The organism is Caldicellulosiruptor sp. F32, assembly GCF_000404025.1.
GTDB lineage: Bacteria > Bacillota > Thermoanaerobacteria > Caldicellulosiruptorales > Caldicellulosiruptoraceae > Caldicellulosiruptor > Caldicellulosiruptor saccharolyticus.
This window is the reverse complement of record NZ_APGP01000101.1, coordinates 1-57671: the sequence shown is the minus strand read 5'-3', so window position 1 is coordinate 57671 and position 57671 is coordinate 1. Positions and strand designations below refer to the sequence as shown.

At 34.9% G+C, this 57671-nt stretch carries 51 protein-coding genes, 1 tRNA gene, 1 pseudogene and 1 riboswitch (1 of these 54 running past the window's edge); of the genes and pseudogenes, 45 read left to right on the top strand and 8 right to left on the bottom strand.

Annotation, left to right across the window (positions count from 1 at the left end):
- The 12 genes from H964_RS09290 to H964_RS09235 form a co-directional block, all read left to right on the top strand.
- Window positions 1-252: the 3' portion of an MBL fold metallo-hydrolase gene (locus H964_RS09290; protein WP_039766973.1), read on the top strand. It extends 348 nt beyond the left edge of the window; the window shows 252 of its 600 coding nt (coding positions 349-600); its start codon lies off the left edge, out of view; the stop codon is at window positions 250-252.
- Window positions 253-306: 54 nt separating this feature from the next.
- Window positions 307-1767 carry a coproporphyrinogen III oxidase gene (locus tag H964_RS09285; protein WP_083931510.1) on the top strand — a complete coding sequence of 487 codons (1461 nt, stop codon included), beginning with the start codon at window positions 307-309 and terminating at the stop codon, window positions 1765-1767.
- A gap of 17 nt (window positions 1768-1784) precedes the next feature.
- Complete coding sequence (locus H964_RS09280) at window positions 1785-2687, top strand: radical SAM protein (protein ID WP_039766969.1); 903 nt, start codon at window positions 1785-1787, stop codon at window positions 2685-2687.
- 28 nt (window positions 2688-2715) lie between these two features.
- Complete coding sequence (gene wecB / locus H964_RS09275; protein WP_039766967.1) at window positions 2716-3906, top strand: non-hydrolyzing UDP-N-acetylglucosamine 2-epimerase; 1191 nt, start codon at window positions 2716-2718, stop codon at window positions 3904-3906.
- A 51-nt stretch (window positions 3907-3957) separates the two neighbouring features.
- Window positions 3958-7773, top strand: a complete 3816-nt coding sequence (locus H964_RS09270; RefSeq protein WP_039766965.1) for a fibronectin type III domain-containing protein — start codon at window positions 3958-3960, stop codon at window positions 7771-7773.
- A gap of 17 nt (window positions 7774-7790) precedes the next feature.
- Window positions 7791-11414 (top strand): fibronectin type III domain-containing protein, encoded by a 3624-nt coding sequence (locus tag H964_RS09265; protein WP_039766963.1) that lies wholly within the window; start codon window positions 7791-7793, stop codon window positions 11412-11414.
- 16 nt (window positions 11415-11430) lie between these two features.
- The gene (locus tag H964_RS09260; RefSeq protein WP_039766960.1) at window positions 11431-12258 is read left to right on the top strand and encodes an S-layer homology domain-containing protein; all 828 of its coding nucleotides are present in this window, start codon (window positions 11431-11433) and stop codon (window positions 12256-12258) included.
- Between the two features lie 101 nt (window positions 12259-12359).
- Window positions 12360-13160 (top strand): ABC transporter substrate-binding protein, encoded by an 801-nt coding sequence (locus tag H964_RS09255; protein ID WP_039766957.1) that lies wholly within the window; start codon window positions 12360-12362, stop codon window positions 13158-13160.
- Window positions 13161-13176: 16 nt separating this feature from the next.
- Window positions 13177-13839, top strand: coding sequence for an amino acid ABC transporter permease (locus H964_RS09250; protein ID WP_039766955.1), 663 nt, complete (start codon window positions 13177-13179; stop codon window positions 13837-13839).
- Window positions 13826-14608 carry an amino acid ABC transporter ATP-binding protein gene (locus H964_RS09245; RefSeq protein ID WP_083931508.1) on the top strand — a complete coding sequence of 261 codons (783 nt, stop codon included), beginning with the start codon at window positions 13826-13828 and terminating at the stop codon, window positions 14606-14608. The genes H964_RS09250 and H964_RS09245 overlap by 14 nt, the downstream gene beginning before the upstream one ends.
- Before the next feature lie 115 nt (window positions 14609-14723).
- Complete coding sequence (locus H964_RS09240; protein WP_156823679.1) at window positions 14724-15635, top strand: DMT family transporter; 912 nt, start codon at window positions 14724-14726, stop codon at window positions 15633-15635.
- A gap of 4 nt (window positions 15636-15639) precedes the next feature.
- Complete coding sequence (locus tag H964_RS09235) at window positions 15640-18105, top strand: MBL fold metallo-hydrolase (protein WP_039766950.1); 2466 nt, start codon at window positions 15640-15642, stop codon at window positions 18103-18105.
- 535 nt (window positions 18106-18640) lie between these two features.
- Here the strand turns inward: H964_RS09235 and H964_RS09230 are convergent.
- Both H964_RS09230 and H964_RS09225 read right to left on the bottom strand, forming a co-directional pair.
- The gene (locus H964_RS09230) at window positions 18641-19399 is read right to left on the bottom strand and encodes a DUF3800 domain-containing protein (protein ID WP_011916575.1); all 759 of its coding nucleotides are present in this window, start codon (window positions 19397-19399) and stop codon (window positions 18641-18643) included.
- A gap of 525 nt (window positions 19400-19924) precedes the next feature.
- A tRNA-Arg gene (locus H964_RS09225) sits at window positions 19925-20000 on the bottom strand.
- 205 nt (window positions 20001-20205) lie between these two features.
- Here H964_RS09225 and H964_RS09220 point away from each other — a divergent pair.
- The 5 genes from H964_RS09220 to H964_RS09200 all read left to right on the top strand — a co-directional run bounded on the left by H964_RS09220 (window position 20206) and on the right by H964_RS09200 (window position 25941).
- Window positions 20206-21339 (top strand): dienelactone hydrolase family protein, encoded by a 1134-nt coding sequence (locus tag H964_RS09220; protein WP_039766947.1) that lies wholly within the window; start codon window positions 20206-20208, stop codon window positions 21337-21339.
- 22 nt (window positions 21340-21361) lie between these two features.
- Window positions 21362-21733 carry a sensory rhodopsin transducer gene (locus H964_RS09215; RefSeq protein ID WP_039766944.1) on the top strand — a complete coding sequence of 124 codons (372 nt, stop codon included), beginning with the start codon at window positions 21362-21364 and terminating at the stop codon, window positions 21731-21733.
- Between the two features lie 26 nt (window positions 21734-21759).
- Window positions 21760-23790 carry a beta-galactosidase gene (locus H964_RS09210; RefSeq protein ID WP_039766941.1) on the top strand — a complete coding sequence of 677 codons (2031 nt, stop codon included), beginning with the start codon at window positions 21760-21762 and terminating at the stop codon, window positions 23788-23790.
- A gap of 158 nt (window positions 23791-23948) precedes the next feature.
- The gene (locus tag H964_RS09205; protein WP_039766939.1) at window positions 23949-25196 is read left to right on the top strand and encodes a putative DNA modification/repair radical SAM protein; all 1248 of its coding nucleotides are present in this window, start codon (window positions 23949-23951) and stop codon (window positions 25194-25196) included.
- A gap of 1 nt (window position 25197) precedes the next feature.
- A complete protein-coding gene (locus H964_RS09200) occupies window positions 25198-25941 on the top strand; it encodes a TIGR03915 family putative DNA repair protein (protein ID WP_039766937.1) in 744 nt (247 codons plus the stop codon).
- A gap of 110 nt (window positions 25942-26051) precedes the next feature.
- Here H964_RS09200 and H964_RS09195 read toward each other — a convergent pair whose 3' ends face one another.
- Window positions 26052-27122 carry a hypothetical protein gene (locus H964_RS09195; protein ID WP_039766936.1) on the bottom strand — a complete coding sequence of 357 codons (1071 nt, stop codon included), beginning with the start codon at window positions 27120-27122 and terminating at the stop codon, window positions 26052-26054.
- A gap of 174 nt (window positions 27123-27296) precedes the next feature.
- On the opposite strand from H964_RS09195, the gene H964_RS09190 reads away from it, so the two are divergent.
- The 4 genes from H964_RS09190 (at window position 27297) to holA (ending at window position 32882) form a co-directional block, all read left to right on the top strand.
- Window positions 27297-28679, top strand: a complete 1383-nt coding sequence (locus H964_RS09190; RefSeq protein WP_039766934.1) for an NAD(P)/FAD-dependent oxidoreductase — start codon at window positions 27297-27299, stop codon at window positions 28677-28679.
- A gap of 97 nt (window positions 28680-28776) precedes the next feature.
- Window positions 28777-29616 (top strand): PHP domain-containing protein, encoded by an 840-nt coding sequence (locus tag H964_RS09185; RefSeq protein ID WP_039766932.1) that lies wholly within the window; start codon window positions 28777-28779, stop codon window positions 29614-29616.
- A complete protein-coding gene (locus H964_RS09180) occupies window positions 29613-31868 on the top strand; it encodes a DNA internalization-related competence protein ComEC/Rec2 (protein ID WP_039766930.1) in 2256 nt (751 codons plus the stop codon). Before H964_RS09185 ends, H964_RS09180 begins: the two co-directional genes overlap by 4 nt.
- Before the next feature lie 9 nt (window positions 31869-31877).
- Window positions 31878-32882: a DNA polymerase III subunit delta gene (gene holA, locus H964_RS09175; protein WP_039766928.1), complete on the top strand. Its 1005-nt coding sequence runs from the start codon at window positions 31878-31880 to the stop codon at window positions 32880-32882.
- A gap of 61 nt (window positions 32883-32943) precedes the next feature.
- Here the strand turns inward: holA and rpsT are convergent, their stop codons facing one another.
- Window positions 32944-33243, bottom strand: coding sequence for a 30S ribosomal protein S20 (gene rpsT / locus H964_RS09170; protein WP_039766926.1), 300 nt, complete (start codon window positions 33241-33243; stop codon window positions 32944-32946).
- 149 nt (window positions 33244-33392) lie between these two features.
- Entirely contained in the window at window positions 33393-34337 is a 945-nt protein-coding gene (locus tag H964_RS09165) for an L-lactate dehydrogenase (RefSeq protein ID WP_039766924.1), read from the bottom strand.
- Window positions 34338-34749: 412 nt separating this feature from the next.
- On the opposite strand from H964_RS09165, the gene H964_RS09160 reads away from it, so the two are divergent.
- From H964_RS09160 to H964_RS09135, 6 genes are all read left to right on the top strand, one after another.
- The gene (locus H964_RS09160) at window positions 34750-35670 is read left to right on the top strand and encodes an ABC transporter permease (RefSeq protein WP_039766921.1); all 921 of its coding nucleotides are present in this window, start codon (window positions 34750-34752) and stop codon (window positions 35668-35670) included.
- Between the two features lie 22 nt (window positions 35671-35692).
- The gene (locus H964_RS09155; RefSeq protein ID WP_039766919.1) at window positions 35693-36658 is read left to right on the top strand and encodes an ABC transporter permease; all 966 of its coding nucleotides are present in this window, start codon (window positions 35693-35695) and stop codon (window positions 36656-36658) included.
- Window positions 36659-36707: 49 nt separating this feature from the next.
- Window positions 36708-37724 (top strand): ABC transporter ATP-binding protein, encoded by a 1017-nt coding sequence (locus tag H964_RS09150; protein WP_039766917.1) that lies wholly within the window; start codon window positions 36708-36710, stop codon window positions 37722-37724.
- Window positions 37725-37780: 56 nt separating this feature from the next.
- On the top strand, window positions 37781-38746 hold the full coding sequence (locus tag H964_RS09145) for an ABC transporter ATP-binding protein (protein WP_039766915.1): 966 nt from the start codon (window positions 37781-37783) through the stop codon (window positions 38744-38746).
- 56 nt (window positions 38747-38802) lie between these two features.
- Window positions 38803-40407 carry a peptide ABC transporter substrate-binding protein gene (locus H964_RS09140; RefSeq protein ID WP_039766913.1) on the top strand — a complete coding sequence of 535 codons (1605 nt, stop codon included), beginning with the start codon at window positions 38803-38805 and terminating at the stop codon, window positions 40405-40407.
- A gap of 143 nt (window positions 40408-40550) precedes the next feature.
- A complete protein-coding gene (locus tag H964_RS09135) occupies window positions 40551-41114 on the top strand; it encodes a hypothetical protein (RefSeq protein ID WP_039766980.1) in 564 nt (187 codons plus the stop codon).
- Here the strand turns inward: H964_RS09135 and H964_RS09130 are convergent.
- Both H964_RS09130 and H964_RS09125 read right to left on the bottom strand, forming a co-directional pair.
- Window positions 41100-42227 carry a M20 family metallopeptidase gene (locus H964_RS09130; RefSeq protein ID WP_039766911.1) on the bottom strand — a complete coding sequence of 376 codons (1128 nt, stop codon included), beginning with the start codon at window positions 42225-42227 and terminating at the stop codon, window positions 41100-41102. The two genes, H964_RS09135 and H964_RS09130, sit on opposite strands and share 15 nt — an antisense overlap.
- Window positions 42228-42230: 3 nt before the next feature.
- Window positions 42231-43622: an aminotransferase-like domain-containing protein gene (locus tag H964_RS09125; RefSeq protein WP_039766909.1), complete on the bottom strand. Its 1392-nt coding sequence runs from the start codon at window positions 43620-43622 to the stop codon at window positions 42231-42233.
- A gap of 91 nt (window positions 43623-43713) precedes the next feature.
- On the opposite strand from H964_RS09125, the gene pdxS reads away from it, so the two are divergent.
- From pdxS to H964_RS09040, 18 genes are all read left to right on the top strand, one after another.
- Complete coding sequence (pdxS, locus tag H964_RS09120) at window positions 43714-44604, top strand: pyridoxal 5'-phosphate synthase lyase subunit PdxS (RefSeq protein WP_039766907.1); 891 nt, start codon at window positions 43714-43716, stop codon at window positions 44602-44604.
- Window positions 44605-44607: 3 nt separating this feature from the next.
- On the top strand, window positions 44608-45174 hold the full coding sequence (gene pdxT / locus H964_RS09115; RefSeq protein WP_039766905.1) for a pyridoxal 5'-phosphate synthase glutaminase subunit PdxT: 567 nt from the start codon (window positions 44608-44610) through the stop codon (window positions 45172-45174).
- 253 nt (window positions 45175-45427) lie between these two features.
- Entirely contained in the window at window positions 45428-45799 is a 372-nt protein-coding gene (gene acpS / locus H964_RS09110; RefSeq protein WP_039766903.1) for a holo-ACP synthase, read from the top strand.
- A 7-nt stretch (window positions 45800-45806) separates the two neighbouring features.
- Entirely contained in the window at window positions 45807-47342 is a 1536-nt protein-coding gene (locus tag H964_RS09105; RefSeq protein ID WP_039766900.1) for a bifunctional ADP-dependent NAD(P)H-hydrate dehydratase/NAD(P)H-hydrate epimerase, read from the top strand.
- A gap of 12 nt (window positions 47343-47354) precedes the next feature.
- On the top strand, window positions 47355-47870 hold the full coding sequence (locus tag H964_RS09100; RefSeq protein ID WP_039766897.1) for a hypothetical protein: 516 nt from the start codon (window positions 47355-47357) through the stop codon (window positions 47868-47870).
- A 7-nt stretch (window positions 47871-47877) separates the two neighbouring features.
- The gene (alr, locus tag H964_RS09095; RefSeq protein ID WP_039766895.1) at window positions 47878-49041 is read left to right on the top strand and encodes an alanine racemase; all 1164 of its coding nucleotides are present in this window, start codon (window positions 47878-47880) and stop codon (window positions 49039-49041) included.
- 108 nt (window positions 49042-49149) lie between these two features.
- Window positions 49150-49470 carry a hypothetical protein gene (locus tag H964_RS09090; RefSeq protein ID WP_039766893.1) on the top strand — a complete coding sequence of 107 codons (321 nt, stop codon included), beginning with the start codon at window positions 49150-49152 and terminating at the stop codon, window positions 49468-49470.
- A 1-nt stretch (window position 49471) separates the two neighbouring features.
- On the top strand, window positions 49472-49870 hold the full coding sequence (locus tag H964_RS09085; RefSeq protein ID WP_237738262.1) for a type II toxin-antitoxin system PemK/MazF family toxin: 399 nt from the start codon (window positions 49472-49474) through the stop codon (window positions 49868-49870).
- Window positions 49831-50478 (top strand): hypothetical protein, encoded by a 648-nt coding sequence (locus H964_RS09080; RefSeq protein WP_039766890.1) that lies wholly within the window; start codon window positions 49831-49833, stop codon window positions 50476-50478. The genes H964_RS09085 and H964_RS09080 overlap by 40 nt, the downstream gene beginning before the upstream one ends.
- Window positions 50479-50495: 17 nt before the next feature.
- Complete coding sequence (locus H964_RS09075) at window positions 50496-51143, top strand: cytochrome c biogenesis CcdA family protein (protein ID WP_039766888.1); 648 nt, start codon at window positions 50496-50498, stop codon at window positions 51141-51143.
- A 30-nt stretch (window positions 51144-51173) separates the two neighbouring features.
- On the top strand, window positions 51174-51479 hold the full coding sequence (locus tag H964_RS13260; protein WP_272943689.1) for a TlpA family protein disulfide reductase: 306 nt from the start codon (window positions 51174-51176) through the stop codon (window positions 51477-51479).
- A 28-nt stretch (window positions 51480-51507) separates the two neighbouring features.
- The gene (locus tag H964_RS13255; RefSeq protein WP_272943688.1) at window positions 51508-51687 is read left to right on the top strand and encodes a TlpA family protein disulfide reductase; all 180 of its coding nucleotides are present in this window, start codon (window positions 51508-51510) and stop codon (window positions 51685-51687) included.
- Window positions 51688-51693: 6 nt separating this feature from the next.
- On the top strand, window positions 51694-52014 hold the full coding sequence (locus H964_RS09065) for a glycine cleavage system protein H (RefSeq protein WP_039766886.1): 321 nt from the start codon (window positions 51694-51696) through the stop codon (window positions 52012-52014).
- A 48-nt stretch (window positions 52015-52062) separates the two neighbouring features.
- Window positions 52063-53007 carry an ABC transporter substrate-binding protein gene (locus tag H964_RS09060; protein WP_039766884.1) on the top strand — a complete coding sequence of 315 codons (945 nt, stop codon included), beginning with the start codon at window positions 52063-52065 and terminating at the stop codon, window positions 53005-53007.
- Between the two features lie 29 nt (window positions 53008-53036).
- Window positions 53037-54047 (top strand): FecCD family ABC transporter permease, encoded by a 1011-nt coding sequence (locus H964_RS09055; protein WP_039766881.1) that lies wholly within the window; start codon window positions 53037-53039, stop codon window positions 54045-54047.
- Window positions 54048-54051: 4 nt separating this feature from the next.
- Complete coding sequence (locus H964_RS09050; protein ID WP_039766878.1) at window positions 54052-55278, top strand: ABC transporter ATP-binding protein; 1227 nt, start codon at window positions 54052-54054, stop codon at window positions 55276-55278.
- Window positions 55278-55919, top strand: coding sequence for a lactate utilization protein (locus H964_RS09045; protein ID WP_039766875.1), 642 nt, complete (start codon window positions 55278-55280; stop codon window positions 55917-55919). Before H964_RS09050 ends, H964_RS09045 begins: the two co-directional genes overlap by 1 nt.
- A gap of 93 nt (window positions 55920-56012) precedes the next feature.
- A riboswitch (cyclic di-AMP (ydaO/yuaA leader) is annotated at window positions 56013-56175 on the top strand.
- Between the two features lie 7 nt (window positions 56176-56182).
- Complete coding sequence (locus tag H964_RS09040) at window positions 56183-57139, top strand: C40 family peptidase (protein ID WP_039766873.1); 957 nt, start codon at window positions 56183-56185, stop codon at window positions 57137-57139.
- A gap of 93 nt (window positions 57140-57232) precedes the next feature.
- On the opposite strand, the pseudogene H964_RS09035 reads toward H964_RS09040, so the two are convergent.
- A pseudogene (locus H964_RS09035) lies at window positions 57233-57671 on the bottom strand (hypothetical protein); the annotation flags it as partial.

Sequence of the window (57671 nt, the reverse complement as noted above, 5' to 3'; positions counted from 1 at the left end):
TTGAATTTTAAGGTAATTCACACACCAGGGCACACACCGGGATCAAGCTGCTTTTTGTACGGTGGCGATATTCTTTTTTCAGGCGACACGCTTTTTAAAGACTCTTATGGCAGGTGCGACCTTCCACTTGGAGATGAACGACAGATTTTTGAGTCTATAAAAAATAAACTTTTGACTTTGTCAAAGAGCACAAAAGTTTATCCAGGTCATGGGATTCCTACTACAATAGGTGATGAGTTGAAAAATTTTTAAGGTAAATAATAAAGGAACTTATAGCAAATAAGCAAGCTATAAGTTTTTTATTTTATGTTTTTTAGATTTTTTGTAAAAAGGGGTAAGCTTGAGTTGAGGATTACATACTGTTCAAATAGCCAAAAATTTTTATACGATTTTCAGCATATAATCAGAGCATTTTACCCAGGCGCTGAACTTATGTTTGGCAATGGTGGAGATATTCATTTTGAGGCACATTTTGATGGCTTTAATGTTAGGATACAAACAGAGATGGAAAATAAAGAAATTGTAGTAAAAAACTTTATACTCACAGACGATGACCATGAGTCAAAGAGGATATTTGGCCGAAATCTTTATGACATTTTAAAGACTTTGACTGGTAAGGAACTTCCATGGGGTATTTTGACAGGGATAAGACCCACTAAAATAGCATATCCGCTTGTGGAGTCAAATCTTCCAGATAAAGAAGCCTCAGAATATTTGCAAAGGGAATACTATATTTCAAAGAAAAAAAGCTATTTTCTTCTTGAAGTTGCTAAAAATGAAACCAATATTTTGAATAGAGTAGATTCTTCTGCTGCTTGTTTGTACATTGGGATACCTATCTGTCCAACAAAGTGTTTATATTGTTCATTTTCTTGCCATGAACTGACCAAAAGAATAGAATCGCTTTTAAGCCTTTACACTCAAGCACTTTTGACAGAGCTTGAAAAAACTTATAAGCTAATTGAGGAAAATAAAAACAAGATTGTTGCTATTTATTTTGGCGGTGGAAGTCCGGCTGTCATAGGCGTTCAGAATATAAAAAGAATTTTTGAGAGCTTGTTTGCCAATTTGGATGTAAAAGATATTCGTGAGACCACATTTGAGGCAGGAAGACCAGATACTATTAATCGCGAGCTTTTGGAACTTTTGGCTCTTTATAAAAAGGACTTTAACATAAGGCTTTGCATTAACCCACAGACATCAAATGACCAAACATTAAAGATAATCGGCCGAAATCATACATTTGATGACATTAAAAAGGCATTTGAACTTGCAAAAGAATACGGCTTTGAAAATATAAACAGTGATGTGATTTTAGGTCTTCCAAACGAAATAGAGGAAGACTTCAAAAAGACAATTTACGATGTATTAAACTTAGGGCCTGCTTCTATTACAGTTCATACACTCTCAATAAAAAGGGCAAGTTTACTGAGGTTTAAGTGGCAGAACTATCGGTTCATGGACGAACATACAGTAAACAGCCTTCTTGATTGGGCAAGAGCAATTTTGAAAGAAAGGGGATATATTCCATACTATATGTATAGACAAAAGAATATGATAGGGAACTTTGAAAACGTAGGGTATTCAAAGAAAGGTTTTGAAGGTCTTTACAATGTAATGATAATGCAAGAAAAGCACAATATCTATGCCTGTGGTGCAAAAGCTGTTTCAAAGTTCATATTTGAAAATGACAGGATTGAAAGAATGTTCAATCCTGCTGATATACAGATTTACATTTCACGAATTTTAAATATTGAAAAGCTTTAAAGGAGGGACAACCATTTTTGCGCTACTTACAACTTCTTGAAAGCTGTACAATTTGTCCTCGTGAATGTAGGGCAAATAGACTTAAAGGTGAGACTGGATTTTGCAAAATTGCAGGTGGGATTAAGGTTTCCAAAGCATTTTTGCATTTTTGGGAAGAGCCATGCATCTCTGGTAAAAACGGTTCTGGCACTGTATTTTTCTCAGGATGTAATATGGGTTGTGTGTTTTGCCAAAACTATGAAATTAGCCAAAAGAGGTTTGGTGTGTATATAGATGTGGAAAAACTTGCAATGATATTTTTGAGTCTGCAGGCAAAAGGTGCTCACAATATAAATCTTGTAACCCCCACAATCTATGTTCCATATATAATTGAGGCGCTTGAAATTGCAAAAAGAAAAGGGCTTTCTATTCCAGTTGTTTACAATACATCAGCCTATGAAAAACCAGAGACAATAGAACTTTTGAGAGGATATGTAGATATATTTTTGCCAGACCTCAAATATTTTGATGATGAAACAGCCAAAAAATACTCAAACGCACCTTTGTATTTTGAATATGCTACAAAGTCAATCCTAAAAATGTATGAGATTGTTGGAGATGTGAAGATTGAAAATGGTATAATGAAAAAAGGTGTGATAATTCGTCACTTGGTTTTGCCAATGCACACAAACGACTCAATAAAGGTGCTAAGCTGGATAAAGGATAATCTAAAAGGGAAGGTTCTTTTGAGCCTTATGAGCCAGTACTATCCAATGTACAGGGCAGGTGAGTACAAGGAGATTTCAAGAAGGCTTACAAAAAGGGAGTATCAAAAGGTTGTAAACTTTGTGTTAGAAAATGGCCTTGACTATGGATATATTCAGGACTTAGATTCTGCAACAGACAAATACACTCCTGATTTTGATTTGGAAGGAATATAAATACGAAAGAAAGGATGGCTGCTAAACTATGGTAAAAACCTTAATAGTGTTCGGCACAAGACCAGAGGCAATCAAGATGGCACCTTTGATAAAAGAGCTTCAAAGTGATTCACACTTTGAGGTTCGGGTTTGTGTCACAGCCCAGCATAGGCAGATGCTTGATCAGGTTTTGGATATATTTAAAATAAACCCGGATTATGATTTGAACATTATGAAACAAAATCAAAGCCTTTATTCTCTAACAGCTGATGTAATAATAAAGTTTGAAGAGGTTTTAAAAAAAGAAAAGCCAGACATTGTTTTGGTGCATGGTGACACAACTACAACCTTTGCATCAGCTTTATCCTCATTTTATTTTAAAACAAAGGTTGGACATGTTGAAGCAGGGCTTAGAACTTATAATAAATTTTCACCTTTTCCAGAGGAAATGAACAGAAAGCTCACAGCAGTGCTTTGCGATATTCACTTTGCCCCAACAAGAAGAGCTAAGCTAAATTTGCTAAACGAAGGTGTTGAGGAAAAGGATATTTTTGTAACAGGAAATACAGTTATTGATACTTTGAAATATACCGTAAAGCAAAACTATAAGTTTAGAGAGCCAATTCTAAATGAGATTGATTATACAAAAAGAATAATCACTCTTACTGCTCACAGGCGTGAGAATTTTGGGAAACCGCTTGAGAACATATTTGAAGCAGTCTTGCACTTAACAGACTCTTTTGATGACATTCTTTTTGTATATCCTGTGCATCTGAACCCTAATGTGAAAGATGTTGCAGAAAGAGTTTTGAAAGGTCATCCAAGAATCATCTTGACAGGTCCCATTGATGTTGATGATATGCACAATCTCATGGCAAGAAGCTACTTGGTCTTGACAGACTCTGGTGGTCTTCAGGAAGAGGCGCCTTCATTGGGAAAACCTGTTGTTGTTTTGAGAGATACAACAGAAAGGCCGGAAGCAGTTTTAGCAAACACAGTAAAGGTTGCTGGTACAGATAAAGAGAGGATAATTGAAATAGTGGAAAAGCTTCTGACTGACAAAGAAGAGTACTCTAAAATGGCTCATGCAGTAAATCCTTATGGTGATGGATTTGCGTCAAGGAGAATAAAGGATGCACTTTTATACTATTTCGGTTACAAGAAAGAAACGCCAGAAGAGTTTAAAGGAAGTGACATGTACGTGCAGAAACTTTACAGAAGGGTTTTAAAAGCCGATTAATAAGTTATGAAAGAAAGTTATTGAAGATTTATTTGCAAGGTGGGATTATTAATGTACAACATAATGAAAAAACTGATTGCTATTTTGTGTATTGTGGGAATTTTGACACCTAATTTTAATTTACAAGGTTATTCCCAGACCTTGAGTTCTTCATTAAGCTTGACAGTTGTACGTGATAGCAATGGCGTTTATAAAATAACAAAAAATTCAATTTCAATCAAATGGAGTGCGGTTGAAGAAGCAACTTATTATACAGTTGAAGCTGCTTATTCAACCAGCCGAATAGATTTTTCAACTGTAACTACCAATACATATTGTGATATAACTGGACTTGCCCCAGCAACCCTCTATAAGATAACGGTGTCTGCAAAAGATCAAAATGACAAGGTTATAACTTCCCAATCAATTTATGTTATTACAGAGTTTAAACTCTCTGCCCAACCAGAGCCAGACCCTGTAAAAGAGGAGGATATTCCGCTTGGGTCAGGCGGAGAACACCCAAAGCTTATTATATATTTTAACAAAATAGACATTTCGCCCGATTTTCAAGATGATGTAGGATTTAGAGGCTATAATATCTTTGTTGGAAAAAGCCAAACAGCCTCAGATGCTAATCAGTATTTTGTTGATAGTACTACGAATGAAGTATATAAATATCAAGGGGATGTAAATACTACTATTCCGATAAGGCTTGTAAAAGATGGGCAGGAGCAATTTGCTTCAGAAGATAGAGGAATAGTGAGCTTAACTGTATATGATAAATACGATGGAATTGACACACCAGAGCTTTATCCTGGTACAATGTACTACATTACTATGAATCCCAAATTAGACAACACAGCTGTTATATACAAGCCACTTAGCAATATATCTAGTCCTACTTTGATGCAAGTAAGTGCTGCAAAGATAGGCGAGATTGAAAAGGACGGAAAGATTTTGGCTTTGGTAAGAGTGCAGTGGCGTGGTGTTGATCCCGGCAATTATAAGCAAGATGAGATAAAGTATCAGGCTTATTATGCGACAAGTGCAAATGAACTTCCAAGAGATAACCTTCCTCCTCAGAATATCTTTGCAACAACTTCGTATTATCAAAATGAGGCTTATATACCAGGTCTTTCTATGACAACAAAGTACTATTACATACGAGTTGAGGCAGTCTTTGCAGATGGAACAAGAATTCCGTCTGCTTTGATAAAGGTTTCAGTTACTGAGCTCACTGACATTCCACCAACACCCAGGAATTGTCAAGCTGAGAAACTATCACAAACCGAAATTAAGGTTTCATTCGACAAACCTGTTTCAGATGATGTGTATTACAGGTATCAGATTTGGTATTCAACTCAGTACGATGATGTATTAGATGCTAATAATAATCCCACTGTGTACAAGCTTGTATATCCATCCGAGAGCTATAATCCTAATATAGATGGATTTGTTTCAAGTGATTTTATAAAAGATGGAACAAAATATAGCTACATTATCAAAAATCTAAATCCCAACACAGTTTACTATTTCAAGATAAGAATAATAAATATTGCTGACCCAGACAATCCAAAGAAATCTGATTTTTCCCTTGTGTTTGTGGGTACAACAGAAACAATACCAACCTTATTAGTTCCTCCAATTGACGACAAATTTGTAACAAAGATAGACTCAGATACCGACAAAATTGTAATCTATACGTATCAAGATAATCTATTAAAAGAAGTACATGACAAGGTATATGAATATGTAAAAAACAGTGTAGTATTTACAAATTATCAAAATGTTCAAGAGTCTGTGTATTATCAAGTATATGTTTGTGAGTCTATTTGGGATGAAAACAAAGTGGTTGTACACTTTGAGCTTTCAAGTGATGACCTCAAGAGCCAAAATCGAATTGAGATAAACAATTTAAAACCAAATACCATTTACTACATCAGATTTAAAGTAAGAGTTTTGCTTCTTGATAAAAATTATTTTTCAGATTTTAGCAAGGCTTATGTAGTTACAACAAAACCTCAACCGGTGCCTCCAACCATTTCAAGACCAGAGATTCCCAAAAACTTTATGATAGCACCAGAAGATGAAGCTTTGACCCAGGTTTCTGTAAAGCTGAGGTGGGATACAAAACAAAATCAGTCTTATGTAATTCTTCAGACGTTTAGACCTTTAGAGGACAATAGTTTGAGCTTGGATGATACAATTAGGTATTTTACGAATACTTTAAAACAAAGAGTTGAAATTTATTCGCAGAGCCAATCAGGGGGTTTTGTGTTAGAAAAGGTGGTATATGACCCGAATTATCCTAATGCTCCGGTTGGTGCAAAGGTGTATAAATATGTTACATCACCTTGTGTTTTTAATAACCTTGCTCCAAATACGCTTTATTATTTCTCAATCAAGGCAATAGAAAATGGCTTAGAGTCTTACTGGGGAAGCATAGCCATTACAACATCGCCTATAGAAAAGCCTGAAAATTTAATCATTTTATCAAGAGACTCAAGTGGTCATGGTTTAACAGTCCAGTGGCAGGGAAGTCAAGCTTATGGTTATCAGATTTTTGTAAAAACAGAGAGCGATACTGGTTTTACTTTAGTGTACTCTGGCAATATAACTCCTTCTTCCATAATTGACTCAAGAACAGCTCTTTTTAAATACTATATCGGAAATCTTAAGTCAAATACTCTTTATTACATCAGAGTAAGAAGTATTCATATCCCTACAGGCAAGGTTTCTTTGTTTGCTGAAATTTTGGGAAGAACACTATTTAATCAAAGTGACTTTGACCAAGATCAGAAAAAAATTAAAGAACAAGAGGAGAACAGAATAAGAGAAATTCAAAGCCAAAAACAGACTACAGTAGTTTTAGAAAATAGCTCTGATAGATATTTTCTCTATATAATTGACCAAAATGCTTTAGATGAGATAGAAAGATCAAATAGCAGTGAATTTATTATTGACTTGACAAAGGCACTGTATAGTAATGCAAAAGGACAGGTCCAATTTTCATACAGAGTGGCTGACAAGCTTGAAAAGATGCAAAAAACTCTTGTGATAAAGTACAGGAATATAACAATAAAAGTACCAGCAGGTGCTCTGAATGTTCCTGAAGTTGAGATGCTTTCTAAAAGATATAACATTGATAAAGGAAATATCTTGCTTTTTGCTGAGGTGGCATTGGCTTCATGGCAAAGTATTCCTTCAATGTACAGTGCAGATTCGGATGTCGTAAATTTCAAATTCTCTGCCAAATATTACTACAATGATGATATACCTATTTCAAACCTTCCAAAGCCCATAGATGTTACTATGTTCTACAATACGCCAATTGTGTTGCCAAATGAAACAAGAGTTGTCTACAACTTTTCGGATAGCAGTTTTGTAAGTAGCTTTAGCATTGATAAGATGGCAAACAAAGTTATGTTTAATACTACTAAAACAGGAATATATGGTATTTTAAAAACTTCAGCTTCTTCAAGTTACACAAGTAGCAAATACAAAGACGACATAGTTTATCTTGCTCAAAAATACAATCTCAACGATTTGTACTCCAGCTTTTCTAAAGTCTTGACTCAGGAATATGCTGAGGCAGTTTTGAATACAGTATTTGCCTCGGCAGTAGAAAACATCAAAAATGGTTATCTTACAAGGCAAGAAGCAATTTATCTTCTGGCTAAGGTTTATGAGACAAAAAAGAATACATCGGTGGATAATATTCTGATTACCAAGTCTACTAATTTTAATCCTGATGGAAGATATAAAAAGTATATACTTTCTATGATGTCAATTGGAGTTGTAGACATGGATTTAAACCCAACTGATAGTATAAATGTTGATGAGTTTGTTCACTACGTTGTCAACTTAGAAAGACTTCTAAATTTCTAAAGAATGGGTGATTCCAAATGAGACTTTTTGCTAAAAGACTAATTTGCATATTTTTGTTGATTTCTTTTGTTTTTAGTCTAATACCATTAACAGTTTTATCGCAAACTACAATTGTGCTTCCTGCACCCCAGCAACTTTCTATTGCAATGCAAAATAATCTGCCAAGAATAGAGGTTGGGCAAGACGGTACAATTACAATATATTTTTCATGGCAATATTCTTATTCTGATTTTGACTATTTCGAGCTATACTTGGGGGATGACCCTAACAAGTTCAGCTATGTATATACAATCTACAAAAATGTAGACCCAAATTTAACTGTAACAAATGAACAAAATTATGTTTATAAAGTTCAAGGACTTCCCGATGGGCAAAAGATACCAAGTGGTACAATCTTCTATGCAAAGGTAAGAGCAGTAAAAGTTTTGCAACAGCAGACAGGAAATGTTGTATATTACTCATCTTATTCTAATACCATAGTTTTTTTAACTCCAATATTTGTTGAAGCTACTACAGCTTCAGAAACTTCGATTGACATTGTTTGGGATGATGTGTATTATGCAGGAAAAAGGATTGACTATGATATATATGTGTCAAAAGATATAAGCTTTACTACACCAACTAAATACCAAATTGACGGGGATAGAATTACACTTTTGCAGAGCCAAAAACCAGGCGGAAGAGTTGAGATTCTGCCAAACAGGAAATTAAAATATACAGCAACAAATCTTGCGCCGAGCAGTTTATACTATGTAAAGATTTTACCCAGGAATCTACCCTCTGAGGTAATTTGGCGAGACCCTCAGACATACACTCCGCCAAATCCAAAGATAATTGGCGAGGCTGCAACCTACATTCAGGCAGAGGCCCAAAGAATTGCTGACAATGTAGTGTGGCTCAAATGGGCAAAGGTTAGTATTGCTGTAGGAAATGATTATGAGATATATAAAGGTAGCAAAGACCAAGTACCAACCTTGCTTGGTATGGTTTCAACAAATGAGTTTTTTGCAATGGTAAGTATAACCGAGGATGTATTTTTCAGAATTCAAGTTGATGTGATTGATGCATTTGGACGAAAGGTCTCAATAAGGTCTAATGATTTGTATGTACATCCCTATACACTACCTTATGCTCCGCCAGCAGTAGAAGATTTGACAGCTTTTCCAAAAAGTCAGGATACTATAACCCTAAGGTTTAAGATTCCTTCTGATAAAGAGGTTGTGTATGACTTTTATTACAAAAAGTATATTGATACAAACTCAGACTTTACTCTATATGTTCCCAATTACCAGATGAAAGATTCTGATATTGAGAAAGATGCCAACAACATTCCTACTGGGTACTACAAATTTGACATTACTGGGCTTGAGAAAAATACTGTGTATGTCTTAAAAGTAGTTGTAAAGAAAAGATTTTTTGACTATGAATCTGGTACTTACATATACAGAGAATCAACACCTGCCATGGCAATCTCCTATACACTATCTGGAGATATTGCTCCGCCAACCACCCCCACATCACTTTCTGTGGTGTACTGCACATATGATAGTGTAACGCTTTCTTGGACGCCTATTTACATTGCAGGTACTCAACCACCTGTAATTGACCAGAGTATATCATATGAGGTAAACTTTGCAGTTTACCAAGATGGTATGGACCTTACTCACCCCGAAAATCTTGACTTGACAAATTTTCAAAGAATTGTACTTTCAAATCCTCAAATTGACTCAGGTGGCAAGATAACTTTTAAGGTGGGAAATTTAAATCCTGATACAAGATATGTATTTTTCATAAGAGCAATTAGGAGGATAGACAACAAAGACTATTATTCGCTACCTTCAAATGTAGTTATGGCAACAACACTTGCAAAGTATGAAGTGCCTCTTCCCTCAAAGCCGCCGATTGTCGAAGATTTGAGTGTAGTATCAACTACATACAATACCATAACACTTTCATGGCAGTTTATGGAAAATGTCTATTTTGAAATTCAGATTTCGGAGGATATAAAAAATAGTAGTGGATGGAAAACAATATCTGATAGTTTCAAGCCTTCTATAAAAGAAATTGACTATCAAGCAGGTATTTGTTATTTCACAGCAAGAGATTTAAAACCGGATACATTGTACTACTTTAGGGTAAGAGCTTATATCATAAAAGACAACCAGAGAATTTATTCAGAATATAGTAGTCCTGTGTTTGGTAAGACCCAAAAAATGCCACCACCAAAGACGCCAATTGCCTTTGGAATAAAAGATTACGGCAAAGACTATGTTGTTTTTGTATGGGAGCTTGCAGAAACAGGAAGAAAGTACATGATTGAGATTGCAGACAACATTTCTTTTACAAACTCACAAAAGTATACAACTGATGTAGACATAACAGAGTATAAGGTTGATAAGCTAAAACCAAACACACGTTATTATGCAAGGCTTTTTGCAATTGGCTCAGACGGGCAAATGTCGCAGGCTACCGACATTGTTTCATTTGTTACAAAAAAGGATGTGAGTGAATACACAGGGGTGTTTGAACCGATTGAAGATACAACAGCTCCTACGGTGATAACTGAAGATGTTTCTAACAAGACAATGATTATTGAAATTACCTATAAATACGTAAATGACACATTAGATTCAAAACCGGTTGTAATAGACTTTACAAAAAGGGCAAATTATGCTATTTCACAGTTTGTATTAAAAATAAGGTATGATGTTTTGGGTGCACTTATAAGACTTAACAAGAGTTGTCAAGTTATCTTGGATGAAGCAAATGCCGAGTTTGATTTTAGCAGTCTTAATGTAGATGAGTTAAAAAAGCTTTCCATTTCTAATTTTTCGCCAAGTAATATATATGTACAGCTTTCTTTTGTAAAGAGCAGTAGCAAGTTTAACATTCCAAATGCTATCTCAGAAATTTATGACATAAAATTTTTGGCTTTGACATCAACCCAGCAAATTGGTATTAGCAGTTTTAACTCTCCAATAAGTTTTAGTATTTCAAATAGGGAACCTTGGTCAACCATCGTACCTTATGTATTTGATCCAGTTATTATGAACTGGAAGCTACCGAGTTCTTATAAGCTTTCAAATGATAACAAAAATGTATCTTTCATCTTAAACTGTCCACAAGCAGTTGTGATTACAAGAAAAGGATTTTACAATGACATTGTACAAAGTAGTTATGCATCAAAGCTTTATTATTTATTCCAAAGCATTCCAAGCGATGACCAAAGTAGTTCCATAGGCATAAAAAATCCTGTTGGAAAGTTAGAACTGGCTTCATTTTTGGTTTACTTTGCAGAGAAGAAAAGACTTTACAGATTTGAGGTTATAAGTGAATATGTGGAAAAGGCATATAAAGCAGGTCTTATTAGCAGCATTGATGATAATTCTTATCTTACAAAAGAAGCTGCAGTTGATATGCTTGTTAAATTTTATGAGATTTACACAGGTGATAAGATTGCTACTGAAGATGTAACGTGGAATAAGATAGGGGTTGACGATGCATATATTGATTCAATTAAGAAAGCTTATAAAATGGGATGGCTTTTTGACTATGTGACGTTCAATCCAAAAGAGACTGCAACAAGAGAGTATGTTTTGGCAGTGTTTTATCACATTGTTTCAAGAATTACTGGAAAGTAAGGGGGCAGTTTAAAAATTGAGAAAAAGTATATTTAGTTTGTGCGTAACTGTTTTATTGATATTTAGTGCAATTAAAGTTTTTGCAGCTGATGTGTGGTGCAAAGTAGAATATTATTACAACGGCACAAATTATATGAAGGTGACGCTTTATTCGAAGAGTAACAAAACTTACTATGTAAAAGGATTTACCAGGGATTCTGACAATCAGGTTAGTATATATTTTTCAGATAAGAAAAATTTAAGTTCTGACACAAATACAGTGCTTATACCACAAAGCATGTTTCTGATGCCCATAAGAGTGATATTAATAAACTCAGATGGCTCTCCTTTGTTTAGCGATATTAAAGATTCTCCATATAAAGATTACATCTTATACCTTGCAAGTATTGGAAAGATTGATGGATATAAAGATGGTACTTTCAGGCCCAAAAAAGGCGTAACACGTCAAGAGTTTGCAAAGCTTTTTGTAAATGTTTTTGATATAAAGACAAATCAAAGTGTAACAAGATATTCTTTTGCAGATATAAAAGATTGCTGGGCGAAAAATGAGATTGAAACTTTGGCTAAAATGGGGATATTAACAGGTGTGAAAGGCAAAAATGGGGTTTTGTACTTTAAGCCACAAGAAGGCATTACTTATGAGCAGGCAATTGCTATTATTGCAAGATATTTAAAATTAGAGGCTGTTTCAAAGAAAGATTATAAGTCGTGGGCAAATGATTATATAAATGCCTTTATTGACAATAATCTTTTGAGTGAAAAAGAGATAAATGTTTTAAAATTGAATAGCTTTGCAACACGTGAGTGGATTGCATACATTTTGAGCAAAGCTGTATTAAGATAGGTACAATGAGAGCCAGAAATAAGGTATTGATAAAAACAAAAATGGGTGTATAATTATAACGTATGTTTATAAATCTGACCAACGAAAGGAGTATGAAGGCGGTGTATAAAAAACTAATTGCTGTTTGTCTACTTGTTCTATTTATAGCTACATTTTTGAGTGGTTGTGGTAATAAAAACCAAAACATTTCCACACTGCAAAAAATAAAACAAAATAAAGAGTTTGTAGTTGGAATGGACAATACGTTCCCGCCCATGGAGTTTACAGATGATAACAACAACACAGTTGGGTTTGATGTTGACCTTGCAAATGAAATAGCAAAAAGGCTTGGTGCCAAACTTAAAATTGTTGCAGTTGACTGGAGTGGGATTCAAACTGCTCTCAAATCCAAGAAATTTGATGCTATAATTTCATGCTTTAGTATTACAGATGAAAGAAAGAAGGCATTTAACTTAGCTGGTCCATACCTTTATATTCGTCAGGTTATTGCTGTTAAAAAAGGCGATACCTCTATTAAGAGTTTTGAAGATTTGAAAGGTATAAAGATAGGTGTTCAGGCAAACACCACAGGTGATAATGCTGTTCAAAAGATGAAGTTTATAAACTATGAAAAAGATGTAACAAGGTATGAGAGGATTACTGATGCTTTTAATGATTTGGACATTGGTAGAATAAAGGCTGTTGTCATTGATAGTGTTGTTGCTTACTATTATAAAAAGCAAAATCCTGAAAAGTTTGATATAGCACCAGCTGAGCTTGAAAAGGAGCCTGTTGGTATTGCACTCAGAAAAGAGGATAAAGACCTTTATGAAGAGATTCAAAAGATTTTGAACCAGCTAAAGGAAGATGGAACTATCGCAAAGATATCAAAGAAATGGTTTGGCGAAGATATTACCAAGTAAATAGAGGTGGCAGAAGTTGGCTGAAAATGTCATAATAAAATACTTCCCTGTGCTTTTGAAAGCAAGCGTTGTTACAATCGAGCTTACTGCAATTGCAGTAACAATTGGGCTTGTTTTTGGACTGATTGCAGCGCTGTTTAGAATTTCGAAGCTGAAAATTTTAAATCTGATAGGCAGCTTTTATGTTTGGCTATTTAGAGGCACTCCGCTACTTTTGCAGATATTCTTCATTTACTATGGTCTTCCCAAAATTATTCCTGCACTTACCCTGCCAGCATTTTTGGCAGGAGCAATTGCTCTTATTATTAACTCTGGGGCATACACAGCAGAGATAATAAGAGCTGCTATTTTGTCTATTGACAAAGGCCAGTATGAAGCTGCAAAAGCTTTGGGTATGACATACCTTCAGACAATGAGGTATATAATTGTTCCGCAGACATACAAAAGACTTATACCACCTATTGGCAATGAATTTATCGCGCTTTTGAAAGACTCATCCCTTGTGTCTACAATAGGAATGGTTGAACTAATGCGTGCAGCACAACTGAAAGCATCTCAAACAGGAAGGGATGCAGAGATTTATATTGCTGCGCTTATTATCTACTTAGCACTCACCACAGTTTTTTCCACAATATTTAATTGGCTTGAAAAGAGGCTGGGGAGATATGAAGGACAATGAAATGACAAACAGGAAAATGATTATAGCAAAAAACATTGTCAAGTACTTTGGACATAACCTCATATTGGACAAGGTCTCGTTAGAGGTTGATAGAGGAGAGGTTGTAGTAATTATAGGACCTTCTGGTTCAGGCAAGAGCACATTTTTGAGGTGTCTTAATCACTTAGAGAGGATTAACTCAGGGTACATTGAGATTGACGGGTTTGTAATTGAGGATAAAGGACTTCATGAAAAACACAAAAAGCACAGTCCAAAGGAGATAGTAAAGTTTTGTTCTCAGATAGGGATGGTGTTTCAGCGATTTAACCTTTTCCCTCACATGACAGCACTTGAAAATGTCATAATTGGTCCGATTGTTGTCAATAAAATGAAAAAGGAAGAAGCAATGGAGATTGGACTTGAGCTTCTTGATAAGGTGGGATTAAAAGATAAGGCAAATTCATACCCTGCTCAGCTTTCTGGTGGGCAGCAGCAAAGAGTTGCAATTGCCAGAGCTTTGGCTATGAAACCCAAAGTGATGCTGTTTGATGAGCCAACATCTGCGCTTGACCCAGAACTTGTCGGCGAAGTTTTGAACGTTATGAAAGAGCTTGCAAATGAAGGAATGACAATGCTTGTTGTAACTCACGAGATGGGGTTTGCAAGAGAGGTTGCTGACAGGGTTGTGTTTATGGACAAAGGGAAGATAATCGAAGAGGGGCTACCGGATGAGATTTTTACAAACCCGAAAGAAGAGAGAACAAGACAGTTTTTGCAAAAGATATTGTGAACAGTTTAAAGAAAATAAGCTGCTTGGCTGGATTTTTAAAGGGCTGTCTGAAGGCAATATTGGCAGCCCTTCAAGTTTATGTATAAAATTATAAATGAAAGGAAGAAGTATTAAGTTGGGCACAAGAAAAAGGATTTTAGCGGATGGAATACTTCTTTTTGTCACAATGGTGTGGGGAAGTTCATTTGTGCTTATGAAGAATACAATCTCCCAGCTTCATCCTTTGACATTTTTGGCAATAAGGTTTTTGTTAGCATGGCTTGTTGTCACAGCAATATTCTGGAGAAATCTTAAAAAATTAAAACCAAAAGAAATAGTTTATGGAGGCATAATTGGTTTTTTTCTTTTCTTAGGAATGGCTCTGCAGGTTGTGGGATTAAAATACACGTACGCATCAAAATCAGCGTTTATAACAGGTTTGACAGTAGTTTTAGTGCCTATTTTTGCAGGTATAATTGAAAGAAAGGTTCCCAGAGTAAATGTCATAGTTGGTGTAATTTTTGCTTTTGTAGGGCTCTTCCTTTTAAATGGAGCTAAAATCTCACATTTTAACTTTGGAGATTTTCTTACCTTGCTTGCAGACTTTGGATTTGTTTTTCAGATTATATTCATTGACATCTTTACATCAAAAGAAAATGTGAGTACAATCAACATTGCAATATTTCAGCTCATGAGCGCTGCTGTTTTGTATATTATATTTTCTTTGGTCTTTGGAGTAAATCCTTTTAGTATCAAGCTTACATTAAATTCACTACTTACAATCTTAATCACAGGCATTTTTGGAACGGCTCTTGCTTTTACAGCACAGGTTTTTGTTCAAAAATACACAACACCAACTCACACGGCTTTGATATTCTCTGCCGAACCTGTGTTTGGTGCGATATTTTCTGCATTAATTCCTTCTACAGTTACTCACACAACTGAAATTTTGCCTTTGATTTCTTACATAGGATGTGGTTTAATCTTGATTGGTATGATCATAGCAGAGCTAAGCTTTAATAAAAATCTGGATATGGAGTTGAGCTGAAAAAATGGAGATAGTTTTCTTAGGCGGTGCAAAAGAGGTTGGTGCATCTTGTGTTTTAATAAAAACAGGTGGCAAAAACATCTTAATTGACTCTGGCATAAGAATGAAAGAAGACAAGCTCCCAAACTTGCAGCTTCTTCGAGAGCTTGGTGGGGCTGATATCTGTCTTATTTCACATGCTCACCTTGACCACATAGGAAGTCTTCCGCTTATTGCAAGAGAATATCCCCATATATTCTTCTATACTAATCAGCCAACAAAAGATTTGGTGAAAGTGCTTTTGTACGACAGCTTAAAGATTATGGACTCAAAAGAAGATGAGATTCCTATCTATGCAGAAAAGAATGTTGAAGATTTGCTGGACAGGACAATTACCTACGGGTTTAATTATACATTTGAGCCTTTAGAAGGGATAAAGGTTACTTTTTTCCCTGCGGGACATATCCTTGGTGCTTCGATGATTTTTATACAAACTCAGGAAGGGAGCATTCTATACACTGGAGATTTTTCCACTGAAAAGCAGCTTACTGTTGACAAAGCATCAGTTCCTAAAATAAGACCAGATGTTGTAATTTGTGAGTCAACCTATGGTGACAGGCTTCATACCAACAGAAACTATGAGGAGGAAAGACTATTTAACAGTATATACGAATTTATTTCAAAAGGAGGCAAAGTTTTAATTCCTGCATTTGCAATTGGAAGAGCGCAGGAGATAATTTTGATTTTAAGAAACTACATGAAAAAGAAAAAAGTAGAGTTCAATGTATTTATTGATGGAATGGTAAGAGAAGTCATAAGAGTTTATAAAAACAATCCAACATTTTTGTCTTCAAGATATTACAAAAAAGTATTGAAAGGTGAAGAGATTTTTTTATCAGATAACATCGATATAATTACTGACAAAAAACAGAGAGAAGAGATTATTTCCTCATCAGACCCATGTGTTATCATTTCAAGCTCAGGAATGTTGACTGGCGGTCCTTCTGTATTCTATGCAGAGAAGTTAGTAGAAAATCAAAATGCGCTGATTGCAATTACAGGGTATCAAGACGAAGAATCTCCGGGCAGGAAACTTCTTGAGCTGACTGAGCTTCCAGAGAGTGAGAGAAAGATTGAACTAAATGGCAAGGAATATGAAGTAAAGTGCAAGGTTGAAAAGTATGGTCTTTCTGCGCATGCAGACAGGGATAGTATATTAGGATTTTTAGCAATGCTAAAACCAAAAACTGTGGTTTTTGCTCATGGAAGTGAGGAAGCAATTTCGCAACTTTCAGATATGGCAATAAAAGAGATAGAAGCTGCTGTTTTAATTCCGCAAAATGGTGAGGTAACTACAGTTTCAATTGAAAAGCCAAGAAGACAGCTTTCATTTTTCAATGTCAGAAAACTAAGCAACATTGAACCACTGAATGAAGAAAATATCAAAAGTTTATGGGAATATCTTCTTGAAAGCAAACAAGAAGCAAATCATATTACAGCAGAGCATGCAATTCTGATTTGGAATGGGAAACAGTTTTTAGAAAGAGATGAGGTAAATAGGGTATTTGAACTTTTAAAATCTTCCCCATATTTTGAGCAAAATCCACGAAAACCTTATCTTTTTAGGATTTTGTCAAGAGCTGAAGTTGAAGACAAGCTGAAGCCAAAGCCTATGGAACAAAACAAGATGAGAGAGCTTGCTTTTGAAATGTTTAAAGATTTTGGACTTTACAAAGTTGGAATGGATATCGAAAATGTTGTTGTGACCTTTTATTTTAACTTTCCACACATAGCAAATAGGCTTGAAGATAAAATAAAAGAGTTTGAGGAAAAGACCCTGTGGAAGGTAGAGGTAAATCCAAATATAAATCTAACATATGCTCAAAAATATCTACAAAAGTTATTAGAAGATGAAGGTGTTAAGCTTTTAAAATTTTCATACAATCCTGTGATAAATGCTATTGTAGTAAAACCAAACAAAGAATTTGATTCGATGAAGGAGCTGTGCTCTAAATTTCTTGATGAGACAGGCATTGAGCTTATATTTGACATTGAAAATAAAGAGGATTGTACAGCAAGACTTCAAAATAAAGACAGGATGGAGCAGAACAAGGCTTTGCTTTTGATAGACCTGTATTTTGAAAATGAAAAAGACAAGGTTTACAAGAAGAGCATAAAAGAGGGTGGAAAATACATTGAACTATCATTTGTAACACCCTTTGTTGCAGAAAAGTACAAAGATAAGCTTAATGAACTTTCACAAAAAACTGGCTGGGAGATAAGGATTTCACAGACAATAAACCAGGTCGAAATGGTAAATATTTTGAAAGATATTTTAGCTAAGTATAATATTGATTTAATTAAAAATCCAAGTATTTATCCCTCAATAAGAGAAGTTAGGATAAAATTAGCAGGGGAGATAGATAGTAATATTGTAAATGAAATTGCAAATGAGTTTTATGATAGAACAGGATTTTATTTAAAGATTTAACTTACCGCTCTACAGCCTCACCTGATTTGTTATAGTTTACACAACAAAAACTGAGGTCATGGTTTATACTCAAACTCCTTCAAAAAAGACAATGAATATTTTCGCAGTGCTGCCAAGTAATGATTATTGTTATAAAGTTGCTGAAATACGAAAGAAAAAATGATGGGAAAATTTAGCTTTTTTTATTAGAATGCCACTTACCCGTTTTTGTCGACGCTTGCCATTTTCATCTCTAATAGTATCAAAAACTACACTATATATGCTACCTCACTTTCTGATGTGTTCGCGCATTCTCAAACCTCCAACTTTACAAAATAATACCATATGGAATTATGGGCAACGTTATAACGCAATATAACACAAAATAAAAAATTTTTTTGACTAAATTGCTGTTGTGAGGTATAATTAAATTGAAAGATGAAAAAATAAATAATAAGTAGGTTAAAAACCTGCGTTCAGGAAATAGCGCCACTGATATCCGAAACCCTCACCAAGTGTGAGGCGCATCCTCAAAAAGAGGATAGGACTCAGGGCGCTATTTCGTTTTATATACCTTTTTTGATTTTTTAAAATCGCAATACCAAATATGAAAATGCATACTACAATCTTTTCTATGATATGATTTCAAAGTTGCTAATCCCGCTTTTTGAGCTATATACAAAGCTAATTCTTTTTTAGCTGAACTTGCACCTTCTTTTTTGTCCATATCATTCCAATGAAAACCTATTGCACCAGTCAAAATATCAGTAGCTTGTATTAAGTCTACTTCATGAGATTTTCTTGCCTCAATATGTCTTACTATATCCATATCTAATTTATGCTTTTTTCTAAGTCCTCTGTTAAGTATAATTTGTAAACTTTGTAGTCTGTACTTATAAGAGTTTTTTCTGTCATCTGGATAAATTATATAACGGTAATTTGGGTTGATATAATGTAGCAGCAACTGATAATACATTTTGTAAAAGCCTAATTCTTCATCTCCTTTATTGTACTTTTTGTTGTCCATTAGGGATAAATCAACCACTATACACCTATAAGCCATTTTCTTTTCTCCTATGAATTTGAAGATTATATCTACAAGCTTTTTGTACTCTACTAATTTTCCTTTAGAAACCTTACCCCACTTAAGTTCACTATACATATTATGTTGTGTTCTATACTGTTTAATGGTTTCTTCTATTTCTTTTAAATTTTCATACAAAACCCATAGCCCACCGATAATCATGTATCTATTTTTATTTTGTGAGCTTTCATCACAATAGATGTGTATTAAAGGTAGTTTTCCTTTTTTCATTGCGATGTTCCTTTCTACGATGAAGATATAGCAAAAAGTTATATTCCATGTAGCCCAACATACTTCTTCGACGTGTTGCTTTTTTAATTAGATTTAGTTGACGAAGTAGACATCTCATTTATATATTCATGATTCTCATCTCTTAGTATCACCTTTGAAATGTTTTTATTAAAACCATTTCTGCGGATTATTAAACTTTAAATAACACACAGCTATTGCATTGATGATTGTTTAAATTATTTTTAAACTCACGGCGCAATCCTTAAAGCTGCTTTGTCGGTTTGGGGCAATCCAGATGGTCTTGTTGTGTCATTCAATGATACAAGGGTTTGATTGGGAAAAATAGCTGCATATACAAAATTATATCACATTTAACGACACAACGCAAAACAAAAAAGCTGAGCATTGTGCTCAGCTTAATTTGTTGTATTCTATTATTTCTTGTTATTGCATAGTGTATGTTTGCAAAATGTTAGAAAATGCAAAGTATTTTAAATCTTACGGGCTTAAAACCCTTGCTATCTCTGGCACGCCCGGGGGGACTCGAACCCCCGACCACAGGATTCGAAGTCCTACGCTCTATCCTCTGAGCTACGGGCGCATCTTCATATTTTCATTTAAATTATAAAATCAAATGTGCAAAATTGCAACTCTTTCTTGTACATCTTAAAATCCTTATATCAATCTTAAAATTCAATGCTCTAAAGTAGCTTAACAGCTCTCGAACTTATTGATATAATATAGACAAATTCTGATGGAAAAATAAAAATTAGTAAACCCAAAAGCTTGAAAGGAAAAGAACCAAAATGGTTGAATTATTCGAAAGGTATTTTGGAATTCATAATAAACCGAATGTCTCTGCACCACACTGGGCAAAGTCAATTTTGGATTCATGTGACTTTGAATTTCAAAAAAGTATAGTTGAAAAACTACAGCCTTTGCTATATTTGAATTTAGATTTGTGCTTTGTTGAAAGAAACAAAAGAGAGATACACTATGAAGCCTTCACAGAAGAATTAATAACAGCTAACCTAAATGGTATTGAATCAGAAGCAGCATTTTTAAAACCATCCAATTCAAATCCACCTTATCCTGTTATTGTAGTTTTGCATGATCATGGTGGATTTTATTACTACGGCAAAGAGAGAATCTTTATGGATGATAGTACACAGCCTTTTTTAAGAGAGTACAGAGAAAAGTTTTATTCATCAAAAAGATGGGCTCTTGACCTGCTTGAAAGAGGGTTTGCAGTTTTCTGCCCTGATGCGTTTTATTTTGGAAAGAGAAGGTTCCCACAAGAGCTAATAAAGATATTTGTTGATAATAAAACCTATGAACAGCTAACAAGTCTTACTGAGGGTAGCTACGAATTTATTAAGCTTTTTAATAGGGTTTCTTCCGAGCTTGAAGGGATAATATTTAAGAATATCAATTTTTATGGAACAAACTGGCCAAGTATCTTGATTAACGAAGACATTGCATGGCTAAATTATCTCTTGAAAAGAAAAGATGTTGATAAAAGTAGAATTGCGTGTATGGGTTTTTCGTTGGGTGGTTTTAGAACTTTATTTTTAAGCGCTTTGAAAAAAGAGATAAAAGCAAGCTTAGTAATAGCTTTTATGTCTGAGTTTTCAAAAATGCTGGGTCAAACTTCAAGGCATACATTCATGGTACATATCCCCAGCTTTACACGCTTTTTAGACTTGCCAGATATAGCCGGGCTTATCCTTCCAAGAAAACTTTTTGTGATGCAGTGTAGCGAAGATTCTTTATTTCCAGTTGATGCAATGAAGAGTGCAGTAGCCAAGATTGAAGAGTATTATAGCAGAGCAGGCTGTAGACACAATTTTTCGTACAAATTTTATCCAAATCCTCATCAATTTAATTCATACATGCAAAAAGATGCGTTTGATTATTTGTTTTTAAATATTCAAAAATAAAAATGTTTGGGAGGTTTTGTAAATGAAAGCCTTGGGCAAAAAAGTGTGGGTAATTCCAGATGGATACATTCCATCTGAGGGTTCAATGTCAATCCCTGGGCATGAGTGTCTGTGCATAGTAAATACTGGAGATGTTGATGCAAAGGTGAAACTCACAGTCTTTTTTGAAGACAGAGACCCAATTGAAAGTGATTATTTTGTTGTCAAGGCAAAAAGAACAATTCATGCATGGCTAAACAAGCCAGAGCTGATAGGAAATCTTGTTATTCCAAAAGAGGTTCCGTATTCTTTAGTGGTTGAAAGTGACCAAAACATTGTTGTTCAGATGTCACGCTTGGATACACGACTTGGTAATATGGCGCTCTTAAGTGTAATTGGATTTCCAATTGAATAAACACCAAAAAAGGAGGCTTTGTTTCTATGGCTAAAATCAAACTGAAAAAATTCCTTTATGGCGGAGATTATAATCCTGACCAGTGGTCAGAAGATGTTTGGGAACAAGATATTGAGTTTATGAAGTATTACAATGTAAATGCAGTGTCAATGCCAATATTCTCATGGGCTCAGCTTCAGCCAAGTGAGGACAAGTTTACGTTTGAGTGGCTTGACAGAATAATTGATAAGCTCTATTCAAATGGTATTCACGTCATCTTGGCAACACCAACAGCTTCACAACCTGCGTGGCTGTCAAAAAAGTATCCTGACGTATTGCCTGTTGATATTCATGGAAGAAAGAGAAAACATGGGGCAAGGCAGAATTACTGCCCCAACAGTCCAAACTTCAAAAATGCAGCAAGAAGAATTGTTGAACAGATGGCAAAAAGATACAAAGACCATCCGGCGATTATAATGTGGCATATCAGCAACGAATATGGTCCTTACTGCTACTGTGAAAACTGCGCTAAAGCCTTTAGAGAGTGGCTAAAAGAAAGATATAAAACATTGGATGAGCTTAACAAGAGATGGAACACAGCTTTCTGGGGACATACATTCTATGATTGGGATGAGATAGAAGTTCCATCGTATCTGAACGAAGAATATGAATATATGCCAGGCAGACAAAAAAGCTCATTCCAGGGACTTTCGCTTGATTACAAAAGGTTTATGTCTGATTGTTTGCTAAATCTTTATAAGATGGAAGTTGAGATTATCAAAAAATACATGCCAGATGTGCCTGTTACAACAAACCTTATGGGTCCATTTAAACCACTCGATTACCATAAATGGGCACAGTATATGGATGTAGTTTCGTGGGACAATTATCCTTCTATCAAAGACTCTCCACATTCTATAGCTTTCAAGCATGACCTTATGCGAGGACTTAAAAGGGACCAGTCATTTATATTAATGGAACAGACACCAAGCCAGACAAATTGGCAGTGGTATAATTCAGCAAAACGCCCTGGAATGATAAGACTTTTGAGCTACCATGCAATAGCTCATGGTGCGGACTCTGTTTTGTATTTCCAGTGGAGACAGTCGGTTGGGTCGTGTGAAAAATTCCACTCTGCAATGGTACCGCATGCTGGGCACTTGAATACAAGGGTTAGCAAAGAGCTAAAACAAATTGGCGATGAGCTTTTGCGCTTAGATGAGATTTTAGAATCAGTAAACAAAAGCGATGTAGCACTTTTGTTTGACTGGGAAAACTGGTGGGCACTTGAAGAGAGTATGGGATTTAGAAATGACATTTCGTATTTAGAGCACATTGATTCGTATTACAAGGCTTTGTATAAACTCAAAACAAACGTAGATGTTGTTGACCCAACCGAAGATTTATCAAGGTATAAACTTGTTGTTGCACCACTTTTGTATTTGCTCGATAGCAATACTGCAAAGAATATAGAAGAGTACGTGAAAAACGGAGGAATATTTATTACCACCTTCCTATCAGGTCTTGTTGATGAGAACGACAGGGTAATTCTTGGAGGATATCCTGGCTGGTTCAGAAAACTTTTGGGAATCTGGATTGAGGAGATTGATGCGCTCTTTCCAGATATGAAAAACGCAATCATTCTTGAGAAGCCACTTGGAACACTTGATGGCAGGTATGAGTGCGACTTTATATGTGATGTCATTCACTCAGAAGGAGCAAAAGTGCTTGCTTATTATGAGCAGGACTATTATAAAGGGATGCCAGCTATTTTGGAAAATACATATGGCAGTGGCAAGTCAGTGTATATAGGTACAAGACCAGAGCAAAAGGTTATAGAAGGACTTATCAAGTACTATGCTGATATGGCTGGTGTAAAACCAATTTTGCCTGTACCAGAAGGTGTTGAGGTTACAAAACGAACAAAGGATGGAAAAGAGTATATTTTCCTTTTAAATTTCAATAATTACGATGTATGTATTGAGTTGCCACAAGAATTCTATGAACTGATAACGCAAAAGCTATTTGGTGGCAGAGTAGTTCTGAGAGCAAAAGAAGTTATGATATTAAGAAAATAAAGCATTTTTAACCGCAATTTGCTAATTATATGGGACTCTTCAAATTGTTTTTTGAAGGGTCCCAGTTTTTTTGATATGACCTTAAACTATTGAAATAGAATATATATTCGGTTATTATATAGTTATGAAGTCAAAGAATAAACAAAGAAGTGATTGAAATGGATATTCTTGAAAAACTTCAGATACTGGGTGCAGCAGCAAAGTACGATGTTTCTTGTGCATCCAGTGGTAGCAAACGAGAAATAAATTATGGTATTGGTTCAACTTTTACAGCAGGTATTTGCCACAGCTGGACAGATGATGGCAGGTGTATATCTCTTTTGAAGATTCTCTTTACAAACGAATGCATCTTTGACTGTGCCTATTGTATCAATAGAAAGAGCAATGATATAAAAAGGGCAACTTTTACTCCTCATGAAATTGCTGAGCTTACCATGAATTTTTACAAGAGAAATTACATTGAAGGGCTTTTTCTAAGTTCTGCTATCAAAAACTCTCCTGACTGGACAATGGAGATGTTGTATAAAACGGTATATCTTTTGCGACACAAGTATCAGTTCAATGGATATATTCACGTAAAAGCAATCCCATATGCATCACTCGATTTGATTAGGAAAACAGGTTTTTTAGCTGATAGAATGAGTGTCAATATTGAACTTCCGTCTGAAAAGAGCCTGAAGCTTCTTTGTCCAAACAAAACAAAAGAGAGCATTTTAAAACCAATGGAGTTTATAACAAGAGTAGGTGAAGAAGAAAGAAATTTTGTCTCAGCAGGTCAAAGCACTCAGATGATAATAGGTGCAACAGAAGATAGTGATCGAAAGATTATTACACTCAGCCAGCATCTTTACAAAAAATTTAAGCTCAAGAGAGTTTACTATTCTGCCTATACACCTGTGAACAATGATCCAAGAATTTTGAAAGTTGAAAAACCTCCACTTTTAAGAGAACATAGATTATATCAAGCAGACTGGCTGATTAGGGTTTATAATTTTTCTGCTGATGAGCTTTTTGAAAAGGATGAAAACCTTGACCTTGAAGTTGACCCAAAAGTAATGTGGGCACTCAGACACCTTGACAAATTCCCCGTTGAGGTAAACAAAGCGAGTTATGAAGAGCTGATAAGAGTGCCGGGAATAGGAATAAAAAGTGCGAGAAGGATTATCAAAAACAGAGTATTTCATTCTCTTGACTTTGATGACTTGAAAAAGATAGGGGTTGTCATAAAAAGGGCAAAGTTTTTCATAACCTGCAATGGTAAGACTTATGAAAGGCATTTGATTGACCTTCAGCCAGAAAAAATAAAATTGCAACTGACAGAAAAAGCAGTGGCTCAGCAAAGAATGCAGCAGCTTTCCTTTTTTGATAAAGAGGTTTTCACATCAGTAATAACTGGGGAGATTTAGAATGTATAATGTTTTTTTGTATGATGGAACATTTGATGGGCTTTTGACATGTATAGATGAGATTTTATCCACACATATTAATGAAGATGAAGTTGTTATCGCAGAAAAAGACAAATATCAACCAATGCTTTTTGATAATCCAGTTTATGTAGCTTTGGATAAAAATAGAAGTCAGGAACTTCGGCAAAAGGTAATAAATGCTTCTGGTAAGGTTACTTTTAAAAAGATATATTATTGTTTTCTATCTGAAGCTCAAAACAAAGAAACGTATATCTATAAGTATATAAAGCTTGTTTTAAAGCATGGCAAAAAAGTTAAATACCTTTACCATGATGATGTTGTCAATTTTGTTGAAAAGGCATCAAAGAATGTAAGCAGAGAAATAGGAAAGTATATGGGACTTATGAGGTTTAATGAAATAGAGGGTGGAGTACTTTATGCTCAATTTGAACCCACAAATGATATCTTGGTTCCTATTTCTTACTTTTTTAGAGAAAGATTGAAGAGTTTTAAATGGATCATACATGACAAAAAAAGGAGCAAACTTTCGATTTATGATACCAGAATGATAAAGTTTCTCAATGGAATGAATTTAAATGCAAGCTTTTCAGATAATGAGAATTTGTATCAAAAGCTGTGGAAACTTTATTTTAAGACCATGGCAATTGAAGAAAGAAAGAATTTAAAATTACAACGGCAAAATATGCCAAAGAAATATTGGAAGTATTTGATAGAAAAAAATTAGGTGTATACCTTGTAAGTTAAGGTATACACCTATCTTTTTGTACAACAACCATATTATATCTTATTTCTTCTTTATTAGAGGGGAGCAGTTTTTATATTTTGAGATTAATCTCACTTTTTCTTTCCGTTACCTTTATTCTCATTCTTATTTTTTTCTTTTTCTCTCTCTTTTTCTTTATTCTGTCCTTCCTGAATGTTCTGGTTCTTATTTAATATCCGTTCTTTCTCTTTTTCTTTATTTTGTTCTTTTTGAATATTTTGCTTCTTATTTTGAACTGGCAGTTTTAAAGAATTCTTCATTATATTTTCAATCTTTGTCAAGGTATCTATATATAAATTCTTAACTTCAGTAATTTTGTTAACCTTTTGCTGATAAAGAGCAATTAAGTCATTCAAGGTAGCTACCATCTTGTTATAGTTATTTTCTTTTTTAGCTTGTTCATATTCTTTTGTCTTTATCTTTATTTGATTGTTTATTTGTTCTATTTGATATACCTTATCTTTTACAGTTGGCTGGACTTGGTCCACTAAAAGCTTTATTTGGTAAACAGCTTGTGCCACAGTTGCTTCATTTTCATTTTTGTAAGCTTCTTGGTAGACTTTAAGGTCATTTAATTTTTGGGTAAGCTGTTTTGAGTACTCATCAATTTGTGAGGATGAAAGCTTTTTATTATTTATTTCTTTTTTGATTTGGGAAATTAGTTTATTTGCCTCATTGATTATCTTTTGCAGCTCTTGATTAAAGAATTTTTTGTCGTATCTTTGAGCAGCTGCGATATAACTGTTAATTTTTGCGCGCAGATGATTTACCTCAGCGTTGATTTTATTAAATTTTGATTTCAGCTGATTAATTTGTAATATTAACTTGGAGATATTCTTCTTTTGCTCTTTTGTTAACTTTTCAGACTCCTTAATGGTTATATTATCGTTGCTAATTGGTGGAATAACCTCTGGACCGCTTACACTATAGGTAGAATTATAGGTTGTCGATGATGTTGAAGAACTGGTGGTGTTTGTAGTTGTTTGATAAGTTGAGTTTACTGTTGTGGTATACGTTGCACTGACTACAGTTTGATTATTTGTTGCAACTGATGAAGTTGTGTTTCCCTCTGCAAAAACAGGTAGTATTATTGAAAGTCCGAATACCAGAACTATTAGCAAAGTGACAAACTTTCTTTTCATAAGGAATAAACCTCCTTGTTAAATTTTCTCTTCTTAACTTATATAATACCCCATACATATATATTTTTCTTTTCTTTTATGTTAAAAAAGTGTGTAAAATTATGATAGACAAATGTCCCATTTTGATGTAATATTTCAAAGAGAATTTAAATTTCAAAAGGGTGAAAAACAGAAATGAAGTACGATGTTATCATTGTAGGAGCAGGTCCATGTGGTATATTTACTGCATATGAGCTTGTAAAACAAAACAAAGATGCAAAGATAATTATGTTTGAAAAAGGAAGAGACATTGAGTCACGTGAGTGTCCAAAAAGAATTACAAATGTATGCGCAAATTGCAAACCTTGCAATATAACAACAGGCTTTTCGGGTGCGGGGGCTTTTTCTGATGGGAAACTTTCGCTTTCTCCAAACGTAGGAGGAAGAATTCAAGAATATGTTGGCCAAAGCAAAGCGTATGAGCTGATAAAATACGTAGACAATATCTACCTTGAAAATGGGGCTGATACAAAGGTTTATGGCACGAATAGTCAAGTCATTGAAGAGATAAAAAGAAAGGCAACTGTTGCCAACCTCATGCTTGTTGAAAGTCCAATAAGGCATTTGGGTACTGAAGAGGCAAAAAAGATATATAAAAGACTTCAAGATTTTCTTTTAAACAACAATGTGGAGATAAAGTTTAAAACTGCTGTCAAAGACTTGATAGTTGAAAATAACAAGGTTATAGGTGTTATAGCAGAGGATGAAAAAAGCTACTTTGGGAAAAATGTGGTTGTATGCGTTGGTCGTGAGGGTGCAAGTTGGCTTTCTAAAGTAATAGAAAAGTACAATATTCCGTGTGATAACAATAGAGTTGACATAGGTGTTAGAGTTGAAACACCTAATCACATTTGGAAGGGCATTACTGAGCACCTGTATGAAAGCAAATTTATTTATTATACAAAAACCTTTGATGACAAAGTAAGGACATTTTGTATGAACCCGGGCGGCTATGTTGCAGTTGAGCACTATGACAACTTGGCAGTTGTAAACGGCCACAGCTATAAGAACATCAAAAGCGACAATACAAACTTTGCATTGCTTGTCTCGAAACACTTTACAGATCCGTTCAAAGACAGTATAAAATATGGTAAGTACATTGCAGAACTTGCGAATATGCTATCTGGTGGCAAAGTTCTTGTCCAGCGGTATGGTGACTTTATTAGAGGAAGAAGGTCTAACGAAGAGAGAATAAGGAGAAACTCTGTTGTTCCTACATTGCAAGATGCAGTTGCAGGTGATTTGAGCCTTGTTTTGCCTTACAGAATTATGCTTGATATAAAAGAGATGATAGAGGCTTTAGACTATGTTGTCCAAGGTGTTGCCTCGTTTGATACACTACTTTATGGTGTTGAAGTAAAGTTTTATTCAAATGAAGTAAAAGTAAAGCAGAACTTTGAATGTACAACAATCCAGAACCTTTATTTTGGAGGCGATGGTGCAGGAATTACAAGGGGGCTTATGCAGGCAAGTGTAAACGGTGTTTTGATTGCAAGAGATATTGCAGCAAAGCTATAAAAAAATGATTTTTTGGCAGAGGTGGTCATTTTTTGACCGCCTTTTTCAATATTTAATATTTGCGATATAATAGTTTGGAAAAAGAGGTGAGAATGTTTTGATAGACTTGCACGTCCATACAACTTTTTCAGATGGAACATATTCGCCAGAGGATGTTGTTGAGCTTGCAAAGGAAAAGGGACTTTTTGCTATTGCAATTACTGATCATGACACAACAGATGGTGTAAAGATTGCTTTGAAAAAAGGACAGGAGATTGGAATAAAAGTTATTAGCGGGGTTGAAATTAGCGCAGATTTTGAGATTGAGATGCATATATTAGGACTTTTTATAGATGTCGACAATACCTCTTTGCAAGAAAAATTAAAAATGCTTGAGGTATTCAGAAAGGAGAGAAACCCAAAAATAATAGAAAAACTAAGAAAGATGGGATATGACATTTCAATGGAGGATGTTGAGAAGGTTGCCTCAGGTGAGGTGATAGGAAGGCCTCATATTGCCCGTGTGCTTGTCCAAAAGGGATATTTTGACAGTACAAAGGCTGTGTTTGAAAATCTTTTGGGGTTTGGGAAACCTGCATATGTAAAAAAGGAAAAGCTAAAGCCATATGAAGCAATTAGGGCTATAAAAGAAGCAAAAGGAATTGCAATCTTGGCACATCCTCACAAATATTTGTACCTTGAAGAAGGTCCAGAAAATGTATTTGAAGAGCTAAAAGAATATGGCTTAGACGGAATTGAAGTTTTTCATTCGGAGCACACAGAAAAAGAGACAAGAGAACTTTTAGAGACTGCAAAAAAGCTTGACTTAATTGTGAGCGGCGGAAGTGACTTTCATGGAGCTAACAAACCTGATATTGAGATAGGAATTGGCAGAGGTAATTTGAATATAGAAGTAGGGATTTTAGAGGAGTTGGAAAGAAAGGTAGCAGGAAGATGAAAAGAGGAGCTTTGTTTTTGGCTGTGTTTCTAATTACTGGCATTGTGCTTGGAAGGAATTTGCCCACCATCAGTTTGTTATTTCTTTTTCTTGCTGTATTGACGTTTGGCTTTTTCACTTTGAATTTTTATTTTTTGAAAGAAAAAAAGATTGACATGATGCTCTTTCTATTAGCAATAGGTCTTTTTGTATATGCTTCTTTTAGAACATTTTATATCTTTAACTTTTTCGAACCAGAAGTTTCTTTGGATAATGAAGAAGTTACTATTATTGGTAAGGTTTCTTCGTTTCCAGAGATTAGCAAAGACAAAGTTGTTTTCTATTTAAAGACAAGAGTAAATAAGAGGTATGTAAACATAAGAATTACCACTAATATAGAGAAAAAATTTTATTATGGAGATATTGTAAAGGTATATGGCAAACTGAAAATACCAAGAGGAAAGACCAGCAGGTATGGATTTGATTATAAAGAGTACTTAAAAGCTAAAGGCACTTTATATACTCTTTATGCTAAAAAGCTATATATTGTTTCTGCATCTCACAATATTCTAACTTATCTTAACATGTTCTCAAGCAAATTAAACCATCTTATAAATACTTCTTTTAAAACTGAAATATCATCACTTTTAAATGGTTTAATCCTTGGCAACAAATCTACAATTCCTGATGACGTTTACAAGGATTTTCAAAGAAGTGGGCTTGCGCACCTTCTTGCTGTTTCAGGTGGAAATGTAGGTGTGCTTTGTGCATTTGTTGAGATTTTCTTTAGAAGAGTTTTAAGAGTTTATGGAAGAGGAGTAAATCTAATAATAATTGGCGTTATAGTCATATTTGCAATCATAACAGGTCTTTCTGCCTCGGTTGTAAGAGCCTCTATCATGGCAATAATATATTATCTTGGCAGAATAATCTATAGAAATCCAGATACATTAAATAGTTTAGCAGTAGCTGCACTTTTAATGCTGCTTGTAAATCCTCTTTACCTTTTTGACATTGGATTTCAGCTTTCTTTTTTAAGTGTGCTCTCTATAGTAATTTTTTACAGAAGAATATACGAGTACTTTATAAAGGTCAAAATTCCTACAAGTATATCTTCACTTTGTGCAGTTTCCATATCAGCTCAAATTTTGATTTTGCCACTTTTGGCTTACTACTTTTGCGAAGTTTCATTGGTTTCCTTTTTGACAAATCTCATTGCGGTACCCTTAGCAGGAGCGCTGGTACCTATAGGACTTGTGTATTACATACTTTTACTATTTGGAATAGACTTCATTGTGTTGAAGTGGGTGCTATTGGTAATTGTCAAAGTTTTAATTTGGGTTTCACAACTGTCACATATGAGATTTTCGTATATAAAAATTGCATTTTGGGACGAAAAATTAGTGGTTGCTTACTACATACTTATTTTGATCCTACTTTATAAAAAGGTTATTCCAAAGTTTTTAAAACTTTTAATGTATTCAACTATTTCAGCTCTTATGCTAATATTTATTTTACAGGTAGTTATAAACTACAATAGACTAAATATCAGCGTGATTGATGTAGGACAAGGGGATAGCAATCTTGTAACATACAAAGGTTTTTCGATGCTCATTGATACAGGGCCGACCAATGAAGATTTTAGCAGTCTCAAACGTATAGTTTTGCCATACATCTTGAAAAACAATATCTCAAAGATTGATGTCTTGGTCCTTACACACAAACATAACGACCACATAGGTGATTTTGATTATCTTTTAAATGAGATGAAGGTGCGTGTAATTGTAACATCAAGAGAGGTTTATACTGAAAATATTGAAAAATTAAAAGGAAGATATGTGGTTTTAATTGATAAATTAAAAGGTTTTTCTTACAAAGACCTAAAAGTCTTTTTCTTTCCACCGGTTGAACAAGACTCAAATTCGTCTGTGGTCACAAAGATTGTTTTAGGAAACTTCAGTATGCTTTTTACTGGAGATGCTTCTTATGAGTCAGAAAAAGAATATATAAAGAAATATAATCTGCGGGCAACTGTGTTAAAAGTTGGTCATCATGGTAGCAATACTGCAACATCTGAAGAATTTTTGGAAAGTGTTGCTCCAAAGGTAGCAGTGATATCTGTTGGAAAAAACAACATATTTGGACATCCATCGGAAGATGTTTTACGAAGGCTTGAAAAGAAAAACATAAAGGTGTTCAGAACAGATTTAAATGGTACAATTAAAATAGTAAAGACCAAAAATGAGGTTTTAATAAATCCTTATATGAGGTGATTTTTGAAAATGGACAGGTCAAAAGAGATAATAAAAGAGTTAAACTCTCAGCTTTTAAAAAAGGAGTTTAAAAAGATTTATCTTTTTTATGGTCAAGAAATCTTCCTCATTGATGAGTATACAAAGAGAATAAGTAGGGCAATTGTGAATGGCAATACAAACAACATTATAAGGTTTGATGGTGAGGATGCAAACTACAACGATATTGTAAACGAGATGATTTCAATATCGTTTGATTTGCAGCCACGAGTTTTGATATTCAAAAACTTTTTCAAATACAGCACAACAAACTCAAACTTGAATCTCTCTGGTATAGTTGAAAGACTAAAAGACTTTAACAGCGATAAAGTTTATATAATTTTTAAAGAGTATGAAGCAAAAGAAAATAAATTGTTCAACAGTTTAAAGTCAATAGCATTTTCTGCTGAATTTACAACCCCTTCTATGCCTGACTTGATAAAATGGGTTCAAAACATTATGGCAAAGGAAGGCAAAGTTATTTCAGAGAACATGGCACAAGAGATTATTATGCACTACAACAAAGACATGATGCTCATATACAATTACTTGCAGGTGCTTATTTCATACCTTGGCAAAAAGAGCAGACCTGCACATGAGGATATTCTAAAAACTTTAACAGACAATCCTCAAGACCACATTTTCCAGATGCTTGACGCTTTTGCAACAAAGGATGTTGAAAGTGGTTTTAGGTATTTAAAAGAGCTTTATCAACTTAAAACAAGTGTGAGCAAGATTCTTGCTCTTATTCTTCGTCACTTTAAAATACTTGGAATGATGAAAGAGCTGCAGGAGACAAACAAAAAACAGATTGCAAAACAGCTTGGTATACTTGAATTTTTTGTTGACAAGTACAAAAAACAATCTGAGGCGTTTACCTTAGACAAGATTAAAAATATTATTCAAAGAACAATCGAATATGAATACATGATCAAAAGAGGACAAATTGATGATGAGACAGCACTTGAGATGCTTTTGTACCAGATTGTCAAATAAAAAGGTAATATAAAATATAAAAAGGCTATCCAATAGAGAATAGCTGGACAGCCCTTTTTCTTTATTGAGCTTTCTTTTCTGGTTGTGGTGTAGACAAAGCAGCATACTTGTTGATTAGCTTCATTAATCTTGACTTTTTCCTTGAGGCATTGTTCTTATGGATAACACCCTTTGCAGCTGTTTGGTCAATTAGTTTTGCAGCTTTTGAATAAAGCTGCCTTGCCTTTTCAATGTCACCTGCTAATAGTGCTTTCTTTACTTCTTTGATAGCCTTTTTCATCTTAAACTTTTGAATTTTATTCTCAATAGTTCTGCGTCTTATAACTTTTATCTTCTTTTTTGCAGATTTTGTATTTGCCAACCCTTTTCACCTCCACTCAAAATTTAAGACTAATTGCTATTTTACCACGAGCAAAATAAAATTGCAACAGATGTCTTACCAGAAGTTAAAACAAAAAGGGTAAGGCTTTTAACCTTACCACCCATTACAAATTTATAACCGAACTTAATCTAAATATCAAGAGAATTTATTACGTTTTTGATAATTTGTGCAGAATTTTTTAGTTTTTCTTTTTCTTCATCTGTCAGAGGTATATCAAAAACTTTTGCAACTCCACTTTTATTTACAATTGCAGGGAGTGACAAAGCAACATCCTTTATTCCATATACATCATCAACTACTGAAGACACAGGCAAAATTGAGTTTTCATCTCTTATAATTGCTTCAACAATTCTTCTTACTGCTAAAGCAATTGCATAGTAAGTTGCTCCTTTTCTTTCAATTATTTCATAGGCAGCATTTCTGACCTTGTTGAATATTTCCTCTTTGACCTCAGGTGAGCAGTTCTTACCGCACAACAGACACTCTTGCATAAAATTCACACCACCGATGTTTGTGAGACTCCATGCTGCAATCTCGCTATCTCCATGTTCACCTAATATATATGCATGAACATTTCTCACATCAACTTGGCAATGCTGTGCCAAAAGATATCTAAACCTTGAGCTGTCTAAAACGGTCCCAGAGCCCAAAACCTGATTTTTTGGAAACCCTGATACTTTATACACAACGTATGTCAAGACATCAACTGGGTTCGTCACCATCAGCAATATGGCATCCTTTGTATATTTAATAATATTCTCAACAATCGATTTTGTAACCTGTGCATTTTTCTTTGTCAAATCAAGCCTTGTCTCACCCGGCTTTTGATTTGCACCAGCTGTTATAATCACTATATCTGCATCTTTGCAATCTTCATAATCGCCCGCCCAGATTTTAACTGGCTTAACAAAAGATATTCCATGATTTAAATCCATTGCCTCTCCTTCAGCTTTTGCGCGGTTCACATCGATCAAAACAAGCTCTGTTGCAAGTCCCGCATCCATAATTGCAAAAGCTGTTGATGAGCCCACAAAACCAGTACCAACAATAACAATTTTACCAGGTTTTCTCACAAAGTATTCCTCCTATTTTATTGAACTTTTCTAGCTTAATTTTACCCTCAAAATAGGATATTTAAACTGACAAAAAAATTTTTTAAAACATAAAACAGTATAAATATAAAACGATTTTTTCTTTCCAATTGAATACCAATAATTTTAAGCCTTCATTTTTACGGGATAGAATAATTGAAAAATGAGAAGATAACTTAATAAGTATGAACAAATACATGCATACAATTCAAACGATTGAAAATTTTTTGATATATTCAGACAATTGAATGTGTTCACATGTATTGATTATGCAAAAACTTAGTGCTATAATAATCAACAGTAAATTCTGAATTAAATACTTTATAAATATTCAAACAATTGCATGAATATACACATTTTATCTATAAAATTAATTCTGAAGGAGAGAGAAGAAGTGGCAAGATACATATTAAAGAGGTTATTATGGTCAGCTGTATCTCTGTTTGTAATTATAACTGTAACCTTTTTCCTTATGAGAATGATACCCGGTGGGCCTTTTACAGGTGAAAAAACACTACCTGAACAGATTTTGAAAAATTTAAACGAAAAATATGGCTTAAATCAGCCAATTGGTGTTCAATATGTAAAATATCTAAAAAGCCTTCTTCATGGTGATTTAGGAATTTCAATGAGAAACCAGGGAAGAACAGTAAATGAGATTATTGCTGAAACATTTCCGGTTTCCGCGAAGATTGGTATTATAGCGATAATTGTGAGTCTATTGGTTGGGATTCCTTTGGGAATTTGGTCGGCTGTGAACCAAGGAAAGTGGCAAGACCATCTTTCAATGGTGTTAGCTACAATATTTATAACAATACCTGGCTTTGTTCTTGCAATAATTTTAATGTACATCTTTGGTGTGAAGCTTCAACTTGTGCCTATAATGGGTTTAGATGAACCAAGAAGTTATATTCTGCCGGTGATAACCTTGGCAGCATATCCAATATCTTTTATTGCAAGGCTCATTCGAAGCAGTATGCTTGAAAGTTTGTCCCAAGACTATATAAGAACTGCAAGGGCTAAGGGACTTTCTAATTTTAAAGTTGTGTACAAGCACGCATTGAAAAACTCTTTAATTCCTGTTGTAACATATTTGGGACCGCTTATTGCAGGTGTTTTGACAGGTAGTTTCGTGGTTGAAAAGATTTTCTCAATACCGGGAATGGGAAGATTTTATGTTGATAGTATCTCAAATAGAGACTATTCGCTTGTAATGGGAACTACAATATTCTATGCTGCATTTTTAATATTTATGAATCTTATTGTTGATATCATCTATGTATTTATAGACCCACGTATTAAACTTGAGGACTAATTTTAAGGGGGCAAAGAAAATAATGGAGAATATATCAAGAGAACTTTTTGTGCCAATTTCAAAAGAAGAAAAACAGCTTGATACAATAGTTCGTCCAAGCATGAGTTATTGGCAAGATGCTTGGAGAAGACTCAAAGCCAACAAGGTTGCAATGGCTTCTATGTGGGCAATAGTGTTTTTTATAGTCCTTGCAATAGTTGGGCCAATGGTTATGCCATACAGGTATGATGAGCAGCTTCGTGGGCAGGAGGCGTTAGGACCATCACTGAAACACTTATTTGGAACTGACGAGTTGGGAAGAGACCTTTTCGTAAGATGTTTGTATGGCATGAGAATTTCCTTGTCCATCGGTATAGTTGCGACAATTATAAATATTGTGATTGGTGTATTGTATGGCGGGATTTCAGGGTACATAGGTGGAAAAGTTGACAATATAATGATGAGAATAGTTGATATTTTATATAGCGTGCCCTTGATGATTTATGTAATTCTTCTTTCAGTTTCATTAAAACCTGCATTGGAGAAATTGTTTGACAAATACTCTTTTTTAAGCGGTCTTCAAACAGTAGGAGCACCACTTGTTTGTATCTATATTGCCTTGGGATTAACATATTGGATATCAATGGCAAGAATTGTTCGTGGCGAAATTTTAAGCCTAAAACAGCAAGAGTATGTTACTGCTGCGAAGACAATTGGTGCAAGTGGATGGAGGATTTTACTAAGGCACCTTATTCCAAACAGCATGGGTTCAATCATTGTTACGGCTACGCTGCAGATTCCAAGTGCTATTTTTACTGAGTCTTTCTTGAGCTTTATAGGACTTGGCGTTGATGCACCTGTTCCATCGCTTGGCTCTCTTGCATCTGATGGTATAAATGGCTTTATATCATACCCTTACAGACTATTTTTCCCGTCGCTCTTGTTGTGTTTAATAATATTGGCATTTAACCTGTTTGGCGATGGACTTAGAGATGCACTTGACCCATGAATGAGAAAGTAATTATCTTCATAACTAATAGAATTTGAGGTGAAAGAAGTTGGCCAATAAACTGCTTGAAGTGAAAAACTTAAAAACCTCATTTTTTACACATGTTGGAGAAGTTAAGGCAGTAAACGATGTTTCGTTTGATGTATATGAAGGACAGACGGTAGGCATTGTAGGTGAATCTGGAAGTGGCAAGAGTGTAACATCAATGTCTATTATGAGACTTATTGCCCCGCCGGGCAAAATAATAGATGGTCAGATTATATTTGAAGGAAAGGACCTTTTAAAGCTATCCGAGAAAGAGATGAGAGATGTAAGAGGAAATAAAATCAGTATGATATTCCAAGACCCAATGACCTCTTTGAATCCTGTTTTCACAATAGGAAATCAGCTAATTGAAGCTATAAAGATTCACAATAAAGTTTCAACTGCCGAGGCTAAAAAAAGAGCAGTTGAGATGCTAAGATTAGTTGGAATTCCCAGTCCAGAAAGAAGACTTTCACAGTACCCGCATGAGTTTTCAGGTGGTATGCGTCAGAGGGTAATGATTGCAATGGCACTGTCTTGCAATCCAAAGCTTTTGATTGCAGATGAGCCAACAACTGCTCTTGATGTTACTATACAGGCACAGATATTAGACCTTCTAAAGAAGCTTCAGCAGCAACTAAAAATGTCTATAATACTTATCACACATGACCTTGGAGTTGTTGCTGATATATGCCAAAAGGTTATTGTTATGTATGGTGGGATAATTGTTGAAGAAGGAAGTGTTGATGATATCTTCTACAATCCAAAACATCCTTATACATGGGGACTTCTAAGATCTGTGCCAAAGATGCACTTGGGACTCAAGAAAAGGCTTGTTCCTATTGAAGGACAGCCGCCAGACCTTTTAAAACCACCAAAAGGATGTCCTTTTGCACCAAGGTGTGATTATGCAATGAAGGTGTGCTTAGAGGTACGGCCACCACTTTTTAATGTAGGGGATGGGCATCAGGCAAGGTGTTGGCTCAATCATGAATATGCTCCGCAAGAGTTACTAAGCAGTGCAAAGGTAGTAAATGAATAAAAACTGGGCCTAAGATTTTGTATTTGTCAATTTACCTAAAGAGGTAGGTGAAAAAATTGGATGAAATCCTTATTGAAGTAAAGAACCTTAAAAAATATTTTCCAGTAAGAAGTGGATTCGGCAAAAGGGCTTATATCAAGGCAGTAGACAATGTTAGCTTTTTTATAAAAAAAGGCGAAACGCTTGGGCTTGTGGGAGAAAGTGGATGTGGAAAGTCTACCACAGGAAGGACAATAATTAGACTTTATGAGCCAACAAGTGGTCAGATTATATTCAAAGGTGAAGATATAACAAAAAAAGACATGCTTCCTTACAGAAAATACATGCAGATGATCTTCCAAGACCCGTATGCATCACTAAATCCGAGAATGACTGTTGGAGATATAATAGGTGAGCCGCTTGAAATCCACAATATTGCAAAAGGCAATGAGAAAAAGGAAAGGGTCCAAGAACTGTTGAGGCTTGTTGGATTAAATAGCGAGCATGCAAATAGATACCCTCATGAATTTTCTGGTGGGCAGAGACAAAGAATAGGTATTGCAAGGGCATTGGCTGTTGAGCCTGAGTTTATAATCTGTGATGAGCCAATATCAGCACTTGACGTTTCAATTCAGGCTCAGATTGTAAATATGCTTGAAGACCTGCAGCAAGAGCTTGGGTTAACCTACCTATTTATTGCACATGACTTGTCAATGGTAAAGCATATAAGCAGTCGAGTAGGTGTTATGTACTTAGGAAAACTTGTTGAACTGGCAAGCAGCAATGAACTATATGAAAAGCCTCTTCATCCTTATACACAAGCGTTGCTTTCTGCAATACCTATTCCTGACCCAAAGATTTCAAGAGAACGAACAAGAATCATATTAGAGGGTGATGTTCCAAGCCCGCTAAATCCGCCAAGTGGTTGCAGGTTCAGAACAAGGTGCAAATATGCATTTGACAGGTGCAAGGAAGAAGAACCACAGCTAAAAGATGTTGGTTCTGGTCATTACGTAGCCTGCCATCTGATGGATAGAAAGTAAAGGTGGGCTACGTAAAGATAAATAAAAAAATTTCTTTTCAAGGAGGAGGATTTTTTATGAAAAAGCGTCTTATTGCCGCGTTTATACTTGTTATGTTTTTGGTGACAGGCCTATTTATTAACTCAAATTACAAATCAACAGAAGCTGCGGCAAAGCAGGTTTTGACTTACATCAATGGTGCTGAACCAAGGTATTTAGACCCAGCTTTAAATAATGCGGTTGATGGAGCAAACATCATCATTAATGTGTTTGAAGGTTTAACAAGAGTTAATGTAAAAGGCGAAACAGTGCCGGGCATGGCTTACAAGTGGACAGTATCAAAAGATGGTCTTACTTACACCTTCTACTTAAGAGATGCAAAGTGGTCAGATGGCAAACCTGTTACAGCATATGACTTTGAGTATGCATGGAAAAGAGCATTAGACCCAAAGACAGCATCAGAATATGCTTATCAGCTTTATTACATCAAGAATGGTCGCAAGTTTAATGAAGGTAAGGCAAAGGCATCTGATGTTGGTGTTAAGGCTTTAAATGCAAAGACTCTGCGAGTAACATTAGAAGCGCCAACACCGTACTTTATTGATTTGACAAACTTCCCAACATATTTCCCTGTGAGAAAAGATATAGTAGAAAAGTATGGTAACAAATGGGCAACAAATCCAAAGACATATATAGGCAATGGTCCATTTATAATGACAAAGTGGGTTCATAACTCATACATTGAGTTCAAGAAAAACCCAAAATATTGGGATGCAAAATCAATAACACTTGAAAAGATTGTATATAAACTTTCAGAAGATGATAAAGCAAACCTCTTAGCATATGAGGCAGGACAAGTTGACGGTGCAGAATCTGTTCCAACAGAAGAGATACCAAGATTACTCAAAGAGAAAAAGCTAAAAGTATGGCCTCTTCTTGGAACATACTACTATGATGTTAACTGCAAAGTAAAACCATTTAATGACAAAAGAGTAAGAGCAGCTCTTTCACTTGCTATTGACAGGACTTATATTGTAGAGAATATAGGAAAACTTGGTCAAAAACCAGCAACTGGATTTGTACCATATGGAATTAAAGGTATTTCAAAAGATTTTAGAATAGAGAGTGGTAATTATCTGCCAGTGAGAGCAGATTTAGCAAAAGCTAAGAAACTTTTGGCAGAAGCAGGTTATCCAAACGGTAAAGGTTTCCCAGAAATTGAAATTATCTACAACACAAACGAGGGACATAAGAAAATTGCAGAGGCTATTCAGAATATGTGGCAGCAGCTTGGTATCAAAGTCAAACTTTCCAATATGGAATGGAAAGTACTGCAAGACAGAAGACAGAAGAAAGACTACATGGTTGCAAGAGATGGTTGGATAGGCGACTATGTTGACCCAATGACCTTCTTAGATCTATTTACATCATACAGCGACAACAACAACACAAATTGGAGCAACAAGAAATATGATGAGCTTATCGACAAAGCAAAGAGAACAACAGACAGAAAACAAAGAATGAAATACATGATGGAAGCAGAAAAGATTTTAATGGAAGATTATGCTGTTATTCCAATTTACTTCTATGTAAAAGGACAGCTTCTTAGAGACTACGTAAAGAACTACTACATCTCACCACTTGGATTTAACTACTTCATGTATGCTAAGATTGTAAAGTAAGAGAAAATGGAGTAAAATATAAAGGGAAGAGCTATTCAACAGTTGTAAATAGCTCTTCCCTTTTTGCTTTAGATGGCATTGCCTTTTTAAAAATAAAAAAAGGCAGGTGATGTGATTTGATTCAAAGAAATTTAAAAAAGAGTATGAGTTTGATAGTTCTCATTGGTTTTTTAGCGTTTTTGCTTCAAGGCTGCTCAAGCAGTGCAGATGATATCAACAAAAAGGTAAGGATTGTCCTTGTTGGCAATTTTATAGGGGATGAAAATGCTCAAAAATTGATTTCTGAGCTTGAAAAAAAGTCAGGCGATAAAGTTTACATTGACCAGATTCTCTACACAGGAGATACTCCTAAATCTGAACAAGAATTTGCGTTTATGCAAAAACTCATGGTAATGCTTGCAGCAGGTGAAGGTGATATATATGTCCTTGATAAAAAACTCTTTACAAACTATGCTCAAAATGGAGCATTCTATTCACTAAAATCTTTTGTAAGCAAGAATAAGCTAAATAAATTTATTGATGATACATGTTATGTTAAAGAAAAAGACAAATCTGCAAAAGACTTGTATGGCATTAAGGCAGACAATGTTCAGATACTTAAAAAATATGGGTTTGATACAAAGAACAAGTACATTGCTATTTACGTAAGAAGCAATAAGTTTTCACGTGCACAAAAGGTACTGCTTGCTCTTCTAAATAGTAAGTAAGTAGTTCACAACAAGGTATATTCCATAAAAAATACACTTTTCTGATGCATCAAAAGATGGTGAGTGCAAGGGATTTTCCCCTTTGCCATTTTCTTTTATTCCAAGCCTAAAATAAAAAGAGGGTACTTGTTTACAATAGAATGCAAAGTCTTCGGCGGTAAAGCTCATTTCAGCCCTCTTTACATTTTCCTTACCCAATATATTTTCAGCAGATTTTGAGAATTCTGCTGCAATCTTAGAGTCATTTATCAAAGGTGGATATTGGAAATAATAGTTTATATCTACCTGTACATTGTATTTCTCAGCTGAGCACTTTGCTAATTTTTTTATGTTCTCGTAAATAAAATCTTGGACTTTAGTATCAAATGTTCTCACAGTACCTTTTATTTTACATGTATTTGCAATCACATTATAAGTTTCGCCACTGCTAATGGACGAAAAGGATATATGAAAAGGAGAAACTTTTTTGGAGAATGCTGAAAAAAAGTTATTTGCACTCTGTATAAAGTCTATTGCAGGATAAATAGGGTTTTTAGTAAGCTCTGGCATGGCTGCATGTCCACCTTTTCCAATAAATTCTATTTCAAAATCATCAACACTTGCCATAATAGCCCCACTTGATACTTCAATCATTCCAACATCAAGTTTTGGCCAAACATGAAAACCTATCATTTTTTTTACATTTGGATTCTTCAATCCACCTTCTTCAATTACTTTTTTAGCACCGCCAGGTCCTTCTTCGGCAGGTTGGAAAATAAATTTTACACACCCTGTATAGCCAATGTCAATTAAGGTCTTTGCAATGCCAAGTACAATTGCCATATGAAAGTCATGACCACAGCAGTGTCTTGGTTTTCCTTCAACTAATATTGCATCCATATCAGCCCTGACTGCTACACATTCATCCGAATTATTTATAATTCCAATTACACCTGTTTTTGCAACAGGAAAGTTTTCTATTCCCCATTCAGTCAATTTTTCTCTTATGTATTTTTGTGTTTTATATTCCTCAAACGATAGCTCAGCTATGTTGTGCAGTTCTTTTCGGATATTTTCAAAAAGGTTCATATTTTTCTCAATTACTTCTTTAATTTTATTAGTTTGCAAGCTCATGACCTATTCACCGTCCTTTTGTAAAATAAGTTTTAGAGCATCTCTTATCTTCTCAATTCCAATTTGAAGTTCCACGTCACTACAGTTTAAGAAGCTCACTCTAAAGAAATTTATAGAGTTTGGCTTGTGATAAAAACATGTATGGGGTTGTATAAACACTTTCTCAGCTTTCAGTTTATTGTAAATATACGCTGATGAGATTTTTGGTGGAAGCAAGAATGATACAAATATACCTTTTGGACTCTTAGTAAATAGTCTACTTGCCAGATCGTATTTTACTATTAAATCTAAAAACAATTTTTGCTTTTCTTGGATGTAAGATTTAAGTTTTTGAATGTACAAATCAAAATGATTTTTCAAAAAATCTGCAAAACACACCTGGATAAATAGAGACGTTGAGATATCTGCTGTAGATTTGTAATAAGCCACTTCATCTGCAAACTCTGCTGGTGATACCACAAATCCAATCCTCAGCGCTGGCATTGTAAGAGTTGAAAAACTTTTGATGTAAAATACCCTGTCATGTCTGTCATAAGCCTTTATAGGGAAATTTCCCTCTTCTACTACTACATCGCTAAGAAAGTCATCTTCAATAAGATAAAAGTTATATTTTTCGGCAATATCACACAAATATCTTTTGTATTCTTCAGTATAAGAAATACCAGTTGGGTTTTGGGAAAAAGGAATTATGTAAAAAGCTTTTGGAGAAAATTTTTTGACATAGTCTTCAATTTGCTCCATCTGGTCTATATCAATTCCTATAACATTCAAGTGCATGTTACTAAAAATATGGTATGCACCCAAGTATGAAGGATTTTCCATAAATATGGTATCACCTGGTTTTAAAAGGCTTTTTGTTGTGATTTCTATCCCTTGTTGAGCACCAGATACAATTATTACATTTGAAGGATCAGTATAAACTTTAAATTTTTTTAAGTAATTTTCAACAAGGTACTCTTTCAATGGATTTTTAAATGGTTCAATATAGTCAAAAATCTGTGGTCCAAAGCTTTCAATTGCACTATTTATAGACCATTTAAATTGTTCAATTGGATACAAGCTATATGGCAGTTTTGAAGAAGAAAAGTTTATAAACTCACTTGACGGCGTGCTTAAAATCTCCTCTTCAAATATTACCTTGTCCTGATATTCGTTATAAACAACGTAATGTCCACTTCCAGCAACTGCCTTAATATACCCCTCGAGTTGCAACTGATTCAAAGCCTTTGTGACAGTGGAAAGATTAACATTTAAAGTCTTGCAAAGTTGACGAACAGAAGGCAGTTTTTGCATGTAGCTGTACTCACCAGATAGAATCTTTTCTTTGAAAGCTTCATAGATCTGAATGTAAAGTGGCTTTTTTGAGTCTTTATCAAGCTGTATCGATACACACATGGTCATCCTGCCTTTACACAAAGTTTATTTTAATTATAATAAAATGGACAAAAGAGTTCAATAAATTATATCGATACGGAGGTGCAATTTCATGAGCGAGGTTGTAAATGAAAGATATGAGCTCAATAAGAACCTTGCCCAGATGTTAAAAGGCGGTGTTATTATGGATGTGACATCGCCAAGGGAGGCAGAGATTGCAGAAAAAGCAGGTGCTGTTGCTGTAATGGCACTTCAAAAGGTTCCAGCAGATCTGCGCAAAGAGGGCAAAGTTGCAAGAATGGCAGACCCAAAAATTATTTTAGAGATTAAGAAGGCTGTTTCAATTCCTGTTATGGCAAAGGTGCGAATTGGACATTTTGTTGAAGCCCAGATTTTAGAAGCTTTAGGTATTGACTATATTGATGAAAGTGAGGTCTTAACGCCTGCTGATGAGGAGCACCATATTGACAAGTGGAAGTTTAAAGCTGCTTTTGTATGTGGTGCAAGAGATTTAGGAGAGGCACTCAGAAGAATCCAAGAAGGTGCGTCCATGATACGAACAAAAGGTGAGGCTGGAACAGGAAATGTTGTTGAGGCGGTAAGACATTTAAGAAGAATTAACAAACAGATTGCATACGCAGCATCTTTAAATGAGGATGAGCTTTATGCATATGCAAAGGAATTAGGTGTATCATATGAGCTTTTGAAAAAAACTGCTGAGCTAAAAAGACTTCCTGTTGTAAACTTTGCAGCAGGTGGAATTGCAACACCGGCTGACGCAGCTTTAATGATGCAGCTTGGAGCAGATGGTGTATTTGTTGGCTCTGGAATATTTAAGTCAAAAAATCCCGAAAAAAGAGCAAGAGCAATTGTAATGGCAACAACCTACTACAATGACCCCAAAATCTTAGCAGAGATTTCTTATGACCTTGGTGAAGAGATGGAAGGAATTGATTTAAGAAATCTTTCCCAGAATGAACTTTTGCAGTTTAGGGGGAATTAAAAATTGAAAAAAATTGGAGTATTAGCATTTCAAGGTGGAGTCATTGAGCATGTAAAAAAGATTGAAGAAATAGGACACATACCAGTTTTGGTAAAGAAAAATGAAGATTTAGATGGAATAGATGGTTTGATTTTGCCAGGCGGTGAGAGCACAACCATAGGAAAATTTTTAATAGAAACTGGGGTAAAGGAGAAAATTTTGAGCTTGGCAGAACAAGGTATGCCAATGTGGGGAACATGTGCGGGTGCAATACTTCTGTCAAAGACCATAAAAAATCAGGGAAGTGGTGTTTTGCCACTACTTGACATAGTAATTGAAAGAAATGCTTACGGAAGCCAGCTTGACAGCTTCAAAAAAGAAGTTTTTGTGCTAAGGTTTAATAAGACAACTGAATGTGTATTTATAAGAGCACCCAAGATAGTTGATGTTGGCTCAAATGTAGAGGTTTTGGCACAGCTTGACACCCCTATTGCTGTGTTGCAAGGAACTATTTTGGCAACAACATTTCATCCTGAACTCACATCTCAAAATTATTGGCATTCTTTCTTTGTTGAGAATGTGATAAAATAAATTTAAAGTTCTTCTTTTTCTTTTTCCTTTTTTCTTTTAAAATTTTCTTCCGGTTCAAAAAATAAACAAAAGCCAGCGTTGTATTTTGACGGTGGGCAAATATGGGTTTTAATACAATATCCATCCTTTTGATATTTACATGGATATGAGCAGTTAATAAAACTCATGTTTTGTCCCCTCCCGTTTTTATTTTTTGTAGTTTTGCGAATAAAATTTAAGTAATTTTTAAGCAAAAAGGGGAATAATTTCAGGAATGATATTTAATATTGGGATTGACATTATTGAGGTTGAAAGATTTAAGAATATAAAAAGATTTGATGCTTTTTTGAAGAGGGTATTTACTCAAAAAGAACTTGAGTATATAAGCTCAAAAAATTTCAATCTGCTAACAATAGCAGGGTATTTTGCAGCAAAAGAGGCTGTGGCAAAAGCACTTTCCACAGGCATTGTATTTGGATTTAAAGATATTGAGATACAAAAGGATACAAATGGGTGTCCAAAGGTGAAGCTTTACAACAGAGCCAAAGAGATTTGTGAGAATTTAAAAATTACAAATATTGTCTTGAGCATCTCACATCAAAACTCGGTGGCAGTTGCCTGTGCAATTGCCGAAAAAGAGGAGTGAAATTTGCATGTATGTATTAACTTCTGAACAGATGAAGCAAATAGATAAAAAAGCAACAAGCGAGATTGGAATTCCTGAAGTAGTGTTGATGGAGAATGCAGGCTTTTGTGTATTTGAGGAAATTAAAAGAGATTTAGGTGATTTAAAGCAAAAAAGGATTGCTGTTTTTTGTGGCAAAGGGAATAATGGGGGAGATGGTTTTGTAGTTGCGCGGTATCTTTTAGAACAATCAGACAATGTTCAGATTTTTATATTTGATGAGAATGTAAGTGCATCTTCGAAGGTTTTTTTAAACATATTAAAAAACTTAAGTGCAAACATTCAAGTACTAAATGAAGAGCTTCTGGCGCGACTTTATCATGAGAGATTTGACATTATCGTTGATGGGATATTTGGAATAGGTCTTGTAAGAGATGTTGAGGGCTTGTACAGAAAGGTAATTGAGTATATAAATTCTTCGAAAGCCTATGTTTATTCTATCGACATTCCAAGTGGAGTTTGCTCTGACACAGGACAGATAAAAGGAGTTGCAGTGAAAGCAAACAAGACAATTACTTTCATGTATCCTAAAATTGGAAACATCCTTTATCCTGGGGCTTATTTGTGTGGTAAACTTATAGTAAAAGACATTGGTATCCCTGAAAAGGTTGTAGAGAAGATCAGTACAAAAATTTTGAGCAGAGAAGAACTAAATATTGAAAAGCTTTACCGCTACCCTGATACACACAAAGGAGACTACGGAAAAGTGGGAGTTGTAGCAGGTTCAAAATTCTTTCCTGGTGCCTCTGTGCTTTGTGCAAATGCTTGTGTAAAAAGTGGGTGTGGGCTATGCTTTTTATTCTCACCAATTGAGAGTCTGAGTCTGCACAATTTTAGAAATCCAGAAATAATCACAGTAGCGATTGAAAGCAAGGATGGAGTAGTAACTTTTGAGGGTTTTAAAGAGAAAGAGGAGTTTTTGAAAAGGTTAGATGTTATTGCGTTTGGATGTGGGCTTACCAGTTCTGTAGAAGTTGAAAAGATATTGATTCATATTTTAAAAAGCTTTCAAATACCTATTGTAATAGATGCAGATGGTTTGAATGTTTTGGCAAATAATAAAGAAGCTCAAACACTTTTGCACGAATACAAGGCACCCAAGATATTGACTCCACATTACAAAGAGGCCTCAAGGATACTTAGCTGTGATGTTTCTGAGGTTGCTAAAAACCCGCTTGACGTAGCCCTTCAACTTTCAAAAAAGTTTGACTGTGTATGCATTTTAAAAGGTGCAAGGACTATAATTACAGATGGCAACAATATATACATCAATATACTTGGAAATCCTGGTATGGCGAAGGGTGGAAGTGGTGATGTTCTAACTGGTATAGTTACTGCAATCCTTGCACAAGGATATAGTGGTTTAGATGCAGCAAAACTTGCTGTTTATCTGCATTCACTTTCTGCTGATATTTTGCTTGAAAGAAAGTCAATGCAGACCATCTTGCCTTCAGAAATAATTGAGAATCTTGATTTTGCATTTAAGCGAGTAATTGAAGGTTAATTATATAAGAGAATGTGGAAGAGGTTTTGTTATGTATTTTTTATACTCTTGATTTTCATGTTACTTACCTCTTGTAAGAGTAGAAATAGTCAAGGTACACTTAAGATCTATCCAGATTACATTGCAAAAGGATTTGTGGAAATAACTTCAAACAAAATGGTTTCAAAATACTTTTTTTTCGAACAAAGAATAAATGGAAAAGTTGAGGCAGAGTTTCAGAAAGATAAGAGAAAGATAAAAATAACTAAGGAAAATGGAAAGGTTATATTAGAAGGCAAAGATCTAAAAAACATTGCAGAGGATATTTTTTTGGAATACTATATTGATAAGCTTATAAATAGCGAAAAATATTCTATTGTAAAACAGGAAAAATCCACAATAATCACAATTGAATTAAAAGATGATATTAGGTATTTGCATTACTACTTTGAGGATGAGAGGTTAAAAAAAATAGTTGTAATTTATCAGGATGCAAGATTTATAAAGACAATCTACCTGACAGAGTATAAAAAATACAGAAAGGGATGAAAGGAAATTGTCTCTTTACAGCCGTGTATGGGCAGAGATAAATCTTGACAACCTCATATACAATGTTAATAACATCAAAGAAAAGATTTCGCCAAATACTCAGATTATGGCTGTTGTTAAAGCCGATGCATATGGCCACGGAGCAATTGAAGTGTCAAGGGTTTTAGTCAAAAACGGAATTAACATGCTTGCTGTTGCAATAATAGACGAGGCTTTGCAGCTTAGGCACTATAATTTTGACATTCCTATTTTGATATTAGGATTTACTCCTTTTGAATTATCTGAACAGGTTGTTGAAAATGACATTAGCCAAACAGTGTACACATTTGAGCAAGCATATTATCTAAATGAGGCTGCTAAGAAAATAGGGAAAAAGGCAAAGGTACATATCAAAGTTGATACTGGTATGGGAAGAATTGGATTCTTGTGCACCAAAGAAAGTATCGAAGCAATAATCAGAATTGCAAGCCTTTCACACATAGAACTTGAAGGTATATTTTCACACTTTTCATCAGCTGATGACCCACACTCTGATAATTTTACCTATGAACAGTTTTTAAAATTTGAAAACTTTGTGAAAGAACTAAATAAAAATGGGGTATACTTTAAATATAAGCATATTGCAAACAGTAGCGCGGCAATCCGTTTCCCCCAGTATCAACTTGATATAGTAAGGCTTGGTCTTGTACTTTATGGACTTTATCCAAGCGAAGCAGTAAAAACAGAGATTTCCTTAAAGCCTGTTATGTCTGTCAAGGCAAAAGTAATCAATGTAAAGGAGGTGCCAGAAGGGTATCCTATAAGCTACAACAGAAGGTACGTGACTCCTTGCAAGAGCAAGATTGCTACGATACCTATCGGATATGCTGATGGTTTTACAAGAGTTGGAAGTGAAAAAAGATGTGTTCTCATCAATGGAGAGTATGCAAAAGTTGTAGGGAATGTGTGCATGGACCAGTGCATGGTGGATGTCACTCATATTAAAGATGTCAAGATTGGCGATGAGGTTGTAATTATAGGGAAGCAAGGGAAAAATGAGATTACAGCAGATGATTTAGCATCGCAAATTGGCACTATAAACTATGAAGTGATATGCTCTGTCAGTAAGAGAATTCCACGTGTTTATATTAGGGATGGGCGAGTTGTCAAAATATTAAACTACATCTTATGAAAAATTTACATTGATTTAAAGCACCAAAAAAATTTATAATGAAGATAAGCTCATCCGCTATACCTTATAAATATGTTTTTATATTTTGTTTTGCAAGGGGGAAATTAGATGCCGCAAATACGTATTGTGAAATATCTTTTGCAATATCGCGGTGGAGATTTTTATGATGATGGATTTATAAAACCTTTTGCGATAAAAAGAAGGATGAGGAAAATTGAAAAGGAACTTGAGAGTTGTTATAAAAAGTATGCAGATTTAAACAGGACAATTGCAAATGAATGGTTAGCTCTTGACTTTGAGGGACTTGTAAAGTATGAAAATATAATATATGATGATTTATACCATGATTTTTATAAATTTGAAGAAGGTAGGGTAGCGGAGAGTGGAAAAAGTGCTGCAACAACATCAAAACCAAAATCAGACATTTGAAATTAAAAGAGGAGACATATTCTATGCCGACCTTGCTCCGCATGTTGGGTCTGAGCAAGGTGGCATACGGCCTGTACTGGTAATTCAAAATGACATAGGAAATAAATACAGTCCAACAGTAATTGTTGCTGCGATAACCTCGCAGATTGGCAAGGCAAAGTTTCCAACTCATGTTGAAATTCATGCAGGAGAGTTTGGCCTTACAAAAGACTCTGTTATTTTGCTTGAGCAGATAAGAACAATTGACAAGGTAAGGCTAAAGAACAAGGTTGGAAAGCTCTCTGATGAAGTTATGGAAAAGGTAAATCAAGCAATTTTAATTAGCCTTGGATTGATAGACTGGACAGCGGAGGGATACGATTGGAAAAAGAAAGAAGGCGCTGGTATAAAAAAGGCATAAACGTTATAGTTATTGCCATTGTGGTAATAGTATTGGGTGCAGGAGTAATTTTTGCAAGCAGTCAGTCAATTGACAATAATGCTCTTATAACATACGGATTTTTTAAAAAGCAACTCGACCAGCTAAAAACTTACATAGATTCAAAGATAAATGAATTAGATAGTAAAATCAGCAAAGCAAGTAATACTTCACAGAATAGTACAGATGTGATCCAGCTCCAAAAACAGCTTTCTAATTTGAATTTAGAAGTGGAAAAACTAAGAAAACAAGTGTCTGATTTAGAAGCCAAGTTAAAAGTTCAAGCACAAGGACAAGGTCAGGCGAAAAGTGAGTTTGCTTTGACAAAAGGATATGAAATAGTAAAAGTGCCAAAAGGAAAAGTTATTGTCTTTGATGCCTCAACTGAGTTTATTTTAAGGGTGGGAAAAGCAACTGCTACTGTTCCGAAAGGAGCATCTTTAATTGATCTAACAGCGGCAAAGGATATTGGAAATAATCAACAAATATCCAAAAATCATTTAGTCCTAATTGTCAAAAACGATGGCAGGGGATTTAAAGCAATTGATGATGTATGGGTAATAGTAAATGGCGGTTATAAAATAAAGTAGCAGGAGAGTAGAAGAGTATGGATGTAAGTATAATTTCAGCGGTTGTAGCTGGTTTTTTGTCTTTTTTCTCACCTTGTATTCTTCCCCTTGTCCCTGTTTACATTCTTTATATTTTTTCACAAAGAGGCAGTAAAACCAAAAATGCCTTTTTATTTGTCTTAGGATTTAGTATAGTATTTGTAGGGCTTGGGATCTTGGCATCGCTATTTGGAGTAGCGTTTTCGCAATATAAGTGGGTTATTGTAAAAATAGCGGCAATAGTTTTAATTTTGATGGGTCTAGTGATGCTTGATTTGTCACCAGATTTTTTAAAAAGGTTATTTATACCCATAGGTGGTAACGGTAATTATCAAAAAGAAAGAATTCCACTGATTTTGGGTATGCTTTTGAGTATTAGCTGGACACCTTGTGTAGGACCAATTTTAGCATCAATTTTGAGTTTAGCTGCTGTGCAGAAGACTTTTGTAAAAGGGGTGATGCTTTTAGTATTTTATTCAATTGGTTTTGCCATGCCATTTTTGTTAACTTCTCTTTTTATAGAGAGAATTAAAGTTTTTTTTGATTTTATAAATAGGCATGTCAAAGTAGTAGAGTATTTAACAGGTATTTTTATGATAATTTTTGGAATCCTTGTATTTTTTGATAAGATAAATCTTTTAAGATGATAAAAATTTAAAACAGGGGGTAACTATTACATGTTGAATCAAAGGGCAAAAAATGTTATCTTTATATTAGTTGTTGCAGTACTCATTGCTCTTTTAGTCTATCAATTTATTCCACGGACAAAGTCACAAGTAAGAGTAAATGGTGCTATTGAGTTTAAGCTTGAATCTGTCGATGGCAAGGAATATTCGATCTCAAGTTTTAGAGGCAAAAAGGTGATTTTGAACTTTTTTGCTACTTGGTGTCCACCATGTAGAGCTGAAATTCCTGACTTTGAAAAGTTCCATAAAAGTAACAAAGACATTGTTTTGATCGGGATAAAATATTCAAGAGGATAGAAATACAGTCAAAGAGTTTTTAAAATCAATGGGTGTAAGTTACCTTGTTTTGCTTGACAAAGATGGCAAAATTGCATCCAATTTTGGGATAGAGGGGATACCAACCACATTTCTATTAGATGAAAATGGCAGAGTAGTAGCAAAAAATGTTGGTATGATGACATATGACGAGTTAGATAAATTTGTAAAACAAAGTAAAAAGGACTGAAGAAAGATGCTTTACAATGAGAGACTTCTTTATGGCGATTTATGGGTTGAATTAAATGGTTCGCTGGCATCAGTTGGTATTACAAAAAATTTAGAAAGAGAACTTGGTGATATTGTTATATTCGAATTCTTGAAGACAAATGGGTATATTCAGCAGGGAGAAGAATTTGCGAGAATTGAGACAATTTACAAAACATATACGTTGAAATCTCCTATCAGCGGCTTTATAAGGCGTGCTAATTGTAAGCTGTGTTACGATCCTACTATATTGAATTTATTTCCGGAAGAGACAGAAATAATTAGTATAGACATAGAGCAACTTGTGTGATATAATGGTGCAAGTGAATATTACAAAATAAAGGGGTTGGAGACACTGATGAGAATGAGTAGAAGAATTGTTGCTATTGTTGTATTGATTGCACTTGCGATAAGTTTGATGCCACTTTATTCACGTGCTGCGGATTTTCCGGTTACAGTAAAAGATGGAAAAGGTAATAGCATTACAGTAAAACAAAAACCTCAAAGAATTCTTTCATTGGCACTTCAGACAGATGAAATTCTTTTGAACATGGTTTCACCAAGCAGAATTATAGGTCTTTCTATATTTGCAGATGATAAGAACAATTCAAACGTTGTGAACTTGGCTAAAAATGTGAAAGGTAGATATTCAAGCAATGACATTGAAAAGATAATTGCTGCAAATCCTGACCTTGTAATTGTTCCCTATTATATAGACAAGTCAAAATATGACCTTTTGAAAAAGGGGCTTAAGTGTCCAATATATGTAAGTTTAAATCCAAATTCGATTTCAAATATCAAAAAGGAGATTATAAATCTTTCAAAGCTAACAGGTGAAATTCAGAAAGGCCAGGCTCTTATAAAGTACATGGATGACAAAATTAACTTTGTCCAAAAAAAGGTAAAATACTTAAGAAAGAAAAAGTATGTGCTTTTCTACACATATTACTTTAACTCAACATATGGAAGAAACACAACACAGCATGAGATTGCAAAATTTGCGGGGGTTATAAACATAGCTGCTGTTGCAGGTTTGAAAGGTTGGCCAACAATTACAAAAGAACAGATTTTAGAGTGGGACCCAGACATTATTGTTATTCCTTCTGCTTCATATAATCCAAAAAAGACTTCTCAGCAATATGTAGAAGAGTTTAAAAAAGACCCTGCTTTTAAGAATCTAAAAGCTGTTAAAAACAACGCAGTGATTATACTTGACGATAGACACGTTCAAACTGTTTCGCATTACATTGTTGAAGGTATTTACGACTTAGCAAAGGCTGCTTATCCATATCTGTTTAAATAACACAAAAGATTTTGAAGTGGTGGTAAGTATTGAAAAAGGTTTTAGTAGTACTGTGCGTAATACTTTTAATAGTATTTGTGGTCTCAATAGGGGTGGGAAGTGTGTTTATCCCTCCCCTTCGTGTTTTAAAGGCACTTTTTTCACTCATTGGTTTTAAAGTAGCTGGGGTCAGCCAGATGGATTTGACAATTATAGGCCAGATTAGACTTCCCAGAATAATAATTGCTATGATTGTAGGCATGAGCTTGTCTGTTGCAGGAGCACTTGTGCAGGGACTTTATAGAAACCCTATGGCAGATCCGGGTATAATTGGAACATCAAGCGGTGCGAGCCTGGGTGCAATTTCTTGTATTGCTCTTTCGTTCAACACCATAAGCATTTTTTATTTACCTTTATTTTCATTTGTAGGTGCACTTGGTATTTCTTTTTTAGTGTACAAGCTTGCAACAAAAGATGGAAAAACTCCCATTTTGAACCTGATATTAATTGGCATTGCTGTATCCACTTTTATATCCTCAATAAATTCCCTTATCCTTTCAAACATCAATCAGTACCAGGTAAGCGAGTATATATTTTGGATGCTTGGCGGGCTTGATAGCCGTAGTTGGACACATGTGAAGATAAGTTTTGTGCCTCTTGTTATTTTGATACTGTGTTCACTTATTTTCGCAAAGAGGATAAACATTCTAATATTAGGAGAAGAAGAAAGCTATACAATTGGTGTCAATCCTGAGAGGCTCAAAAAACAGCTTTTAGTTTTAGTTTCTCTTTTAACAGGGATTGCAGTTTCAGTATCAGGTGCGATTTCATTTGTGGGGCTGATAACACCACATATTTTAAGACTAATTGTCGGAAGTGATTATAGAAAGCTCATTCCTGCTTCAATTCTTGGTGGTGGAATTTTTTTGATTGTGTGCGACACAATTGCAAGAGTGCTGTTTTCACCAATTGAAGTAAAGGTTGGGATTATAACCTCAATTGTGGGTGCACCGTACTTTTTGTACCTTTTAAAAAAGCGCGAGAATGAGGTGACAATTTGATATTATGTCTCTTTATATAGAAAGTCTAAAGTGTGGGTATACAAAACCCATAGTAGAAGTCGAAAATGGAATAGAATTTAAAGAAGGAAAAGTCTATGGGATAGTTGGTCCAAATGGAAGTGGGAAAAGTACATTCATTAAGGCCTTAGCAGGGATTGTTAAAATTTTTGAAGGAAAGGTTTTTTATAATCAAACCGATATATTTTCGCTTTCTGATATTGAACGAGCAAAGATTATATCCTATATGCCCCAAAGTGTATTCTCAAACTTTCCTTTTACGGTGATTGACATAGTAATGATGGGAAGATACCCACACGAAAAGAGTAGGTTTTCAAACGACAAAGAGAGCAAGAAAGTTGCCGAAGAGAAAATAGATATGGTTGAGTTAACAGCAAAAAAGTATTCAAGCATCTTGCAGATTTCAGGTGGTGAGAGGCAAAGAACTTCGTTTGCAAGGGTACTTGCCCAAGAGAGCAAAGTTTTACTTTTAGATGAGCCAAATTCAAACCTTGACATTACACATCAAGAAAAGATTTTAAATATTGTAAAGGATGAAGTGAGATTAGGCAAGATTGCAATAATGGCACTTCACAACATTAAACTCGCGGCGAAGTTTTGTGACATTGTCTTTTTGATGAAAGATGGCAAAATTGTAGACTTTGGAAGGCCACAGGATGTGATAAATGCAGAGAATATAAAAAAGGTGTACAATACCGAAGCAATTGTCTATAGAAATCCATTTGGAATATTTGACATTGAACTAATTCAAAAAGAATATGAAAAGGGTGTTCATGTGCACGTTGTAGCAGGCGGAGGTCAAGGACAAGCAGTTTTTAAACTTTTGGTTGAGATGGGATTTAAGGTTACAACAGGTGTTCTTGCAACAAATGACACAGACTATGAAACTGCTCAGGCACTTTCTATATACACAGTTTTCACAATGCCATTTATGCCAATTGGAGAAGTAGAGTACATTGAAAATGTTGAGCTAATAAAGAAAGCAGATTTTTGTATTTTGTGCGATATTCCGTTTGGAATTCAGAATGTAAAAAATCTTGAATCACTAAGGTTTGCAAAGAAACTATTTATTATAGAACAAGAAGATATTTCAAATCGTGACTTTACAAATGGAATAGCAACAAGTCTTTACAATAGCCTAAAAGAAAAAGCTGTTGTTTTAAATACCTTAGAGGAGCTAAAACACATACTTCAAAGGGAGGAGAAAAAATAATGAATCCAAACAAAAAATGGTGGATTGATATAAATCTTGAAACTTTGAAGAAAAACCTTGAGTTGAGAAATTTTGAATGTTTTATTGTAGACAAAAAAGAGGATATTGTACCTCTTTTAGAAAAAATAATTGAAAAAGGTTCAGTGGTTTCGTGTGGAGGTTCAATGACGCTTTTTGAGTGTGGGGTAATTGATTTTTTGAGAAATGGGAAGTTTAACTTCTTGGACAGGTACAAAGAGGGGTTAAGTGGCGACGAGCTTGGAGAGATTTACAGAAAATCGTTTTGGGCAGATTACTATATTATGTCTTCAAATGCCATAACCCTTGATGGCAAACTTATCAATATTGACGGCAATGGTAATAGACTTGCAGCTTTGATGTTTGGACCAAAAAACGTGATAGTAATTGTTGGGATAAACAAGCTTGTCTTGAATGAGCAGGAAGGAATAAACAGGGTAAGAAACATTGCATCACCTATGAATGCAAAAAGACTTTCAAAGAATACACCTTGTACTTCTTCTGGTAAATGTCATGATTGTTTGAGCCAGGACTGTATATGCAGCCATATTGTTGTCACAAGGAGGCACCCTGTAAAAGGGCGTATAAAGATAATAATAGTAAAAGAGGAGTTAGGATTTTGAGCAGTAATATTTTAGCAACATTCGTGTAACAATTTCGTAAAAAGAGGTTGACGTAATATCGAAATTATAATAAAATAATAACATCAAAATGATTAACAAAAGTGGCTGAATGCATGAGGCAGTTTGTTAAATTTGCCCCATGCAGCGGGAGAACCAGCTTTATTGTGGGGTGAATCGGCAAGCTTTGGCTGCCGTAGGGATGTCCTTCTTGTCCCGAACCCGTCAGCTAATCCCGTAAGCCCAAAAAAGAAGGGAGTTTTTAAATGAATACTAAAGCTTTAATTGGAATTTTGATGTTTTTGCTGCTTATAACATGGAGTAGCAAAGGTTTTGCAAAGACAGCGGAGGCAACAGTTACTGTCAACATCCGAAACAGTCCTTCAACATCATCAAAAGTATTAGGAGTTTTTCCAAAAGGCTTTAAAGCGCAGGTTTTATCATCCACAGGTGGATGGGTTAAGATTTCATTTGATGGTGTTGTTGGGTATGTTAAATCTGATTACATAAAGCTTACAAAAGACAGCAGTACTTCAAATGCAGTAAAAAGTTCTACAAATACAAGGCAAGTAGTTTCTCAGATGCCGATGGCAACCGTTCTAAAAGACAATGCAAGGGTCAGAAGTAATATGTCCACTTCCTCAAAAATACTAAAAACATTGAAGAAGGGTAGCAAGGTATACGTTTTGGCAAGAGAGCGAAACGGTTGGATAAAGGTAAAAACGCTCGATGGCACAGTTGGATATATGGCATATTACCTTTTAAAAATGTCAACAAACCTTACAACAAAGATATCATCACGTGGCAGATATGATAGGGAAGCTCAAGTTGCTTACAATGGCAGTTTAGCTGATAGAATACTTGGGTTTGCTAAAAACCTTTTAGGGATACGGTATCGATATGGTGGTTCATCTCCTTCGACAGGGTTTGACTGTTCAGGATTTGTTCAATATGTGTTTAGAAACTTTGGGATTAGCTTAGAAAGAACTGCAGCTGACATGGCAGCTACAGACGGTGTGAGAATATCATATAATGAGTTAAGACCTGGTGATTTGGTATTTTTTGATACAGACGGTGGTAGAAATTATATCAATCACGTTGGAATTTATCTGGGTGGTGGTAAATATATTCATGCATCGAGTGCAAGAGGCTGTGTTACAATTTCAGACCTTACTTCAAAGTATGGTACATCGTTCATGATGGCAAAAAGAGTGATAAGGTAAAAAGACAAGGGGGTTTTCCAGCTAAAAAGGAAAGCCCCCTTTTTGAGTGCAACCATAGATTATACAAGTATTTTTTTGATTCATTTCTTGCCTTTATTTTTCGTCCTTCTTTACAAGAGGCAGGATTAATCTTTTAACATCATCTTCGCACCTAATCTCCCCAGATACTTTATTGAGTTCCCACTCCTCGTGGTGTACAATCTCACTGCCAGGTAGCAAATTGTAAAGAGGACTTAATGTTTCCATCTCAAGCATGAAATCAGTTGTATATGTTTCATATGAGCACCCAAAATCTGGGTATTCAGCACCTTCTATATGTTTGTAGTATTTTACGAACAGATCTCCGTCATTTAAATAACAAGCCCAACCATCTAAATTTGGATACCCAATTTTAAACGGTGGTTTACAGTCTTTGTCCTGCTTGAGAATAATAAAATCTTCGCCCCAGATAGCTCTGTGGTCGTTAAGTTTTGTGTAAGGCCACATGACAAGCGGAAAACTGGGCAAAAGTCCTGTATCAATTTTTGGAATT

What these genes read in the sequence shown, in the direction of transcription:
- H964_RS09130 (WP_039766911.1), bottom strand. Translation starts at nt 42,227, where the DNA reads ATGAGCTTGCAAACTAATAAAATTAAAGAAGTAATTGAGAAAAATATG.
- H964_RS09190 (WP_039766934.1), top strand. Translation starts at nt 27,297, where the DNA reads ATGAAGTACGATGTTATCATTGTAGGAGCAGGTCCATGTGGTATATTT.
- holA (WP_039766928.1), top strand. Translation starts at nt 31,878, where the DNA reads ATGGACAGGTCAAAAGAGATAATAAAAGAGTTAAACTCTCAGCTTTTA.
- H964_RS09065 (WP_039766886.1), top strand. Translation starts at nt 51,694, where the DNA reads ATGCTTTACAATGAGAGACTTCTTTATGGCGATTTATGGGTTGAATTA.
- H964_RS09040 (WP_039766873.1), top strand. Translation starts at nt 56,183, where the DNA reads ATGAATACTAAAGCTTTAATTGGAATTTTGATGTTTTTGCTGCTTATA.
- H964_RS13255 (WP_272943688.1), top strand. Translation starts at nt 51,508, where the DNA reads ATGGGTGTAAGTTACCTTGTTTTGCTTGACAAAGATGGCAAAATTGCA.
- H964_RS09210 (WP_039766941.1), top strand. Translation starts at nt 21,760, where the DNA reads ATGGCTAAAATCAAACTGAAAAAATTCCTTTATGGCGGAGATTATAAT.
- H964_RS09265 (WP_039766963.1), top strand. Translation starts at nt 7,791, where the DNA reads ATGAGACTTTTTGCTAAAAGACTAATTTGCATATTTTTGTTGATTTCT.
- H964_RS09100 (WP_039766897.1), top strand. Translation starts at nt 47,355, where the DNA reads ATGTGGAAGAGGTTTTGTTATGTATTTTTTATACTCTTGATTTTCATG.
- acpS (WP_039766903.1), top strand. Translation starts at nt 45,428, where the DNA reads ATGATATTTAATATTGGGATTGACATTATTGAGGTTGAAAGATTTAAG.
- wecB (WP_039766967.1), top strand. Translation starts at nt 2,716, where the DNA reads ATGGTAAAAACCTTAATAGTGTTCGGCACAAGACCAGAGGCAATCAAG.
- pdxS (WP_039766907.1), top strand. Translation starts at nt 43,714, where the DNA reads ATGAGCGAGGTTGTAAATGAAAGATATGAGCTCAATAAGAACCTTGCC.
- H964_RS09075 (WP_039766888.1), top strand. Translation starts at nt 50,496, where the DNA reads ATGGATGTAAGTATAATTTCAGCGGTTGTAGCTGGTTTTTTGTCTTTT.
- H964_RS09050 (WP_039766878.1), top strand. Translation starts at nt 54,052, where the DNA reads ATGTCTCTTTATATAGAAAGTCTAAAGTGTGGGTATACAAAACCCATA.
- H964_RS09180 (WP_039766930.1), top strand. Translation starts at nt 29,613, where the DNA reads ATGAAAAGAGGAGCTTTGTTTTTGGCTGTGTTTCTAATTACTGGCATT.
- H964_RS09125 (WP_039766909.1), bottom strand. Translation starts at nt 43,622, where the DNA reads ATGTGTGTATCGATACAGCTTGATAAAGACTCAAAAAAGCCACTTTAC.
- H964_RS09195 (WP_039766936.1), bottom strand. Translation starts at nt 27,122, where the DNA reads ATGAAAAGAAAGTTTGTCACTTTGCTAATAGTTCTGGTATTCGGACTT.
- H964_RS09140 (WP_039766913.1), top strand. Translation starts at nt 38,803, where the DNA reads ATGAAAAAGCGTCTTATTGCCGCGTTTATACTTGTTATGTTTTTGGTG.
- H964_RS09270 (WP_039766965.1), top strand. Translation starts at nt 3,958, where the DNA reads ATGTACAACATAATGAAAAAACTGATTGCTATTTTGTGTATTGTGGGA.
- H964_RS09090 (WP_039766893.1), top strand. Translation starts at nt 49,150, where the DNA reads ATGCCGCAAATACGTATTGTGAAATATCTTTTGCAATATCGCGGTGGA.
- H964_RS09245 (WP_083931508.1), top strand. Translation starts at nt 13,826, where the DNA reads ATGAAGGACAATGAAATGACAAACAGGAAAATGATTATAGCAAAAAAC.
- H964_RS09060 (WP_039766884.1), top strand. Translation starts at nt 52,063, where the DNA reads ATGAGAATGAGTAGAAGAATTGTTGCTATTGTTGTATTGATTGCACTT.
- H964_RS09135 (WP_039766980.1), top strand. Translation starts at nt 40,551, where the DNA reads ATGAGTTTGATAGTTCTCATTGGTTTTTTAGCGTTTTTGCTTCAAGGC.
- H964_RS09045 (WP_039766875.1), top strand. Translation starts at nt 55,278, where the DNA reads ATGAATCCAAACAAAAAATGGTGGATTGATATAAATCTTGAAACTTTG.
- H964_RS09105 (WP_039766900.1), top strand. Translation starts at nt 45,807, where the DNA reads ATGTATGTATTAACTTCTGAACAGATGAAGCAAATAGATAAAAAAGCA.
- H964_RS09285 (WP_083931510.1), top strand. Translation starts at nt 307, where the DNA reads ATGTTTTTTAGATTTTTTGTAAAAAGGGGTAAGCTTGAGTTGAGGATT.
- H964_RS09215 (WP_039766944.1), top strand. Translation starts at nt 21,362, where the DNA reads ATGAAAGCCTTGGGCAAAAAAGTGTGGGTAATTCCAGATGGATACATT.
- H964_RS09205 (WP_039766939.1), top strand. Translation starts at nt 23,949, where the DNA reads ATGGATATTCTTGAAAAACTTCAGATACTGGGTGCAGCAGCAAAGTAC.
- H964_RS13260 (WP_272943689.1), top strand. Translation starts at nt 51,174, where the DNA reads ATGTTGAATCAAAGGGCAAAAAATGTTATCTTTATATTAGTTGTTGCA.
- H964_RS09235 (WP_039766950.1), top strand. Translation starts at nt 15,640, where the DNA reads ATGGAGATAGTTTTCTTAGGCGGTGCAAAAGAGGTTGGTGCATCTTGT.
- H964_RS09230 (WP_011916575.1), bottom strand. Translation starts at nt 19,399, where the DNA reads ATGAAAAAAGGAAAACTACCTTTAATACACATCTATTGTGATGAAAGC.
- H964_RS09200 (WP_039766937.1), top strand. Translation starts at nt 25,198, where the DNA reads ATGTATAATGTTTTTTTGTATGATGGAACATTTGATGGGCTTTTGACA.
- H964_RS09155 (WP_039766919.1), top strand. Translation starts at nt 35,693, where the DNA reads ATGGAGAATATATCAAGAGAACTTTTTGTGCCAATTTCAAAAGAAGAA.
- H964_RS09220 (WP_039766947.1), top strand. Translation starts at nt 20,206, where the DNA reads ATGGTTGAATTATTCGAAAGGTATTTTGGAATTCATAATAAACCGAAT.